Annotated in this window: 48 protein-coding genes (2 of these 48 cut by a window edge); 24 read left to right on the forward strand and 24 right to left on the reverse strand. The window is 39.8% G+C overall.

Annotated features, from left to right (window positions below):
* On the reverse strand, nt 1-552 hold the 5' portion of the coding sequence (locus GGR21_RS10665; RefSeq protein ID WP_183307211.1) for an RNA polymerase sigma factor. Its footprint begins 48 nt before the window's first position; only the first 552 of its 600 coding nucleotides appear in the window; it begins with the start codon at nt 550-552; its stop codon lies beyond the left edge, outside the window.
* Between the two features lie 548 nt (nt 553-1,100).
* On the opposite strand from GGR21_RS10665, the gene mltG reads away from it, so the two are divergent.
* Nucleotides 1,101-2,120, forward strand: a complete 1,020-nt coding sequence (gene mltG, locus GGR21_RS10670; protein WP_183307212.1) for an endolytic transglycosylase MltG — start codon at nt 1,101-1,103, stop codon at nt 2,118-2,120.
* A 7-nt stretch (nt 2,121-2,127) separates the two neighbouring features.
* Here the strand turns inward: mltG and GGR21_RS10675 are convergent, their stop codons facing one another.
* From GGR21_RS10675 to GGR21_RS10705, 7 genes are all read right to left on the reverse strand, one after another.
* A complete protein-coding gene (locus GGR21_RS10675; RefSeq protein ID WP_183307213.1) occupies nt 2,128-3,540 on the reverse strand; it encodes an undecaprenyl-phosphate glucose phosphotransferase in 1,413 nt (470 codons plus the stop codon).
* A gap of 44 nt (nt 3,541-3,584) precedes the next feature.
* Nucleotides 3,585-4,460, reverse strand: a complete 876-nt coding sequence (locus GGR21_RS10680; protein WP_183307214.1) for a CPBP family intramembrane glutamic endopeptidase — start codon at nt 4,458-4,460, stop codon at nt 3,585-3,587.
* 5 nt (nt 4,461-4,465) lie between these two features.
* The gene (locus GGR21_RS10685) at nt 4,466-5,323 is read right to left on the reverse strand and encodes an N-acetylmuramoyl-L-alanine amidase-like domain-containing protein (protein WP_183307215.1); all 858 of its coding nucleotides are present in this window, start codon (nt 5,321-5,323) and stop codon (nt 4,466-4,468) included.
* Nucleotides 5,324-5,327: 4 nt separating this feature from the next.
* Nucleotides 5,328-6,995, reverse strand: coding sequence for a formate--tetrahydrofolate ligase (locus GGR21_RS10690; protein WP_183307216.1), 1,668 nt, complete (start codon nt 6,993-6,995; stop codon nt 5,328-5,330).
* Nucleotides 6,996-7,129: 134 nt separating this feature from the next.
* Nucleotides 7,130-7,534 carry a DUF5856 family protein gene (locus GGR21_RS10695; RefSeq protein ID WP_183307217.1) on the reverse strand — a complete coding sequence of 135 codons (405 nt, stop codon included), beginning with the start codon at nt 7,532-7,534 and terminating at the stop codon, nt 7,130-7,132.
* A gap of 292 nt (nt 7,535-7,826) precedes the next feature.
* Nucleotides 7,827-8,915: a TlpA disulfide reductase family protein gene (locus tag GGR21_RS10700; protein ID WP_183307218.1), complete on the reverse strand. Its 1,089-nt coding sequence runs from the start codon at nt 8,913-8,915 to the stop codon at nt 7,827-7,829.
* Nucleotides 8,916-8,947: 32 nt separating this feature from the next.
* The gene (locus GGR21_RS10705; protein ID WP_183307219.1) at nt 8,948-9,907 is read right to left on the reverse strand and encodes a tyrosine-protein phosphatase; all 960 of its coding nucleotides are present in this window, start codon (nt 9,905-9,907) and stop codon (nt 8,948-8,950) included.
* A gap of 234 nt (nt 9,908-10,141) precedes the next feature.
* Here GGR21_RS10705 and GGR21_RS10710 point away from each other — a divergent pair, with 234 nt between their 5' ends.
* Nucleotides 10,142-11,200, forward strand: a complete 1,059-nt coding sequence (locus GGR21_RS10710) for a tyrosine-protein phosphatase (protein WP_183307220.1) — start codon at nt 10,142-10,144, stop codon at nt 11,198-11,200.
* Between the two features lie 55 nt (nt 11,201-11,255).
* Here the strand turns inward: GGR21_RS10710 and GGR21_RS10715 are convergent, their stop codons facing one another.
* The 3 genes from GGR21_RS10715 to GGR21_RS10725 form a co-directional block, all read right to left on the reverse strand.
* On the reverse strand, nt 11,256-13,358 hold the full coding sequence (locus GGR21_RS10715; RefSeq protein WP_183307221.1) for a M60 family metallopeptidase: 2,103 nt from the start codon (nt 13,356-13,358) through the stop codon (nt 11,256-11,258).
* A gap of 292 nt (nt 13,359-13,650) precedes the next feature.
* On the reverse strand, nt 13,651-18,258 hold the full coding sequence (locus tag GGR21_RS10720) for a translocation/assembly module TamB domain-containing protein (RefSeq protein WP_183307222.1): 4,608 nt from the start codon (nt 18,256-18,258) through the stop codon (nt 13,651-13,653).
* A gap of 121 nt (nt 18,259-18,379) precedes the next feature.
* Nucleotides 18,380-18,739, reverse strand: a complete 360-nt coding sequence (locus GGR21_RS10725; RefSeq protein ID WP_183307223.1) for an arsenate reductase family protein — start codon at nt 18,737-18,739, stop codon at nt 18,380-18,382.
* 144 nt (nt 18,740-18,883) lie between these two features.
* Between GGR21_RS10725 and GGR21_RS10730 the strand changes: the two genes are divergently transcribed.
* From GGR21_RS10730 to folP, 5 genes are read left to right on the forward strand one after another with little or no spacing between them, the layout of a single operon-like run.
* Entirely contained in the window at nt 18,884-19,756 is an 873-nt protein-coding gene (locus GGR21_RS10730) for a YicC/YloC family endoribonuclease (RefSeq protein ID WP_183307224.1), read from the forward strand.
* A 6-nt stretch (nt 19,757-19,762) separates the two neighbouring features.
* Nucleotides 19,763-20,326 (forward strand): guanylate kinase, encoded by a 564-nt coding sequence (gene gmk, locus GGR21_RS10735; RefSeq protein WP_183307225.1) that lies wholly within the window; start codon nt 19,763-19,765, stop codon nt 20,324-20,326.
* Entirely contained in the window at nt 20,323-20,901 is a 579-nt protein-coding gene (gene nadD / locus GGR21_RS10740; protein WP_183307226.1) for a nicotinate (nicotinamide) nucleotide adenylyltransferase, read from the forward strand. The genes gmk and nadD overlap by 4 nt, the downstream gene beginning before the upstream one ends.
* A gap of 1 nt (nt 20,902) precedes the next feature.
* A complete protein-coding gene (locus GGR21_RS10745; RefSeq protein WP_183307227.1) occupies nt 20,903-22,078 on the forward strand; it encodes a M24 family metallopeptidase in 1,176 nt (391 codons plus the stop codon).
* Nucleotides 22,079-22,091: 13 nt separating this feature from the next.
* Nucleotides 22,092-22,934: a dihydropteroate synthase gene (folP, locus tag GGR21_RS10750; protein WP_183307228.1), complete on the forward strand. Its 843-nt coding sequence runs from the start codon at nt 22,092-22,094 to the stop codon at nt 22,932-22,934.
* 8 nt (nt 22,935-22,942) lie between these two features.
* Here folP and GGR21_RS10755 read toward each other — a convergent pair whose 3' ends face one another.
* The 7 genes from GGR21_RS10755 to GGR21_RS10785 all read right to left on the reverse strand — a co-directional run bounded on the left by GGR21_RS10755 (nt 22,943) and on the right by GGR21_RS10785 (nt 29,730).
* The gene (locus tag GGR21_RS10755) at nt 22,943-23,644 is read right to left on the reverse strand and encodes a 16S rRNA (uracil(1498)-N(3))-methyltransferase (RefSeq protein ID WP_183307229.1); all 702 of its coding nucleotides are present in this window, start codon (nt 23,642-23,644) and stop codon (nt 22,943-22,945) included.
* 24 nt (nt 23,645-23,668) lie between these two features.
* On the reverse strand, nt 23,669-24,238 hold the full coding sequence (xpt, locus tag GGR21_RS10760) for a xanthine phosphoribosyltransferase (protein WP_183307230.1): 570 nt from the start codon (nt 24,236-24,238) through the stop codon (nt 23,669-23,671).
* Entirely contained in the window at nt 24,235-25,047 is an 813-nt protein-coding gene (locus GGR21_RS10765) for a DUF2625 domain-containing protein (protein ID WP_246348053.1), read from the reverse strand. The genes xpt and GGR21_RS10765 overlap by 4 nt, the downstream gene beginning before the upstream one ends.
* A gap of 29 nt (nt 25,048-25,076) precedes the next feature.
* Nucleotides 25,077-26,423, reverse strand: a complete 1,347-nt coding sequence (locus GGR21_RS10770; protein ID WP_317169883.1) for a dihydroorotase — start codon at nt 26,421-26,423, stop codon at nt 25,077-25,079.
* A 156-nt stretch (nt 26,424-26,579) separates the two neighbouring features.
* Complete coding sequence (hcp, locus tag GGR21_RS10775) at nt 26,580-28,220, reverse strand: hydroxylamine reductase (RefSeq protein ID WP_183307232.1); 1,641 nt, start codon at nt 28,218-28,220, stop codon at nt 26,580-26,582.
* Nucleotides 28,221-28,304: 84 nt separating this feature from the next.
* Nucleotides 28,305-29,171 (reverse strand): ATP-binding protein, encoded by an 867-nt coding sequence (locus GGR21_RS10780; protein WP_183307233.1) that lies wholly within the window; start codon nt 29,169-29,171, stop codon nt 28,305-28,307.
* A gap of 106 nt (nt 29,172-29,277) precedes the next feature.
* A complete protein-coding gene (locus GGR21_RS10785; protein WP_183307234.1) occupies nt 29,278-29,730 on the reverse strand; it encodes a DUF3592 domain-containing protein in 453 nt (150 codons plus the stop codon).
* 153 nt (nt 29,731-29,883) lie between these two features.
* On the opposite strand from GGR21_RS10785, the gene GGR21_RS10790 reads away from it, so the two are divergent.
* The 3 genes from GGR21_RS10790 (at nt 29,884) to GGR21_RS10800 (ending at nt 33,634) form a co-directional block, all read left to right on the forward strand.
* Complete coding sequence (locus GGR21_RS10790; protein WP_183307235.1) at nt 29,884-30,756, forward strand: electron transfer flavoprotein subunit beta/FixA family protein; 873 nt, start codon at nt 29,884-29,886, stop codon at nt 30,754-30,756.
* Between the two features lie 79 nt (nt 30,757-30,835).
* Nucleotides 30,836-31,855, forward strand: coding sequence for an electron transfer flavoprotein subunit alpha/FixB family protein (locus tag GGR21_RS10795; RefSeq protein ID WP_183307236.1), 1,020 nt, complete (start codon nt 30,836-30,838; stop codon nt 31,853-31,855).
* 72 nt (nt 31,856-31,927) lie between these two features.
* Entirely contained in the window at nt 31,928-33,634 is a 1,707-nt protein-coding gene (locus tag GGR21_RS10800) for an acyl-CoA dehydrogenase family protein (protein ID WP_183307237.1), read from the forward strand.
* 95 nt (nt 33,635-33,729) lie between these two features.
* On the opposite strand, the gene GGR21_RS10805 is transcribed toward GGR21_RS10800, so the two are convergent.
* A complete protein-coding gene (locus GGR21_RS10805) occupies nt 33,730-34,200 on the reverse strand; it encodes a low molecular weight protein-tyrosine-phosphatase (protein ID WP_183307238.1) in 471 nt (156 codons plus the stop codon).
* A gap of 385 nt (nt 34,201-34,585) precedes the next feature.
* Here GGR21_RS10805 and GGR21_RS10810 point away from each other — a divergent pair, with 385 nt between their 5' ends.
* Nucleotides 34,586-35,506 (forward strand): TIGR01212 family radical SAM protein, encoded by a 921-nt coding sequence (locus GGR21_RS10810; protein ID WP_183307239.1) that lies wholly within the window; start codon nt 34,586-34,588, stop codon nt 35,504-35,506.
* Here GGR21_RS10810 and GGR21_RS10815 read toward each other — a convergent pair.
* Both GGR21_RS10815 and coaBC read right to left on the reverse strand, forming a co-directional pair.
* The gene (locus GGR21_RS10815; RefSeq protein WP_183307240.1) at nt 35,495-39,208 is read right to left on the reverse strand and encodes a hypothetical protein; all 3,714 of its coding nucleotides are present in this window, start codon (nt 39,206-39,208) and stop codon (nt 35,495-35,497) included. The genes GGR21_RS10810 and GGR21_RS10815 overlap by 12 nt on opposite strands.
* 84 nt (nt 39,209-39,292) lie before the next feature.
* Nucleotides 39,293-40,486 carry a bifunctional phosphopantothenoylcysteine decarboxylase/phosphopantothenate--cysteine ligase CoaBC gene (coaBC, locus tag GGR21_RS10820; RefSeq protein ID WP_183307241.1) on the reverse strand — a complete coding sequence of 398 codons (1,194 nt, stop codon included), beginning with the start codon at nt 40,484-40,486 and terminating at the stop codon, nt 39,293-39,295.
* A 440-nt stretch (nt 40,487-40,926) separates the two neighbouring features.
* On the opposite strand from coaBC, the gene GGR21_RS10825 reads away from it, so the two are divergent.
* The 6 genes from GGR21_RS10825 to GGR21_RS10850 all read left to right on the forward strand — a co-directional run bounded on the left by GGR21_RS10825 (nt 40,927) and on the right by GGR21_RS10850 (nt 48,856).
* Entirely contained in the window at nt 40,927-41,508 is a 582-nt protein-coding gene (locus GGR21_RS10825; protein WP_183307242.1) for a bifunctional nuclease family protein, read from the forward strand.
* A gap of 204 nt (nt 41,509-41,712) precedes the next feature.
* Complete coding sequence (locus GGR21_RS10830) at nt 41,713-42,321, forward strand: L-threonylcarbamoyladenylate synthase (protein WP_183307243.1); 609 nt, start codon at nt 41,713-41,715, stop codon at nt 42,319-42,321.
* A gap of 89 nt (nt 42,322-42,410) precedes the next feature.
* Nucleotides 42,411-43,961, forward strand: coding sequence for a S41 family peptidase (locus tag GGR21_RS10835; RefSeq protein ID WP_183307244.1), 1,551 nt, complete (start codon nt 42,411-42,413; stop codon nt 43,959-43,961).
* A 22-nt stretch (nt 43,962-43,983) separates the two neighbouring features.
* On the forward strand, nt 43,984-46,425 hold the full coding sequence (thrA, locus tag GGR21_RS10840; protein WP_183307245.1) for a bifunctional aspartate kinase/homoserine dehydrogenase I: 2,442 nt from the start codon (nt 43,984-43,986) through the stop codon (nt 46,423-46,425).
* A gap of 22 nt (nt 46,426-46,447) precedes the next feature.
* Entirely contained in the window at nt 46,448-47,524 is a 1,077-nt protein-coding gene (locus GGR21_RS10845; RefSeq protein ID WP_183307246.1) for an acyltransferase, read from the forward strand.
* A gap of 120 nt (nt 47,525-47,644) precedes the next feature.
* Nucleotides 47,645-48,856, forward strand: a complete 1,212-nt coding sequence (locus GGR21_RS10850) for a cofactor-independent phosphoglycerate mutase (protein ID WP_183307247.1) — start codon at nt 47,645-47,647, stop codon at nt 48,854-48,856.
* A 24-nt stretch (nt 48,857-48,880) separates the two neighbouring features.
* Here GGR21_RS10850 and GGR21_RS10855 read toward each other — a convergent pair whose 3' ends face one another.
* The gene (locus GGR21_RS10855; RefSeq protein ID WP_183307248.1) at nt 48,881-49,555 is read right to left on the reverse strand and encodes a Crp/Fnr family transcriptional regulator; all 675 of its coding nucleotides are present in this window, start codon (nt 49,553-49,555) and stop codon (nt 48,881-48,883) included.
* Nucleotides 49,556-49,723: 168 nt separating this feature from the next.
* On the opposite strand from GGR21_RS10855, the gene GGR21_RS10860 reads away from it, so the two are divergent.
* From GGR21_RS10860 to GGR21_RS10870, 3 genes are all read left to right on the forward strand, one after another.
* Nucleotides 49,724-51,019, forward strand: a complete 1,296-nt coding sequence (locus GGR21_RS10860) for an MATE family efflux transporter (RefSeq protein ID WP_183307249.1) — start codon at nt 49,724-49,726, stop codon at nt 51,017-51,019.
* 33 nt (nt 51,020-51,052) lie between these two features.
* The gene (locus GGR21_RS10865; RefSeq protein WP_183307250.1) at nt 51,053-51,550 is read left to right on the forward strand and encodes a flavodoxin; all 498 of its coding nucleotides are present in this window, start codon (nt 51,053-51,055) and stop codon (nt 51,548-51,550) included.
* A 131-nt stretch (nt 51,551-51,681) separates the two neighbouring features.
* Nucleotides 51,682-52,638, forward strand: coding sequence for an acyltransferase family protein (locus GGR21_RS10870; RefSeq protein ID WP_183307251.1), 957 nt, complete (start codon nt 51,682-51,684; stop codon nt 52,636-52,638).
* On the opposite strand, the gene GGR21_RS10875 is transcribed toward GGR21_RS10870, so the two are convergent.
* Nucleotides 52,633-53,328, reverse strand: a complete 696-nt coding sequence (locus GGR21_RS10875) for a YjjG family noncanonical pyrimidine nucleotidase (protein ID WP_183307252.1) — start codon at nt 53,326-53,328, stop codon at nt 52,633-52,635. The two genes, GGR21_RS10870 and GGR21_RS10875, sit on opposite strands and share 6 nt — an antisense overlap.
* A gap of 498 nt (nt 53,329-53,826) precedes the next feature.
* On the opposite strand from GGR21_RS10875, the gene proS reads away from it, so the two are divergent.
* The 4 genes from proS to GGR21_RS10895 all read left to right on the forward strand — a co-directional run bounded on the left by proS (nt 53,827) and on the right by GGR21_RS10895 (nt 57,630).
* Entirely contained in the window at nt 53,827-55,308 is a 1,482-nt protein-coding gene (gene proS / locus GGR21_RS10880; protein WP_183307253.1) for a proline--tRNA ligase, read from the forward strand.
* Between the two features lie 14 nt (nt 55,309-55,322).
* The gene (locus GGR21_RS10885; RefSeq protein WP_183307254.1) at nt 55,323-56,054 is read left to right on the forward strand and encodes a 3-keto-disaccharide hydrolase; all 732 of its coding nucleotides are present in this window, start codon (nt 55,323-55,325) and stop codon (nt 56,052-56,054) included.
* 169 nt (nt 56,055-56,223) lie between these two features.
* Complete coding sequence (locus GGR21_RS10890; RefSeq protein ID WP_183307255.1) at nt 56,224-56,673, forward strand: hypothetical protein; 450 nt, start codon at nt 56,224-56,226, stop codon at nt 56,671-56,673.
* Between the two features lie 114 nt (nt 56,674-56,787).
* Nucleotides 56,788-57,630, forward strand: coding sequence for a patatin-like phospholipase family protein (locus GGR21_RS10895; RefSeq protein ID WP_183307256.1), 843 nt, complete (start codon nt 56,788-56,790; stop codon nt 57,628-57,630).
* A gap of 10 nt (nt 57,631-57,640) precedes the next feature.
* Here the strand turns inward: GGR21_RS10895 and GGR21_RS10900 are convergent, their stop codons facing one another.
* Nucleotides 57,641-57,671, reverse strand: partial view of a peptidoglycan DD-metalloendopeptidase family protein gene (locus GGR21_RS10900; RefSeq protein ID WP_246348054.1) — the 3' end only. It continues 914 nt past the right edge of the window; the window shows 31 of its 945 coding nt (coding positions 915-945); its start codon lies beyond the right edge, outside the window; the stop codon is at nt 57,641-57,643.

Below are 57,671 nucleotides of genomic sequence, written 5' to 3' on the forward strand. Positions count from 1 at the left end.
TATAGTCCAAGGCAAATGTTTTTGTAGTTCTTGTTGCAAAGCTTTTAGTCCTATAGATAATTGATTCTTAATTGTTTGCTCTTTCAACTGTAACTTATCAGCAATCTCCTGATTGGAGTACTGCTTCAGCTTACTATATTCTATTACTTTTCGCTGAGTTTCGGGTAAAGCCTTCAGGGCATTTTCTAATAAGCGACAGAAATCATCGTACTCTATGGCATGATGTGTATTGTCTATGGAAAGCTTCTTCTCATTATAGAAATCCACATAAGTTTCGAAGGAAAATGAATTCAGATTTGACTTGTATTTATTAATAAGCTGAAATTTTGCTATTTTAAAGATTAGAGATCGGAGTGTATCTGTCTGTATAATTTTCTCTTTATTTTGCCATAATTTTATAAATACATCCTGCATTATTTCTTCAGAGTCCTCTCTCGATTTTGTATATTGCATACAATAGCCATAGAGACGAGCTCCATACAAGTCGTATATCTTGTCAAAAGCCGCTTCTGATCCTTCTTTTAGCTGGGATATTAATTCTTTCTCTCCCATATACTTAGTGGAGTTTGAATATTTTTTTGATAATTAGTATGAAAGTCTCTTTTGGATTCAAACTTAGCAAAATTGATTCATATTTTATGTGAGATTTTCCAAAAATAGATAATATTTAGATTGTGGCAGTCGGTTTCGATAAATTTTAATAGCAAGTTAACTTTAGAGTTAATAGATTCAACACTTCTCAATTTTTCAGATATTGCTCATGAAAATACAAGGTATGAAAAATAAGAATAGGATGTACCATGTAAGATTATACTAGTTTATAAAAGAACAGACTTGCTATTTATCCCTAGATATCTGTTTGTTTTACTATCTTTTACTTCGATATTCTACTATCAAAAACAGGTAACGAATTGGTAATAGAGGTACTGCTAAAATCTGCCTTTTCTTGCTTTTTTATTTCCCGAATAGCAAAGCAGATTAATGCTTTATAATTTGATTATCAATCTGATGTTATTAAATTTTGTTAATCTACTTAGATATATTACCTTTGTTACTTTTTAACTAAATAATAATTGATAATAAGCGAATTAAACAAATATATGAAAAAGAAAATTATTTACATATTACTTGCTTTGGTTGTGATCGCCGGAGCGGTTGCCGGATATGGTTATAGTATATTGAATACCGGATTTGCCACAGATAAAACAGTATATATTTATATCGATGAATCGAAAGATTATAACAGGCTATTGGCGCAGGTAAGAGATAGTGCTAAAGTTGAAAGTTTATCGCATTTCGAAACATTAGCTGGATTAATGGATTACAAAGATAACCTGCGTACAGGACGGTATGCAGTAAAACCCGGGATGAATATCTATGACCTAATAAAAAGCCTGCAAAGGGGACAGCAGGTTCCGGTAAGGCTTACTTTCAATAATATCCGTACAAAAGAGGATTTCGCTAAACGTATTGGTGAACAGTTGATGCTGAATGATGCAGAGTTGTTAAGTAAGCTGGATAATGAGCAGATATGCGAAGAATCAGGCTTCAACCTCCAGACTATCCCGGCAATGTTTATTCCCAATACTTATGAGTTTTATTGGGATATAAGCATAGATAATTTTCTGAAACGGATGAAGCAGGAATACGATAAATTCTGGACAGAGAGCAGGTTAAACAAGGCAAAAGAAATAGGACTAACCCCGATCGAAGTTTCAACGTTAGCTGCTATTGTAGAGGAGGAATGTATGTATGCAGATGAATACCCGAAGGTTGCCGGATTGTATATAAACCGTCTGAATAAGGGGCAAGCATTGCAGGCAGATCCTACAGTAAAGTTTGCTGTGGGTGATTTCGGTTTGCGTCGCATCCTTTTCAAACATTTAGAAGTGGAGTCTCCTTACAATACGTACAAGCATACGGGATTACCTCCGGGTCCGATACGTTTCCCGTCTATAAGAGGTATAGATGCGGTATTGAATTATGCGAAACATGATTACCTGTATATGTGTGCAAAAGAGGATTTTTCCGGCTATCATAACTTTGCGAAAACACATGCTGAGCATGAGCAAAATGCTAACAGGTACAGGAGGGCTTTAAGTGCAAGAGGAATTTTTTAAAGCTTTTCTAGAATGCCTTTTCTTCGCCTTTTATGGCATTGTATACTGTGAGGAATATGATCTTCAGATCGAGGAAGAAAGTCCAGTTTTCGAGATACCACACGTCTTTGATCACACGCATTTCCATTTCTTCGACAGTCTTGGTTTCACCTCGGCAACCGGTAACCTGAGCCCAACCGGTAATTCCGGGTTTCACAAGATGGCGCACCATAAACCTGTCGATAAGTGAAGAGTAAAGAGCTGTGTGTTGGAGCATATGGGGGCGTGGTCCAACTATAGACATATCATTCTTTAGCACATTAATAAACTGGGGGAGTTCATCGATGCTTGTCTTACGCATGAAAGCGCCTATTTTGGTAACCCGGGGGTCGTTTTTAGTAGCCTGTAGTTTGTTCGCTTCCTTGTTTTGCCGCATCGATCTGAATTTGTAGCAATTGAATTCTTTACCTTTAATTCCAGTTCTCTTTTGTTTAAAAATAATAGGCCCCGATGATTCTCTCTTTATTAAGAGGCCGAAAATTAGATAAATGAAAGGGAATAAGGTTATCAGGAATAGTGACGAAACGACAATATCGAAAGCTCTTTTGACAAATCTGTTGGAGAAATATTGCAAAGGCTCGTACCTAAGGCGGAGTACCGGTGTGGAACCTATAAATTGCAGTGATGCTTTACGTTTGAAGTATTTGTAGAATCCGGGGATAAGCTGGAATCTTATCATATTCTTTTCCGAGATCCTTATTAGATTTGAGATATAGCTTTCTTCCCTGTCAATAACTGTGCAGAACAGGTCATCTACTCTGTTGTTTTCGATAAAGGCTTCTATGTCGGATATTTTGCCCAGATAATTAGGTAGAGAGTCCCGCTGATTCTCATCATCGTCGAAAAAGCCTAATATCTTATATCCAAAATCACTGGACATAAGGGTTTCGTATGCTTTTTCTCCATTGGTCCCTCCTCCTATAATGATTACATGCCTGAAGTTATATCCTCTTTTTCTGTAAGACTTTAACGCTATTCTGAACAGAATATGCCATCCCACGAAGAATGTTCCTAAGATAAAGAATCCTGTGAGCCAAACTAATATGGAAAGATTTATGACTCCGAACAGTGATAAACTGACAGTTACAAATACAGCATAAAGAGCAATGAAGACAGAGGATTGTTGTACTATCTTTTCGAGAAAAATGATGTTGGAAGATATTTGGAAATGGACAAATGAAGAGGTGAAGAAATAACAGAGATTGATTATTAAAAAAGCAATTACTTTCTCTTTATATTGTAATTGGCTGGTGATAACTTCATTTTCTGAAAATATATTAAATGCTAATAAAAAGAATGAATTGATGAGTAATAAATCACCAAAACGAATAATCCAATCTATCAGGTAGCCATATCCTTCTTTTCTGTCCTTCACATCCATAGAGTAGCTAATGAGTATACAAAGATAATACTAGTTTCGGGATTTTAACCCATTATCTTTTTTATATAAATAAATAAAATCAAACCAGATAAAGTCAAACTCGATAATATAAGTATCATATTTTGATCAAGACTGAAATAACTTATTTGTTCTGTTTCGGGTATATCGTAAAAAACATATATAAGAATTACATTAATTGCATTATGCACAATGTGCACGATAACAGGTATCCATATGCTATGTGACCATACAAAAAGATATCCTAAAAGTGCGCCTAATAAAACTCGCGGGATGAAACCATAAAACTGAAAATGAAAGATGCTGAAAATGATAGCAGCCATCCATATAGCGATATGCTTGTTTATTACTATTTTTTGTACAATCTGTTGTAGGCAGCCTCTGAAGAAGAACTCTTCAACAATTCCGGCTACGACAGCTATTACCAATAAGTTCAGAATCAGTCCACCAATAGATCTGTCTATAAATAATAGCTTTACCAAAGCTGCAGAGGATTCTTCTTTTTCTCTCATCCAGGTTTCAAGGGAAGCCATAGATTCGGGTAAGATTATTTGTTGGTTATAATAACTTATACAATTGACAAGAGGTTGTATAACAATTATAAGCAATATGGACAGAGCCATTAAAGTCCAGTTTTTACTGATCTTGGAAGAGAGAAATATTCTGGGTTGGGGATAACAAAGGCAGGCAAATGCTATGGATGGAATGAGAAATAAGCCTAAGGATTGGATAACCATCACGATTCTGGTTACAGAATCAGTTTTGCCTATCTCCCCGATATTTACGGCTAAAGTTATGATCAAAGTACTTAGGAAAGCACTGGAAATAAAAAGAAAAATGAAAAAAAATAGCTGCGACCAGCCTCCCATTCCATATAATCCTATTTTATAGTTATTATCCATAAATCTTAATCGTTGATCCGGAGAATACTGATGCCCGTACAGTTTTTTGAACTTTGGCAATAATCTATCAAAGTCCTGCTTTCAATTATTATTTTCTTCATTCTGCTGGATGCATGGATGAAGTGTAGCTTCTCTCCCTGCCAATAGGCAATCCCTATATGGGAATAGTCCAATCCTTTTATGGCTGTGGCAAATGCGATAATGTCTCCGTTTCTGATTCCTTTCTGATTATTTGCAATAGAGGTAACCGAAATTATATTATAGCTGTTCCTGCTATTGATAGTTTTCTCTACTGTCTTTATTTCTTCTATGTTTTCAGGGCTATTTTTCAGATGTGTGTACAGATCGGGTTTGGATGACATAAAGTTAATCTCCTTATGGATATTGCTTCCTCCCAGTTTGAGAGTTATATCTTTAAGTACTCCCTTTTGCCCGTTTTCATATATCCAATCGGTAGTATAATGCAATCGTGAGGTATAGCCATCCGCTTTCCCGTTCCGGTACCTGATATTGGAAAATGTGCGGGAGAGATTTTCCTGAGAGTAATCTCCTGATTTTATTACTTTCGAAAGGGCTATACAAGCTTCAACGAAGGTTGTACAATCAAACTCATTTAGGTTTATAACTATTTTGCTATCATCAGAGATTTCCAGAGTGGAAGCTATATAAGGCTTATTCAGGAAAAATCTGGCAGTATTGATTATTAGTTCTTCATAAGGTTTATCCTTTTGATCAGAAAATCGCTTTATATAATCTTCGTATACCAGAGAATCCTGTTTATTCCAAAGTATTTCTATGCTCTTTACCTGGAAAGAACATAATAGTCCGGTTATAATCAAAATGTATACTTTGGCAGATCCCATTTCCCTAACTTAATCCTTCGACAAATCCGTTTATGATATCTATCTGTTTTGCCTGAGGTTCTGCCGGTAGTCCGGGCATCCGCATAATATTTCCGGCTATGGCTACAATAAACTCTGCACCATTGTTGATTACAATGTCATTGATAGTTAAAGTAAAGCCTTTCATCGTGCCATAAGCATGTGCATTATCTGAGAAAGAATATTGCGTCTTGGCAATGCATACAGGATAGTGATTAATACCTAGTTTGTCTATTTGCACAAGTTTCTTTTTAGCCTTTGCCGAAAGGACAACAGAACCTGCCCCATATATTTGTTTTGCTATCTTTTCTATCTTGACCTTTGGAGAATCTCTCTCTTCATAAGTAAAGCTGAGATTGTTTGATGGGTTTGACTCAATTTGAGAAATTACCGCCCGGGCAAGAGAAACAGCACCTTCTCCACCTTTGGCAAATGATTCGTTGAGAGCAAAACTTACTCCTTGTTTTTCACAATGGTCTTTAATCAGTTCAATTTCTTCATCTACATCGAATCCATATTTGTTCAGGGCTACAATGACTGTCTGTCCGAATGACCTCATATTCTCGATGTGTTTATCCAGGTTGTCAAAGCCTTTCTTTAATCCTTCGATATTTTTCTTCTTTATATCTTCTAACGGTACATCTCCATGCATCTTCAAGGCTTGTGTCGTAGCCACAATAACTGTTAGCTTCGGACTAATACCAGCTTTTCTGCATTTAATGTTGAAGAATTTCTCAGCTCCCAGGTCGGCGCCGAATCCGGCTTCCGTGATCACAAAATCGGCATGTGTCATCGCCATTTTTGTGGCTATTATAGAATTACATCCATGTGCAATATTGGCAAAAGGTCCTCCGTGTATAATAGCCGGACTGTTTTCCGTAGTCTGTACAAGATTTGGGTTTATCGCATCTTTCAGTAAAACCGTTATTGCTCCGGCAACTTCCAGGTCGGCAACTGAAAATGTATTTCCATTCGCAAAATAACCTAATATAATGTTTCCTATACGTCTTTTTAAATCCTCCAGATCCCTCGATAAACAAAGGATCGCCATGATTTCGGATGCAGGAGTAATTTCGAATCCCGATTCTGCAGGTGCGCCATTCTCTGAACCATTGAGGCCTGTCACTATGTGTCTCAAATTGCGGTCATTCACGTCCAGCACACGTTTCCATACTACTTCTTTCAGATATTTGTCTGTACCTCTGTTCCGGTACTGATAATTATCTAACAGCGCGGTTATCATATTGTGCGCTGATGTAATAGCGTGGAAATCTCCGGTGAAATGGAGATTTATATCTTCCATAGGTAACACTTGTGCATATCCTCCTCCGGCAGCACCGCCTTTCATCCCAAAACAAGGGCCAAGGGAAGGCTCGCGCAATGCAACTATCGCATTTTTACCAATTCTTTGCAGTCCCAGTGCCAGACCTATTGATGTGGTAGTTTTCCCGATTCCTGCTTTCGTCGGTGTGATAGCTGTCACAAGAATAAGATTACTCTTGGCTACTTTTTCTTCATCGATGAGTTTTACCGGAATTTTAGCTATGTATTTTCCGTAGTTATGTATCTCGTTAAGGTCTATATTTACCTTTTCCGCTATGCCGGCTATGTTCTCAAGCCGGGCTTCACGGGCTATCTCAATATCAGTTTTCATTTTGGTCTGCAAGTAAGATTTATGGAATAGCAAAGGTATGAATTTTTATTCTATAAAATCAGCGTTCTTCCATAGATAAACAATAAAAGCTACCCCAGATGGGTAGCTTTTATATCTTTTTGTAATATTCCTTATTATTGTAGTCTTTTCAGACGGTACAATAATTGTTGAATAGCTTCTTGATAATCATCAATGATTGCCTGGGTAAAAGCTTCAGCAAACAGTTCGCGTTGACCTTCCGAATAGTTGAAGAAATCTTCAGCGTATTTTATCATGTCGGTTGGTGTTTTGGTTTCAGGAATAGTGATATTCAAATCGCCTTTTACTGCGTAAGAAGTTTCTACAAGACGGTCTGTAACATCAAGCAGGTCTTCGATTGCCTGGTCTAACGCAATATGTTGTGCATAACTTCCTTTACCTGTAATATGCCAGTGGTAAAGTTTCAAACTACTGTTGAAAGAAAACATCTTTCCAACAAACTCAGCTATTTCTGCATTTAATGTGCTAGCTTTTTTTTCTTTTAATGTTGAAGTACTCATAATGATAAATTTTATTTATATTTATTATTTTATTATAGTCAAAATTAATATATTTGGAACTAATATCCAAACTATAATGATTGAATGTTTAAATGTTAATATAGATATATTTTATAATATATATTTACCAGCTCCTATACCCCGCATATATAGTAAACAATATAGGTCCGTTTTTGTTTAATTTTTTTTTATCACGTGTTTGTTGATATGTATATATTGCATAATCAATTATATATGAATAAAAAAAGTATCCGTTATAGTGACTTCGGATACTTTTTTGTAGATATTCTTTTTATTTTTTCATTATCTCTGCTATTTTTAGTTTCATGCCTTCCCCGCGCAAATTCCGTTCAACAATTACTCCGTCCGGTCCGATTAATATTATGTGAGGAATACCGTTAATGCCATATAATTTAGTTGGAATTTCTCCGGCATCGAGTATTTGCGGCCATGTTATTTTGTCCTCTTCTATAGCTTTTATCGTTCGTTCTACTTCATCCCACACGGCAACGCCAACAATCTCAAATTTATCGCCTTTATATTTATTGTATATTTCTTTCAGGTTTGGCACCTCTCCTCTGCATGGGCCACACCAACTTGCCCAAAAATCAACCAGAACATATTTTCCTTTGCCTGCGTAATCGGACAGGGATACCTTTGTGCTGTCTTTCTGGGTAATAGTAAAATCAGTAAACTTTTGTCCGACGGCAGTCTTTTTTAACGATTCGTTTCTTTCTATCAGGCGTTTAACCATTGCCCGCTCCTTAATGTCCGGACTGAGCCGGGAGAATATCGTATCCATTCTACCTGTTGAAGCCGACATAGATATATCATTGGCTACGATCATTCCTATTACATTGTTGCTATTGGCTTCAAATGTTATGTTTATGATATTATCAAAAGCGGGTCCCCATTCGTTTTGATATATATCCGATTGTCTTTTTAACTCTTTAGGGTCTTTTATTTTCTCTCTTAACGCCATATAGCTATCGTAAGAAATTTTACGCATGCTGTCTGTTGTATGGCTAAATGTTGAATATATTTCATTCAGAGGTGTTCCCGATGCATTGTTTTTTTCTAAATCGACAGTAATCTTACCCTCTTCTAATATGAACCTGGCATGCTGGCGTTCAACATTTACACTGCAAAATCTTATTGTATCAGCAATCCCTCTAAAGACAAACTTACCACTGTCGATAATCGCACTATCAATGGTCCGGCGTGCATCCTGGTCGGTCAAATAGATTGTTTTGCCATTAAGAGAGCTAATGGCAGTACCTTCCACTATATACTCAGCCGGAGCCGGAGCATTGTCTTTGCATGAATAGTAAACACACACACTAAAAATGAATATTAAAATTGGCGTTGTTACTGTTTTCATAATGTAATAATATTAGTTTATAATATAGATCCTTATTTTTCAAGATAAAGTCTGCGCATTCTCACAATGTCAACTTTCAGTACTTTTGTAAGGAAGTTCATTATCGATCCGTGATCCCGTTTTATCTGGTTTATTCCTGCCTGCAGGAACATGCGTTTTACAGTAAATATAGATTCGGCCCGTGGATATTTGGCGATGAAAGCGTCGTATTTGTCGCTAAGGTATATTTTGGATGAGAGGTAGTCTTCCATCACTGTTTGTTCGTCTACTCCTAAAGAGAACAATACCAGCGCAGCAGCCATTCCCGCCCGGTCTTTTCCTGCCGAACAATGAAAAATGAGAGGTGCACTCAGGTTATTCTGAACGATGGCGAAGAATATACGAAAAGCTCTAACACAATCAGGATCGCTTACCAGAAGCCTGTTCATGTGTTTCATGTGCGAGTCGATGTTAGTTTTAAGTAAATTGGCCTGCACTCCTTCTGTGCTCAGATTCCCGGGAGTAATGGCAATAGGGTAAGTGAAATGTACGGTTGGCGGCAGCCTGTCGGGTGACCGGCGTGTTTCGGCCTGGGCTCTGAAATCGATAACAGAGGTTATAGGTATACTTGTCAGATATTTTAAGTCGCTTGCAGTAAGATTGGATAGTTCATCGGCCCGGAATAACTTTCCCCATTTAGTATACCGGCCTTCCGTTGTTTTGAATCCTCCCAGATCGCGGAAGTTATATCCTCCTTCCATCGGAAGATGTCTTTCGGCTAAAAGAATCCGTCTGTTTTCAGTTTCAAGAATAAAATAGATTCGTATGGATGTACTGACACTCAAATGAAAAGAACCGCTTCCGTTACCCCTGAGGATGGGTGTGGAGAAATTAATATTTTCCACAGTATGCCCTGCATACAAAGACCAGTTCCCCTCTATATTAATAATAAGGCTCGCTTCTTTTGTATATTTATTTCGTATAATTTGAGCTTCCTGTACAACTCTATCCATAGAAACTCTAGATTTCCCTTCCTCCTCAAGAAGACCTGAATCAATTTTCATAATCTTGCTAAAACATACAAATATACGGATTTAGTTGGAATTTTCTTTAATGGAATGTTAAAAGGCTGTAAATGTGAAAAAAAGGTAAATCTTCGCAAAAAAGACATTGGCTATTGAAAAGCAATCGATACTGATGTATCTTTGTTATGACCGCATCATAAATTAAAGGGGAGAAGTATAAAGATGAAATATAATCTGTTAGTTTGTTTTGCAACAATAATTATCTTCTACAGTTGTGCGCCGAAACCATCGGTTACTGTCTTATGTGAAAAGGATGCAAAAGGGAATTACGTCCTGAAATGGGAAACTTATCCTGAAATAGACAATGTCCCGGCCGAGATTTTTATTTCGGACAATGACAGTGTTTTTCCTGCGAGTCCGACCTTAACGGTCAATTCCAATGATTATATAGCTGTTATAGAGAATCATTCCGACACCGTGGAGCGGCGGAAATATTTCCGGATAAAGATAGAGGGCACGATGTCAAATATTATTACGAACCGTTTTTTCGAACTCGACAGTATACAGAATTTCCGTGATATAGGTGGATATATTACCAATGACAATCGCAGGGTGCGCTGGGGAAAGATTTTTCGATCGGGAAGCTTTTTTAAGATGACACAAAATGATAGTCTGGTACTGAATAGCCTCGGAATAAAAACCGTTATAGATATTCGGTCGGAAGATGTAAAATCAAAACAATCGGATCGGTTCAAACAGGCTAATAATATAAGGTTACCAATAGCTTATAACGGATATGGTATTATATCACAAAAAGTAATGGCGGGAGAATTTTTGCGTGGAGATGCTATTATTTACACGCAGGATACTTACAGGGATATGGTGAACAATTTTGCCAAAGAATATGCTAAATTCTTCGATTACCTGTGCGATGAGAAAAATTATCCTATTGTTTACCATTGCTACTTAGGTAAAGACCAGTCGGGACTTGCCACTTTCTTTCTGTTGCGGGCTTTGGATGTTCCAATGGATGTGATAGAAGACGATTATCTGATATCTGATGTTTTGATAGACAGGTCGAAACTGGTGAGAAATGCCGACAGTCTTTCGGAATCGAGACAGGAGGCCTTTACCATGCTTTCAAAAACTGACCTTGCTTATCTAAAATATGGTATATCGTGTATACGGGAAAAGAGTGGTTCTGTGGATGAGTATATGCTGCACGAATTAGGGCTTACCCCTGAAAAGAGACAAAAATTGAAAGATATTTTACTTCATTGAAATACAAGGGCGTGTCAAAAATCCATTGACGCGCCCTCTTGCTATAAATATTTACTTACTTTTCTTTTCCTATATAATAGGTATGGTTAGCATCTGTTAGTTCATACAGAGGAATGCCGATATCAGGTTTTTTAAAGTTATATGCTTCTATCTCTTTCTTTAGTTCGTCTATCTGTTTCTGAGTGATAATGATTTCAGTCATGCCATAATAGTCGAGTGAAGAAAAATGTGTAGGACGCAGCATTCCCCACTCTTCGAAGAAACCGAGCATATTGCGCTGGCCTATGATACAGGTTTGTCTCATAAAGTCGAGTTGCAGCAATCCGTTGAATTCTTCTTTGCTATTTATAAATTCTGTGTAATCTTTTGTGCGGGCATGTTCAAAGATATCTTTATAGAAATCTTTTTGACCCAGTATATCAACAAAGTATAGTTTAAGTTGCCACATCGGAACCAGCTTGAGAAATACATTGTCGTAAATATCCTTCGGATTTTCCCTTTCGCTCCATACCTTCTTATCTTTTACAAACCTTTGTACAGCCTGTGGATATTCGTTATCTATTCTGATGGCTCTGTCCAATACTTGTTCCTGATTGTATAAAGCGCAAAGATTGTTGGTTACCTCGACAGTCCCGGCCCACCTCATACCCGGGCGTACCTGATTGGTGTGTCCTACTTCATGTCCTATAACCCAAATCCTTTCTTTAAAGAATTTTTCGGTACAGAATACATTGGCATAGCCATTAAAGTTGTAAGCTGTGCGGTAGTCTGTTGCATATGCGCCAACTCCCGGCCTTATGTCATAATTGACGTGGATAAAGGATCTGTTATTAAACATTTTATTATACTTTACCAGTCCCATAAAATCCATCTGTCCGTAAATAGCATTGTCGAAATACTCGATCTGTTTCACGATGTCTGTATTGTATTTCCTGTAATCGCCCAGGCTCCATACAACATGTGCATAGTTTCCTATTATATCTATATCTTCTGCAATGCCATATTTCTCTCCTTTGAGTATTTCCTGCCAGAAGGTATTATTGTGTTTCGTTCTGTCATAGTATCCGTTTACATTTCCTGTCAGAAAGTGTATTTTTGCGGTTTTGGCTTTCAATATGCTCTTATCTTTCGGGTGTAATGGAATGTCTTCGTCCGTATGATTGTAAATGTAAATCAATCCGGTCTGGTCTGGTTTTATCACATTCAGTCCGGTCTTCAGCGGATAGCTTGCCGAATGTATTGTTGGCCTGAGATTACAGATTTCAAGACTAAGATTTTCGGCTTCATTATCTCCCACAAATACTATCAGGCTTTCTTCTGTATTGTCTACGTATATTCCTGTGGCATTATCTCTCAGGCTATAGGTATTGGTTCTGTTGATAGCCGCCTTGATGTTCGGATGCTGGTAGGGACGGTATTCCTGCACCCTGAACTCAGCATCGTATGTTTTGTTATATAGTGCGGTTGCCAACAGTTTTATAGGGAGGATTTCTATTTTATCAATATCCTTTTTCTTAATATTCTTCTTTAATTGTGAGCATGTTTTATCAGTAAAGATATTTTCAAAATCAACATTCTGTTTCTGCCGGGTATAAAATTCCATTTCGCCGCAGCTCACCCTGCTCATATAACCGGAGTTGATTCTCATCTCAATTTTTGTAACATTATCCAGTGGCTCTTTGAAGGAAATAACTGAAGCTGAGAAAGGTCTTTGTTTGAAGTCGTAGTCGCCTATCTTTGTTAGTTCGGGCTTTTGGGCTGTAGCTGCCCATAATTCTAATTTCCCGATCGCTCCCCAACCATTGCCACTATCTTGTCGCGAATTGTGGATCAGATAATCCAGTTTTTCGTTTCCGGTGAATTCGAAAGTAATGATAAACGGCCAATTGTTTATTACACCGAATTTAGAGTTGAAATATGTTTTCTTATCTCCATCAGTCATTTTAGAGGCTTCCAATCCGATTTCTTCAGAGGTTGCTTTTACACTTTTTACGGTTAGCAGTTTATCCGGAACAAATGGATGGTTGTTTGCAGATACCTTAATTTCTTCGTTTGTTGCAACTTTCTTTGTCGCTCCGGAGCACGAAATAGACAACAGGAATATAATCAGTAAGAAAGAAAGGCTCCTGTAAGGAGAAATAAACGATGTTTTTTTCATAATGATATATAGTATTAAAGTTACGGTCGATATATTTATGGCTACATAAATAATAAAATGAACAGTGTCTTTATATACAAAGAGACTTAAAAATAGGGAAATAGCTTTACTGTATTTGTTTTTTATTTGGCTCTTTTGGTTTATTATAGATTTAGGTTATAAATTAATTAAGGGGGATAAAATCAATGATTTCCAATGCTGTTTTCTTTATAGGTAAAATGCATCAGAATTCATTTAGGTAGTTCCGGTGGTTCGTAAAAAAGTATAGATTCTCTTTGACTGGCTTCTCTGCTTAGTCTTCTTTATTGTTTATAATCGGCTGTTGAACAGGCTTTACCTGCGTTGAGTCGGACGGTATGGGCTTTACCGGTGTAGTATTTGATATTGTTTGTTGCTCAATTTGTTGATTCTGCTGTTCGGCCTGTTGGTTTTGCTGTTGCTGGCTTTGTTCCTGATTATTAGTGCTTCTTCTTCTCGGACGGAACGACTGGAAAAGACGTTTTAATGTAGCGGCTTCCTTACTATACACGATACCAATACCTTGTGTGGTTTCTGCTTGTTTGTAGTAACGGTCGTTGGTGTGACTATATGCACGTAGGGTCCACATCGAGTTTAGTTCGTATTCGAGATCGAAATCTCCGATGAAATCATTCCCCGAATTTGTGGTCTGCCCGGTACGATAACCGACATTAGTACTGAATTTTAATTTATCGTCCAAAAATTTACGGGATACATTTACACTCATGTCCATCTCGTTAAAAGTCCCGTCTTCCGATTCTATGTTAGCTCCTACCTGCCATCCGTCACCCAGCATACTGCCCACCAATGAACTTAATCCTTTCGATAAAGTGGAGGAAGCCAACCCCGTCCACAGTCCGCTACCAAATCCTGAACCTACGCCGCCCATACTGGAATAGAAAGAGCCTGTAGCTACCAATGAGGCAAATTGCATCGTTTTCTGTTCGTCTGTGCTTATAAGACTGTTCACCTGGGTCATGATATCATCGTTGGCATTAGGCAGGCTGATATTATAGGCGACATCCATTTTGTCCATATTCCCGGATATTTCAAGAATACAATCTACATCTATTCTTCCACTTTGGAGTGTATTGTCGAGTGTGTTGGGATTAGCCTTTACCCTGCGATACGCAGTAATATCGAATCGTGTTTTCAAAGGGTCACCTGAGAAATATAATTTGCTTCCCTCCTTTATTTGGAAATCGAGTTTCTTCAAGCCTTGCAGGTTGAGTTTTACAAAACCGTTGGAAAGCGTGTAATCTCCATAAGCCGCCATATTTTCTGTGACCATATCGTAGCTGAAGTCTATAGTCCCGCTTCCTCTTGCCTGCATCTCATCACCCGTAACAGGGTCGATTATAACGCCGAGAAGAATATCGGAGTTTACATCCAGCTTCACCTTTAATTTCAACGGCAGAGGTTTTTCAATAGGATTTGCCGCTGCTTCTTGTTCAGCTCTTAATTTTTCTTCGGGCACATTTATATATACAACACTTTTATAATCAGATGCTTCTGAATGTTGGGGCAATAATATGTTCAGACGCGAATTCTTTTCATTTCGTACCTGCATGGTCATGTCTATACCGTTGTCATCTCCGTCTATTCGAACCGTGCCCGATGTAAATACCCTTCCATAAAACAAGCTGTCGGTGCGGTTTTCAGTATTCAGTACCATCAGGTTATTTAATTGGGCATTAAGTGTATATTTCATATCCTCGAAATTCCTGTGAGTTACGGTAGCGTTCATTATCGCCGTGTTTCCCTCGCTATCCCTGACGGTAAGATTTTCAAAACCTATCCGGTCAGGGCTTATCCTGATAGTATCGGATATGGTGTATACAACATTGGTATAATCTACTCCTATTTGCGTATTGTTGAATCCGAGAAATCCTCTCACTTTGGGGGCCTTTGTGCTGCCTTCTATTATAAGGTTGGTACTCATGCTGCCATCAAGCTTGTTGAGCATGTCTGCCACAAAAGGCTGTGTCCATTTCAAAGGCATTTGTGTAAGTCTTAACTGCAGGTCGAGAGAGTCCTGCCGGGTGTATATCGTACCATCGAGTTCGGCTCTGTCTTCCCCATCTTTTTCCAGTAACGCGTTTAGCCTTGCTCCACCGAATTCGTTACTCCATGCGCTCTCGAGATTGAGAGTGCCCAGAGTATCACTGAATATAACTATGTCTGCCATTTCCAGTCCTTTTGTATATACTTCGGGTTGTGCCAGTAAGTTAGTCAGTAAAATGTTCCCGTTAATTAGTCCCCTGATATTTTTCACATCAAACGCTTCCAGTATAGTTCCTATTTCTGCATGGTCGAAATATGCATTCAGGCTATCTGTTTTCTGATCGGAAATTACTCCGTCCACACCAAAATATCTTTTGTTATTCACTCCCAGACCGAAGTTTTTTATCTCTGTACGTTGTCCTACGTTCATAATTTCGGCAGGAAGTAGGTTTAACGACAGTTTCTCTACATTCAGTGTCGATGGCGATATTTTCAGTGTCGATACAAGTTCATCGCTTTCATTTCTGAAGAACTGGACTAAAGACTCTATACCTCCGTTGATATTGATCGCTGTATTGTCGCTATTGATCCCTATATCTGTATAAAGGTTGTTCTGAGCCCCATCTATAAGCATTGAAAGATTATAGTTGCCTTGCTCCATCAATATCCTGCTTTCGGCTGTAACACTAAAGGCAGAATCCAGATTAAAAACATTCAGTGTCGTATTCTCGATATCGTATTCGCCAAAGCGCATTGAAGGAACATTTGCGTCTATTTTAATTTGGTTGGCAATCGTATTTATATGCCCGTTGATGCTTGCGGGTTTAAGGATTTCAACAGGAAGTTCGAAAATACGGCTTAACTCTTCAGTATTTTGTGAAGTGATGTTGAATGTAAAATCATTTTGCTCTTTCGATCTATGCCCTTTGTGTTCGTGGGGGAATACTGCCGGCAGATAGTTATACAGAACATGAGACATTTCGTCTGACAATATCATAAATGAATATTGCCCTGCAATATTAGCTGTGAGTAAGGATGAATTGAAATTGATAAATTTATTATCTTCTTCGTTTTTCCCGGCTTCCAAAGTGAATTTCCCCGGTTTAAAATCAAAATTTTCAGCAAAGAAATGCAGGCTGTCTATAGCGGCCGTTCCCGTCATATTATCTATGTTGAGTCCTTTTATTTTACCATCGAGAACCATTGACAGACGCGGATTGATCCATGCATCGTTTTTATAGAAATAGTCTACATGCATTGTGTCTACCCGTAGATGTACGTTAATATCAGGAACGTTGTCCTGCGACATACTGGCTTTTGCTTCCAGTTTTCCTATATTCCAGTCGACTTTTGCCGAAACGCCCATTTCCTGCGCATTGTAATATGCTTCGAACGGAAGGTTTTTCATTGTTTCCTGATTGAATCCCAGGGATTCTATACGTCCTTGTACTTGTGCGTTCAACGGTTCTTTTTCTGTCTGACGGGCTTTCAGATTTACATTGGCAGCCAATCTTCCCAATCCTGTGTCGGGACCGAGTAGCTGGCCAAGATTGAAATTATGGGTTTTCAGTCCGGCTGTCACATCAAAATTGGTAAATGTTGTGTCTACGCCACCGGTAGCCAGCATGTTGAGCGATCCTTGCCGGCACCAGGCTTCGGCATCCAGCCTGAATTTGTTAAGTTGCCCTGTCAGTTTCCCTGTCAGAAATATGTCACCCATGTCTTTGAGTATATCGGGAGACACAAAAGTGGAATCCCCTAATCGGGCAAACGCTGTTACGGCAGATGGGGAAGCTTTCGCTTTGTCGATGGAAAGGGATATATCGGAAGTTCCGTATCTTTCGTAACTGGCTAAACGGGCGTTTCCGTTCAGATAGAAATCTTCGCCGTATGTGAGATTCAGGTTTTGGATATTTATCTCGGGCAATGTGCCTTTTATATTCGTATTCAGTGATATTTTTTTATCCAGAAACTTCAGATTCGGAAGAAATGCTACTAAGTCCATCGGTTCTATTTCCGTGTCTTCCGTTCCTATTTCAAACTCTCCCGTAGCCAGATTATACCGCGCATTATTTGTTAAGAGACGGGAGTCGGGCAGATAAAGAGAAAGCCCGTCTACCCAAAGCTGGTCTTTATCGGAATGCATGTGGCCTTTCAGATTCTTTATTTCGATGCCCGATCGTTCCTTTGCTGCAAGTTTGTTTAGGGCAATATCGAATTTATCAGTATCTATCGAATTCAGATCGAGATTTATATTAACATCGTAGAGTGAGATATGCGAAGCGTTAAATATTCCCGGTGTAAGCGTATCGACCAATATATCATAATTGAGACGTCCATTTCTCAGGTTTATGTCCTCAATCACTATAATGAGAGAGCTTTTGGTTGTATCTACAACAGTCGTGTCGGGGCTGGAAAAAGCATCGATAATAAACTGAAAATTGAAGTCGCTTATACTATCCTTCTGGTTTACATTGATAATGAAATCATTGATATCGATGCCTGTGATTGCCAGTTTGCTACTCTTAATAAATTCCCATGGACTCAGGCTTACGTCTAGATTTTGAGCATAAAGCAATGTATCCTTTGCCTGGTCTTCTATGTATATGCCTTCCAGGGTTGCATGATTAAACAACTTCAACCGTACTTTATCGATTGAAACTTCTGTATTCAGGGTTTTCTTTAATTCATTTACCGCAAAGTCTGCTGCTTTTTGCTGAATGGAGGGAATAGACAGAAGTATAAATAAAAGCACGTTCAGTCCGATCAGCCCGAGGAATATATATAACACAACTTTCAAAAACTTTTTGATAAAGCTTTTTTTCTTCGGTGTGCTTTCTATACTTGTATTTATGTCTTCTTTTTTCGGTTCCTCCATAGATGGAATTAAATTGCTGATAAATTAATACATTGTTTTGTCATGCTGAGGTAACGAAGGATCTCCCTCTTTATATTCAGATCCTTCCCTAGGGTCAGGATGACAATAAAAGATAAGTTTCTTACTTTAATTTTTCACTCCATTCATTTTCATTAAATCCGACCAGAATTAAGTTCCCGGAAACAATGATGGGACGTTTTACAACCATTCCGTTAGAAGCCAAAATATCGAGAAGGTCGTCTTCCGAAGACGATTTTACCTTTTCCTTCAGATTCTCTTCTTTGTAAATTCTACCCGATGTATTGAAGAAACGCGCTATGGGTAGTCCGCTTTTATTAACCCACACCGAAAGCTCTTCTTTCGACGGATTGTTCACCGAAATATCCAGGCTTTCAACTGCTATGTTGTTTTCTTTTAGCCACTTCTGTGCTTTTTGGCAAGTGCCACACTTCGGGTATTGTAAAAAGAGAATCGGTCTCATATGAATATGTTCGTTTATGTTTTAACAATATACAAAAATAAAGGTTTAATCTGAATAACATTATTTCTGCATTTAAAGTTCTTGATTTATAGCCCTAACGCGTAATATTTGTTTATTTTTGTACCTAAAAATAAAATAAACAGTATGATACAATCGATGACAGGTTTCGGAAAAGCTTCCGCCGAACTTGATAAAAGAAAAATAACGGTAGAAATAAAATCCCTTAACAGTAAACAATTAGACCTTTCGGTACGCTTGCCTAATTTATACAAAGAACATGAAATGGAAATAAGAAACTTACTTTCCCGTCAATTAGAACGGGGAAAAGTCGATTTTCTTATTTATGTGGAAAATATAGGCAGTGAAACTTCCACCCAGCTAAACCAGGGGATAGTGGAAGGATATTATAATCAGATAAAGGAGTCTGCCCGTAAGCTGGGTATAGATGAGCCATCGGACTGGTATCCCGTACTGATGCGTATGCCTGATGTGCTGAAATATGAGGTGCAGGAGGTCGATGAAGAGGAATGGAATACTGTGATGAAAGTAATAAATGAGGCCATAAAACAATTACAGGCTTTCCGTAAGCAGGAGGGACTGATGCTTGAAAACCTGTTTAAAGAAAAAATAGGTAATATCTCCATTCTGCTTTCCGATATAGAACCATTTGAAGCCGAAAGGGTAGAAAAGATAAAAGTTCGCATAAATGAAGCTTTACAGAAAATAGAGGATTTCGATTATGACAAGAACCGTTTCGAGCAGGAAATGATCTACTATATAGAAAAACTCGACATAAACGAGGAAAAATCAAGATTAGCCAATCACCTCAGCTATTTCCTCGAAACAATGAAAGCAGGATCGGGGCAAGGTAAAAAGCTAGGGTTCATAGCTCAGGAGATAGGCCGTGAGGTGAATACGATGGGTTCGAAATCGAACCATGCCGATATGCAACAAATAGTTGTCCGCATGAAGGATGAACTGGAACAGATAAAAGAACAGGTATTAAACGTTTTATAAACAAGGATGGGTAAACTGGTTATCTTCTCCGCTCCATCGGGTGCAGGCAAATCGACCATAGTTAATTATCTGCTTTCGCAGAACCTCAATTTACAATTTTCTATTTCGGCAACCAGCCGGCTACCGCGTGGAACGGAACAGCACGGGGTGGAGTATTATTTCCATTCACCTCAGGAGTTCGTCGATAAAATAGCAAACGATGAATTTCTCGAATACGAAGAAGTCTATAAGGATTGCTTTTACGGGACATTGAAAGCTGAGGTGCAAAGGATACTGGATAACGGAGGGAATGTGATTTTCGATGTGGATGTTGTAGGTGGATGCAATATAAAGAACCACTATGGGGACAAAGCCCTCTCGGTATTTATTGAACCGCCTTCCATCGATGCGCTTCGTAACAGGCTCGAGAAAAGGGCGACAGATTCACCTGAAGTAATAGTATCCAGAATTGCAAAGGCTGAATTTGAAATGACTTTCGCTTCCCGGTTTGATGTTGTTATAGTAAATGATAATCTTGAAGAAGCTAAGGCTAAGGCATTAAAGGCAGTAACAGATTTTTTATCGAAATGAATATTGGTGTTTTCTCAGGCTCGTTCAATCCCATACATATAGGACACCTGATATTGGCGAATTATATCACAGAGTATACAGATATTGATGAAGTCTGGTTTCTGGTAAGTCCCCAAAGTCCGTTGAAATCGAAAAGTAAACTTTCCGATGAAGCTATCCGTTTAAAAATGGTAGAATTAGCTTTAACGGAATACCCTAAACTGAAAGCGAGTAGTTTTGAATTTTCCTTGCCCAAACCGTCTTACACAATCAATACGTTAGATGCATTGAAAAAAGAATATCCGGAACATAGTTTTACATTGATCATTGGTGCAGATAACTGGAGCATCTTCGAAAACTGGAAGGAACATGATGTAATACTCGAAAAGTATCCGATAATGGTTTACCCCAGATTGGGCTACCGGATCGCAATATCCAATAAACTAAAGGGCAGGGTAGAAGCAGTGGAAACGCCTATTATCGAGATTTCGTCCACTTTTATACGTGAAGGTATACTCGAAAATAAAAATGTGAAGGCCTTTTTACCGGATGGGGTATATGAATATATTCTAGAGAATAAATTATACACAAAATAAAATGAATTATCAGGAAGCTTTATCAAACGATTTGGAAATCCGCTGTTCACGCTTGCAAAAGACCATGCAGGAAATGGATATGGACGCATGTGTACTTACTACTGCTGTAAATGTTTTTTACATGACAGGAAAAGTTTATAACGGCTATTACTACCTTCCGGCAGAAGGTAATCCGATCCATTTTGTTAAGCGGCCAGAAGGGATAGCTTTTGATAATACGGTATATATCCGCAAGCCGGAACAGATGCCTGAAGAATTGCAGAAATTAAATATCGCTTTGCCTAAAGCTTTGTTATTGGAGACGGATGTTATCTCTTTCGGTGAATGCGCGCGATTACTGAATACTTTCGGCCTGATAGAAGCTTCCAATGCTTCCGTTTTGATGAGAAAGATAAGGAGTGTAAAAACATCATTCGAAACTGAACAAATAAGATTATGTGCCCGTCGGCACGAGGCTGTTTATAAATTAATCCATTCTCTTTTCAGAAGAGGAATGACCGATATTGAGTTTCAGGTTGAAATAGAGCATGTAATGCGGCAACATGGTTCGCTAGGACTGTTCCGTAGCTATGGAGATAACATGGATATTTATATGGGAAGCCTCCTTGCAGGAGAGAATGCAGAAGCGCCGTCCCCATTTGATTTTGCTTTGGGAGGAGCCGGGGCAACGCCTGTCATTCCTATCGGTGCATCGGGGCAAAAAATAAAAGAAGGGCAAACCATTATGGTGGATATGGCAGGAAATTATTCGCCATGGATGACCGATATGACACGGGTGTTTTCTTTGGGAAAGACATTAGACATAGCTTATGATGCACATCAGGTCTCTATAGATATTCACAATCATATAATGGACATTGTTAAACCTGGTGTCAGTTGTGCAGACCTATATAATATCTCGATGGAAATGGTGAAAAAGCATAACTTGGAGTCATATTTCATGGGTACGAAGCAACAGGCAAAATTCGTCGGCCACGGTGTAGGGCTGGAGATTAACGAGCCGCCTGTATTAACTCCCCGATCGAAAGAAATCCTTGAACCGGGTATTGTCTTTGCCCTCGAACCTAAATTTGTAATTCCAGGGGTTGGGGCCGTCGGTATTGAGAATACTTATCTGGTGACAGAAGGGGGAATAGAGAAACTGACCATATTAGAGGAAGACATTATAGAACTATAACCTAGCCTATGGAATGAACAAAACAATTAACATAAAAGGCGAATTGCTCGATCTTTCCTATCCGTTAGTGATGGGAATACTCAATGTTACGCCCGATTCCTTTTTTTCTGGAAGCCGGAATGAATCGGAAGAGCAGATTATAACCCGTGTAAGACGGATAGTGGACGAAGGAGGCAGGATTGTGGATGTCGGTGCACAGTCAACTAATCCACGCTCAACGTTGCTGTCGGCAAAGGAAGAAATAGATCGGTTAAAACTTGCATTGCCGGTTATTAATCGTGAATTTCCCGGTATCATACTCTCTGTTGATACATTTTATGGTGATGTGGCTCGCTTCTGTGTCGAAGAGCATGGTGTTGCCATTGTCAATGATGTTTCCGGCGGTGAAATGGATGAAACTATGTTCTCTACGGTTGCAGAACTAAATGTTCCTTATATACTGATGCATATGCGGGGTACTCCTCAAACAATGTCCTCCCTAACCGATTATGATAATCTGATAAAAGATGTTTTTTTCTACTTTTCAAAGAAAATAGCAGAACTACATGAACTGGGTGTGGACGATATAATTATTGATCCCGGATTTGGTTTTAGTAAAACACTCGATCAAAACTATGAATTGATGGCCGCTTTACGTGGATTCTCTATGTTTGAATTACCTCTCTTAGTCGGTGTCTCACGCAAAAGAATGATATCCCGTTTACTGGATATTACTTCCGAAGAGAGTCTAAATGGCACATCGGTACTAAATGCTTTTGCCATCGAAAATGGCGCCGATATATTGCGGGTTCACGATGTAAAAGAAGCGGTGGAAGCGATAAAAATAATCAAGAAACTGGAAGAATATAAGTTCTGATTCTTCTGTCAGTTCAATACATGTATTGTATGGCAGGCGACCAGCGCCGCAGTTTCGGTTCGCAGACGGCTCTCTCCCAATGAAACAGGAATAAAACCTTTGGCTATTGCCATTTCCACTTCTTTCTCAGAAAAATCGCCTTCGGGGCCTATTAATATAAGAGCATTATTCCCTTTCTTATATATTTCTTTTAACTCTCTCTTTTCCTGTTCGTAACAGTGGGCGATAAACTTTTGCCCTTCGAAATCCTGGTCGATAAATTTACGGAATTGTTGCATCTCGTCGAGCTGTGGTAATGTCGCTTTTTGGGACTGTTTCATCGCTGAAATCAATATTTTTTCTATGCGCTGCGCTTTTATCTCTTTTCGTTCGGAATGATCGCAAAGGATAGGGTAGAACCGATCTATGCCTATTTCGGTGGCTTTTTCGGCGAACCATTCAATGCGGTCTATATTCTTGGTAGGAGCAAAAGCTATTTGTAAATTAAAGTTCCAGTTTTTAGGTGTCTTTACTGTATTTACAATGTCTACGATACAGTGTTTCGGATGAGCTTGGATAATACGGGCGTCATAGAAACAGCCCTTTCCGTCGGTCAGGAATATCTCGTCTCCCTCTTTTTTGCGTAATACTTTTATACAATGTTGCCCTTCCTCGAATGGTAGTTCGGGATTGCTTAAAATATCAGGCGCGAAGAATATTGTTTTTTCCATAAATGCTCAAATAACGATCTGCTTTCAATCTTCAAATATAATCCGGTTGCTGTCCAACTCTTTTATTTTGGCTAACGATTCTACATATATACCCAGATCACGGAGTTTTTTTCCTCCGTCCTGAAAACTTTTCTCGATAATAAAACCCATTCCATAAAGTTCTGCACCTGATTTTTTAATCAGGTCATAGACTCCCAGAGCTGCATTGCCGTTTGCGAGGAAATCATCGATGAATACGACCTTGTCATCCTTTGTAAGGAAGTCTCCGCTTACAGAGACTGTATAGTCCTTATCCTTAGTAAAAGAATGTACAGAGGTAGACAGCATATTCTGCATTGTTTTAGGCACAGCCTTTTTTACAAAAACCACAGGTAGTTCGAGTAAGTAACCCAGCATAATCGCCGGAGCTATTCCGCTGGCTTCGATGGTTACGACTTTATTTATCGGTAAATTTCCAAAACGGCGTACAAACTCCACGCCTATTGATTTCATCAGAATGGGGTCCATCTGATGATTGATAAAGCTATCAACTTTGAGAATACCACCCTCAAAACTTTTTCCATCGCGAAGAATACGTTCTTTCAGTAATTTCATTCCGATTGCCTGTTGTTCAACGTATTTTGCAAATCCATATTGAAATCGTAAAGTTCCCCGATTGGAATGGCTCTTCTCGATACTTCTTCTATATCTTTCCCTTCCCGAGACCAGAGGAACGGTACAAAGCTATAAGCATAATCGGGATTCAACACCTTCACCTCATCTTGCCATCCTTTCCATCGCAGATTCGGATAAAATTCATCCATATCTGTTTCGAAGCAAAAGAGAAGGAACTGGCTATAACCCATTTCCATTGGAATCCATTGCACCATATCGGGAGCAAAATAATATATATTCCCCGCATCTTTTCCGAAAAATCCCCCATTGATCGCATAAAATCCCCCGATTGCATCATCGGCTACAAGGAGATAAGGTGCAGGTTCTCCATACTCGGAAAAGGTTTTCCCTCTATTCCATTCATCGAGTGACCGCTTCATCTTTTCACTACCCGAACCAAGAATCCTGATCCATCCATTATCGACAAGTAAACCACCTGTCTCGTAAATAACGGCGCCCATCAATGATCGTGTGGTCACTTGTGTATGCAGAAGTGTTTCCTCTGCTTTTGATTTTTCACATGGCAGAACCTCTATTTTATTTTTTGCTTTTTCGATCCATTCCTGAACGACAGGCCATCCCGGATCTTCTTTGTTTATCAATTCTTCCAATGTACGCATATTCGTATTGGGTTTATTTATTGTGTCATGAATTTGATCAATAGGTTTTGTTTCTATCGGAGATTGTGCCCATACAGATTGACAAACTCCTATGAAAAACAAGAGTAAACAAAGTGCAAACTTTTCCATCACAATCCGCTTAACTTGATAACGTACTTCTATCGGTCAAAACGCAACATTTCGCCCCGAATATTATTTACCTGTCCGTTCTCAAAAGCTATTTTTCCATTGAGGATCGTTTTTTCTATCGAGGTCGACATGATTTCACCTTCAAGGGGTGACCATCCGCATTTGTAAAGGATATTATCTTTTGTAATCGTATATGGTTTGTTCGGGTTGACCAATACAAGGTCGGCATAATAGCCCTTGCGTATATATCCCCGTTTTTCTATTTGGAAAAGTGTAGCCGGAGCATGGCACATTTTATTAACGACCTGCTCTTTAGTGATCTTCCCCTTTTTTGCCAGTTCGAGCATCATCTGCAATGAATGCTGGACAAGCGGACCACCCGAAGCGGCCTTGAGTGCCCCGCCTTGTTTTTCTTCGAGTAAGTGCGGAGCGTGATCGGTCGCGATAACGTCAAGTTTATTCTTCAATAATCCCTGCATGAGCGCTCCCCTGTCTTGCCGCGTTTTCACCGCCGGATTCCACTTGATACGTGTCCCGTATCGGGCGTAGTCTTCGTCGGAGAACCACAGGTGGTGTACGCATACTTCTCCTGTTATCTTCTTTTCAGTAAGCGGTTTTATATCGAACAGACTGATTTCTTTTTCGGTGGAAAGGTGCAAAATATGCAAACGCGACTGATATTTATCCGCCAGTTCCACAGCTTCGGCAGATGAACGGTAACAAGCTTCGGCACTACGGATCAATGGATGATATTGGATAGGTACATCATCCCCGAATTCGGCCCGGTATCTAGCGGCATTTGCCCTAATTATTTCTTCTTTTTCGCAATGGGTGGCAATGAGTGTATCTACTTCGGCAAAGATGGCCTGTAATACCATTTTATCGTCAACCAACATATTGCCTGTAGATGAACCCATAAAAACCTTTACACCAGCTACTTCCTTATGGTTGACTTTTTTCAGTTCATCCAGATTTTCGTTTGTCGCTCCCAGGTAGAACGAATAATTAGCAAAAGAGGTGTTGGAGGCTATTTCGAATTTTTGTTCGAGCAGATCTAATGTTATTGTCGGCGGCTTTGTGTTAGGCATCTCCATAAAAGATGTTACTCCACCCGCAATGGCAGCACGGCTTTCACTGGCGATATCTCCTTTATGAGTGAGCCCCGGTTCACGAAAATGAACCTGGTCGTCTATTACTCCGGGGAGCAGCCACAGGTCTCTGGCATCTATTATGGTCGAGCTGTTCAATATTGTTTCCGGGATTATTTCGTCTGCGCGAAAGACTTCTGAAATGAGGTTGTTATCTATCAGAACCGAACCGGTAAAAGAAGCGCCCTCATTAATGATCGTTGCCTTGTGAATAAGTATCATACTGATAACAATAAAATGGTTTTCTGCAAAGATAATTCTTTATTGATGAAAGAAAGTATCTTTTCAATTCTTATTCTTTGGTGTGGCTTTACTGAAAAAAACAGCGGAGAAACAGTATATTACATATACCCATTTCTCCGCCAGCATAACAATACCGTTTATTTATACTGCCATGAACATTTCTATATCTTCTTCTACTGTTGATATGCCTCCTATGCCAAAGTTCTCTACCAACACTTTAGTTACATTTGGGGAAAGGAATCCCGGAAGTGTAGGCCCGAGATGGATGTTTTTTACGCCCAGATGAAGCAATGCAAGCAATACAATTACTGCTTTTTGTTCATACCATGCGATATTAAATGCAATAGGTAGCTGATTGATATCATCCAATCCGAATACTTCTTTTAGTTTTAATGCGATTATGGCTAATGAATAACTGTCGTTACATTGCCCTGCATCCAATACCCGTGGAATTCCGCCTATATCTCCAAGTGGTAATTTATTGTAACGGTATTTTGCACATCCGGCTGTAAGAATCACAGTATCGTTCGGCAATGCGTTGGCAAAATCAGTGTAATAATTACGGCTTTTCATCCGTCCGTCGCAACCTGCCATCACAAAGAACTTCTTTATAGCCCCCGATTTCACGGCATCTACGACTTTATCGGCCAGAGCCATAACCTGTGCATGGGCAAATCCTCCGGTTATTGTTCCGGTTTCTATCTCACGTGGTGCCTGGCATTGTTTGGCCATTTCAATGATTTCGGAGAAATCTTTTTGTTGTCCTGCTTTGCGTTCGGGGATGTGTTTTGCCCCATCGAGACCTGATGCTCCTGTGGTAAAGATACGTTCCCTATATGTAGCATTTTTAGATGGAGGGACGATACAATTGGTAGTGAAGAGGATTGGCCCGTTGAATGCTTCAAAGTCTTCTTTCTGTTGCCACCATGCTCCACCGAAATTACCCACGAGATGTTTGTATTTCTTTAGATGAGGATAGTAGTGTGCGGGAAGCATCTCGCTATGTGTATATACGTCGACGCCTGTACCTTCGGTTTGTTGCAGCAATTCTTCAATATCACGCAGATCGTGTCCGCTGATAAGTATTCCCGGGTTTTTACCTACGCCGATATTTACCTGTGTGATCTCCGGATTACCGAATCGCCCGGTATTGGCTGCGTCGAGCAGGGCCATTACCTGCACTCCGTATTTACCGGTTTCGAGGGCTAAAGCAACCAATTCACCGACAGAAATATCTTCGCGTGTAATATCTGCCAGTGCTTTCTGCATGAAGGTGAAGATTCCATCATCTGTCTTATCCAGGTTATACGCATGCTCGGCATAAGCAGCCATCCCTTTCAATCCGTAGTGGATAAGTTCTTTTAGTGAACGGATATCTTCATCTTTTGTACGTAAGACACCGACTTCCTTTGCCTTTGTCATAAACTCGGATTCGGCTCCATTCCATGTGCATTCATCAGGAAGATTTTCTGAAGTATTTCCAAGTTTCGTAGCAAGCCCGGCCTTTAGTGTTAAACCTTCTTTTACCTTATTCTTTATCGCTTCGAAATCGAAATTAGCATTGGTAATGCTGATAAACATAGCATCAACAATAAATTTATCGGCTATGGCAGATGCTTTTCCCTCTTTTCTCAATTCATTATTATACACTGCGATCCCTCTGGTCACAAACAATAGCAAATCCTGAATATCAGATACTTCAGGAGTTTTTCCGCAGACTCCCATTAATGTACAGCCTGTTCCTTTGGCTGTTTCCTGGCATTGAAAACAAAACATGTTCATAATATATATTTTTTTAGTAGTTAGAGGAGTTAAAGTAGTCAAGTAGCTGAGTATATTGGGGAAATTACTCCTTTAACTCCTATTTTAAATCCATTCTTCTTTTTTTATCTCTCCCTGTACTGAAATGACCACCACTTTCATCGGAACGTTCCGTTCTGCTTGTTCCCGTGCCATTTGTGCTATTCTTATGAGGCCGCTGCAACAAGGGACTTCCATGATTAATACGGTAAGCGTATCGATTCCAGCTTCATCAATCATCTGTACTAATTTATCAACATATACTTGTGTATTACTGTCGAGTTTCGGGCAGGCAATTGCCAATGCTCTGTCTTTCAGGAAACGACTGTGAAAACCGCCGTACGCAAATGCAGTGCAATCGGCTGCCAGAAGCAGGTCGGCTCCTTGCAAAAATCCGGCATTGGGGTTTAGTAAATGGAGTTGAACAGGAAACTGCCTTAATTCGGATGGCTGGGCTGTGGCTGTGGAAGCCATAGTAAAACCTGAGGCCACAGGTCTTTTTATTTCCTGCATCATAGACCCCGGACAACCACAGGCCAGAGGTTTTATTTCTTCTTTTCTATTATTTTGCCTTGGAAGAGGGAAATTGATACTGACGTTATGTTTTTTCAAACACTCGAGTCCTTGCTGCAATAGAGTTATTTCACCATGTTCTTTCAGATGATTGAGGTGAGCCAGAATAACATTTTCTCCTTTAGGGATCATTCTTTCTATCACCGCCTCCTCGCTATATGGTTCGGCTTCGCGTTCCTCGAAAAAGATAGCACCGACAGGACATTCTCCAATACAGGCGCCTAATCCGTCACAATAGAGGTCGCTGATCATTACAGCTTTGCCGTCTACCAGTTGTAATGCTCCTTCGTGGCAACCTGTAACACAAGCTCCACAGCCGTTACATAATTCTTCATCTATTTTGATTACTGTTCTCTTCATACTTTTTTGATTTATGTACAAAATTAGAGATCAGTATATAAAAAAAGCGTCACCATTGTGACGCTTCGGGGATTATTTCAGATATAAATATGGAATTATTAAATGTTTAATTTGTTTTATCTAAATAATGGAAAATACAAGCAAAAATAATTAATAAGAAAGATGCGACAAACATCAGTATAATTTCTGAATGAACGCCTTTTTGAAGTACCGATTCTTCAGGATTTGACGGATTATAATGCACATCGACAGTCATTCCCCGGAAGTATTTTTTTATTAATCTCTTGCTTTTAAAAGAAAATCCCTCCCTTAGAATATCTCCGAAAAAGATTCTTGTGGAAGTATATTCTTTCCCGTCTACTGTATATGAATATCTTATAACAGCTTTGTAAGACACCTCTGGATCAGTAGTTATATATTTGTCTATTTTACTTTCACAAACAGTGCCTTCGACAGAGTCCCAGTTCAATGTATTTTTTGATTTTCTGTAAAAATAGCATGCAGATACAAATAAAGCAGCAGCTATAGAGAAGATGGTGAAGTACGCAAATATTATCATAACATTAAATTATACAAAAAGACTTATAGTAGCTTCATATTTTTAGTTAACATTTTATTTCCGGATAAAAATGATTGACTATATTTATAAGCTGATAAAAAAAACTAATATCAACACACAAAATCTTTTAATCTAACATATCAGAAATCAATTATGAGTTTAAAAATTATTGTATTAGCTAAACAGGTTCCGGATACACGTAATGTGGGTAAGGATGCTATGAAAGCTGATGGAACAGTGAATCGCGGGGCGTTGCCTGCGATCTTCAATCCGGAAGACCTGAATGCTCTCGAGCAGGCGCTTCGCCTGAAAGATGCCCATCCGGGTACTACAGTTACGTTATTAACCATGGGGCCGGGACGTGCTGCCGAAATTATCCGCGAAGGGTTGTATCGTGGTGCCGATGGTGGCTACCTGCTAACAGACCGTGCCTTTGCAGGAGCCGACACACTTGCTACTTCCTATGCTATTTCGATGGCCATCCGCAAGATAGGAGAGTACGACCTGATTATCTGCGGACGTCAGGCAATCGATGGCGATACTGCACAGGTAGGCCCGCAGGTAGCAGAAAAGCTGGGACTGAGCCAGATCACTTATGCAGAGGAAATTCTTGAAGTGAAAAGCGGACAGGTGAAAGTGAAACGCCGTCTTGAAAGAGGAATAGAAACTGTGAAAGGGAAAATGCCTATCGTGATTACAGTGAATAGTTCTGCACCCGATTGTCGTCCACGGAATGCAAAGGCCGTACAAAAATATAAGCATGCGAAGACTGTTACCGAAAAACAGACTGCAACTATAGATTATACAGACTTGTTCAGTAGTCGTCCATATCTTGATCTGAAAGAGTGGAGCGTGGCGGATGTGGATGCAGATGTGGTTCAATGCGGATTATCAGGCTCGCCTACAAAAGTGAAATCAATCGAAAATGTTGTTTTCCAGTCGAAGGAAAGCCGTGCGATGGAACCCACAGACGAAAACATCGACGAACTGATGAGAGAATTAATTTTAAATCATACCATAGGGTAAAAGTCCGGCCCCTCCAACCTCCCTGTAGGGGAGGCTATTCCCCCTCCGGGGGTTAGGGGGCTTTTAATAATAACAAGGAATGAACAACTTATATGTATATTGCGAAATAGAGGACGGCATTGTATCCGATGTCAGTCTCGAATTGCTTACTAAAGGGAAAGCTTTGGCCACGACCCTTAAATGCAAAATGGAAGCGGTAGCTGTCGGTTATAAACTCGATGGTATAGCCGAACAAGTATTCCCGTATGGAACGGATGTACTTCACCTCTTTGATGATAAACGTCTGTATCCGTATACTTCGCTGCCACATACATCTGTATTGGTGAAACTTTTTGAGGAAACTAAACCGCAGATCGCGCTGATGGGTGCAACCAGTATCGGCCGTGACCTGGGGCCTCGCGTATCTTCTGCATTGGGAAGCGGACTTACCGCCGACTGTACATCACTTGAAATAGGTGATCACGAAGAAAAGAAAGAAGGCAAGGTTTATAAAGATCTGTTGTATCAGATACGTCCTGCATTTGGTGGTAATATCGTTGCTACCATCATAAACCCTAAATGCCGTCCGCAAATGGCGACCGTGCGCGAAGGAGTTATGAAAAAGGAAGTATTCAACCCTCTGCATAAAGGAGAAGTAAAGACCTACGATGTAAGTAAATATGTGAATGATACTGATTTTGTAGTAAGCATTATCGACCGTCAGATGGAGAAGAGTAAAACCAATATCAAAGGCTCTCCAATTATTGTGGCGGGTGGTTACGGTGTCGGATCGAAAGAGAACTTCAAACTTTTACATGATTTAGCTGCTGTTATCGGTGGTGAGGTAGGAGGTTCGCGTGCTGCCGTGGATGCAGGGTTTACCGATCACGACAGGCAAATCGGGCAAACAGGTGTTACCGTTCGTCCTAAACTATATATCGCTTGCGGTATATCGGGACAAATACAGCATATAGCAGGGATGCAGGAAAGTTCTATCATTATTTCTGTTAATAATGATCCGAATGCGCCAATCAACACTATTGCCGATTATGTGATAACCGGAACAGTGGAAGACGTGATTCCGAAAATGATTAAGTACTACAAAAAAAACACTAAATAAGGCCCCTCCAACCTCCCCGTAGGGGAGGCTTTTCCCCCCTCGGGGGCTAGGGGTCCCTAAATTATAAAAAAGATGGACAACTTTTATACAGATAATCCCAGCTACAAACACCACCTGTATCATCCTCTGATGAAACGCATTGTGGAGCTGAAAGAACGTAACTATGCCGACAAAGATAAATTTGACTATGCGCCTATCGATTTCGAGGACGCAATGGATAGTTACGAAAAAGTATTGGAAATAGTAGGTGAAATTTGCGCCAACACCATTGCGCCTAATGCCGAAGGTGTAGACCATGACGGGCCGACTGTAAATAACGGACGTGTGACTTATGCACCGGGTACACAGGAAAATCTGGATGCCGTACGCAAAGCCGGGCTGATGGGTATTACCATGCCCCGTCGCTACAACGGATTGAATTTTCCGATCACACCTTATGTGATGGCTGCCGAAATAGTATCGGATGCCGACGCAGGATTCGGAAATATATGGGCATTACAGGATTGTGCCGAAACATTGTATGAATTCGGTAATGAAGACCAGCATTCTCGTTTTATCCCACGTGTAGCCGCCGGCGAAACCATGTCGATGGACCTGACGGAACCGGATGCAGGATCAGACCTTCAGTCGGTAATGTTGAAAGCGACATACAGCGAAGAAGACAATTGCTGGTACCTGAACGGAGTAAAACGATTTATTACAAACGGAGACTCAGATATACACTTAGTACTTGCCCGTTCGGAAGATGGTACTCGTGACGGTCGCGGACTATCTATGTTTATTTATGACAAACGTAGTGGAGGTGTCAATGTTCGCCGTATCGAAAATAAGATGGGTATTAAAGGCTCGCCGACTTGCGAATTGGTTTACAAAAATGCTAAAGCAGAAATAGTCGGAGAAAGAAGACTTGGTCTTATTAAGTATGTGATGGCTTTGATGAACGGTGCCCGTCTGGGTATTATGGCACAGGCTACGGGGATCAGCGAGGCTGCTTACCGCGAAGGATATGCTTATGCCCAGGAGCGTAAGCAATTCGGAAAGGCAATTATCGAATTCCCAGCTGTATACGAAATGTTGGCTCTGATGCGTGCGAAAGCTGATGCTTCACGTGCCATGTTGTATGAAACGTCCCGTTTTGTGGATGTCTACAAAGCATTGGAAGATATCAGCCGTGAACGTAAGCTGGAACCCGAAGAACGTCAGGAAATGAAGAAATACAGCCGTCTGGCCGATGCATTCACCCCTATGGGTAAAGGTATGACTACCGAGTATGCTAACCAGAATGCGTATGATGCCATACAGATACACGGCGGTTCGGGCTTTATGAAGGATTATACCTGCGAACGCCTGTATCGTGATGCCCGTATCACTAATATTTACGAAGGCACTACACAGTTGCAGGTAGTAGCGGCCATTCGCCATGTTACTACCGGGACTTATCTGTCTCAGATAAAGGAATATGAAGTATTGGAGTACAAACCGGAACTGGAAGATCTGAAACAAAAGCTGATGGATATGACTGCTAAGCATGCGGAAATAACAGCTAAGGTAACAGAACTGAAAGATCAGGAGTATCTTGATTTCCATGCACGCCGTCTTGTGGAAACTGCCGCACATTGCGTGCTGGGATATTTACTGTTGCAGGACGCCAATAAGAACGAAAGCTTCCGCCGTTCGGCAGAGGTTTATGTAAGCTACGGACAGGCAGAAGTGAATAAAATGTATTCTTATGTAATGGAGTTTGACCGCGAAGACTTAGGGTATTTCAAAATACAATAGATATTCTTGTGTAATTGAAAGTGGAAAGTGGAAAATTGAAAGTGATTTTTGATTTTCCACTTTTTTATATCTTATTGTGGCCTTTTATTCTGGTTTTATTGAGATAAATTATCCAACAAACCTTCGCAGGCGTCTTCCAGCAGATCAAGAACCAATTCGAACCCGTCTGCTCCCGAGTAATAAGGATCGGGAACATGGTCATGCGAATAGCGTTGCGAAAATTCTATCATTCTGTGTACTTTCTTCTCCGATTCCAGGTCGGGAGCCAGCCGCATAATGTTATGATAGTTACTGTCGTCCATTGCCAGAATTATGTCGAAGTTATCAAAATCTTTAGCGGTAAATTTACGGGACAGTGAATCGAATTTATATCCCCGCCGTGCTCCGTGTTGCCTCATGCGCGAATCGGGAAGATCTCCGTTGTGGTATCCCGAAGTTCCTGCCGAGTCAACGGTTATATATTTCTCCATACCCCTTTCTTTCACCATTTTCTTGAATATTCCTTCTCCGGCAGGAGAGCGACATATATTACCCAGACACACAAAGAGGACTTTATAATTTTTCATTTGATTTATCTATATAAAATAAAAGTAAGTTGCAAAGATAATGATTTGATATTTATCAGATCCATCTATTGAAAAAGCGGTCTTTGAGAACATTAAATAGTTACAAGTTTGTTAACTGATAACCGTTGAACGCTAACTGTAAATACCTGTAAGGTTTGCCTCGCCTTCGCTTCGGTGATTTTCAATTGGCTCCGCTTTGCTCTGCCGAACGTTGTTTGTCAGCTTTTAGTTAAAAAGCCAATGGCTATAAGCAAATAGCTAAAGGCTAAATTCTGTCACTTTTGTAACTTTTTAGTTAAATTGGAAAATGAGACATAATTAACAGGGCAGAGAACAATCTTGATAGGCTTATTGTTACCTTTGCACACAAAATGAAAACAGCCGGATGGAAAACAGGTTCTATAAAGAATTCGGAGAGCTTCTGAAACAACACTTTCCTTACAAAGTGCAGAAGATATCTATAAATGCAGGTTTCACCTGCCCCAACAGGGACGGGTCGAAAGCTGTGGGAGGCTGCACATATTGTAATAATCAGAGTTTCAGTCCGGGGTATGGAGGCAAGCAGCGCAGTGTCAGCGACCAACTGAGAGACGGCATTGCTTTTTTCTCTTACAAATATCCTGACATGAAATATTTAGCTTATTTTCAGTCATATACAAACACTTATGATAGTATTGATAAGCTAATAGCCTTGTATGAAGAGGCGCTGAGCTATCCTGATGTTGTAGGGCTTATTATAGGAACACGCCCCGACTGCATGCCGGACGAACTCTTAGACTATTTTGCCGAACTGAACAAGAGAACCTTCCTTATTATTGAATACGGACTGGAATCAACGCTTGACTCTACACTGGAGTTTATAAACAGGGGACATACACATGCCGAAAGCGAGGATGCCATCAGAAAAACAGCATCAAAAGGTATTTACACAGGAGCACATCTGATACTTGGTCTGCCACACGAAAGCCGTGAACAGATACTAGCTCATGCCAATGTGGTTTCGAAACTACCGCTGACTACCCTGAAAATACACCAGTTGCAATTGATAAGGGGAACCGTAATGGCCAGACAACACAGGGAGCATCCCGAATGGTTTAACCTATTTAAAGCGGATGATTATATTGATCTGTGCATTGATTTTGCAGAAAGGCTTAATCCCGGCTTTATCATAGAACGGTTTATTTCCCAGTCTCCTAAACAATTGCTGATCGCCCCCGACTGGGGATTGAAAAATTTCGAGTTCACTGCGAAAGTGTTGAAAAGGTTTGCCGAAAGAGAGACTTACCAGGGACGGTTATTCAGGTAGTTCTTTAGAGCTTCCCTCTTCTTTCTTACTACCTGAAAAAAGATTCTTTACTTTAGCAAAGAATCCGGTAACCTTCTTCATAAAGTTCTGTTTACCTTGCGATACACCAACAGATTCGACCATTGCCGGCTGCATAATCTGCCAAAAGTAATTGAATGAAGAGTGATAGGGATCACGTTCGATATAAATATCAGCTACCCGGGGATCAGATCTTTTATTATTAGGATTATTGGATCTTATCACCATATTGGCTAAAGATGAAAGAAGCTTCTTCTTTTGCTGTGTTTCGGGGTCTTTCAAGATGTCAACATGCAAATTGCTATACAATAATAACATATGGGCATGAGCATCCACGCTCGTAGCTTCAGTTTTGAAGCGGAACTGATTGATCCTGCCAGTTTTCACTTCGGCCTTGGCTAAAGGGACAAATATCGGATTAAGGGCTTGCATGTCAAAGTCATCGAGAGCAGCACTCAATACAAAGCAATCGTAATCAGGACTTACAGGCATATTCCAACGCGCAGTAAAAGGATTGCCCATAAATTTGCCATCCACATACAGGTTCATGTATTCATTGGGGTAAGAAGCGACATTGGCAAGTCTGGAGAACCGCCCGTTCATACCTTCAAAGAGTATCCGTCCCATCTCTTCACTGTCCTTTGGCAACTCATCGTATATCACAGTAAAGTTCTTTATATTGGCAGTATCAATATCCAAACCGACCGGTAGTTCCTGAATCTTAGTGTATATCATCGGCTGCATTTTGGGCGGGGTATATATCTGTTTGTTCTTCAGGTTTTGCAATACTACATCCTGTATCTCAAGATCCTTTGCCTTCAGTAAATTGCTCTTAATCAAGGTAGTGTAATCAAGTCCTGATATAGTAATACCGCCAACGCTAACATCGAACCAGTCTTTATGCTGAGGGTGCTTGTAAGAGAACTCCATCTTGGGATAGGCTGAGGTCATTTTAACTCCTGATATCTCTGCTTTAGCCAGTTTCTTATTCAGGTCGATCCTATCGAAATCGAGCGTATAGAAGCCATCCATAATGGGCAGATGCAGATCTTTGGTATTGAAGTGAAAGTCTGCGACATCTAACGATCTGGCTTTGGTATCTATTGCAAGGCCCTCGGCTTTCAGGTTTGTAGTATTTACCTCCTGATATTTTACAATTTTCGTGTCCAGAGTATGGCTATAATCGATACGAGCCTCTTCAATATTGATCCGTCCAATATTTGCTTTGTCGAAATAAGCGCTTAAAGAAGCATATGCATCAGGCTCTGGCGATTTCAGGCTTGTTGTATCAGTCTTTACCTTATAATCCCGTATCAAATGCAGTTCCGGTTTTATCAGATCGAATGAAGCCAGACCAATGTCTTTCCCCGAAAGCTTAAGCCCCGTAAGACTCAGATAATCTGTGCTGAAGCTGATTTTTGAACCGGATTCACGCATATTTACCGAAGGCCGGGACACATAAAACTTTCCAACATTCAGTTTTTCGTCCATCAAGAGATCGGTCAATCTCATATCCTGAATACTGACAGATATACTATCATCTTTGGTACGGTCTAAAGACCTGAATGCGGCATCCGATATTATCATAGAACTCACAGAGATACCTTTTAACGCATTCGTTATACTATATCCGTCATTATCTTTACTATCCCGAACTGCATCTTTCAACTTTACAATGTTTATATCGGGTGATAATATCCTGAAGGAACCCACCCTGGCTATATCTTTATTGAGATAGGCCTCATTATCGAAGCCCTCTATATCAACCAACGGGATTTTTATATCATAATAAGATGCCGGGGCTTTAGTCCATGTATCTGTCTGCGGGCTCAATCTCAAATTTTCAAATTTCAGACGTCCGGCCATCGTAGATACATCCGTACTTCCTATTTGCAATCTGTAGATACCCCCCGGAAGGACATTATCGAAGTTCTTGAATGCCATCCCAATATCGTCACAGCTGAAAAGATACCTTGCGGTTCGCCGGGTATTTTCATCTATTAAGAAATTGGTAGCATAAAAATTCAGATGTTGTAAGCTATATGTTTGCCCTTCTACCCTATCATGAACCTTCAGACCTGCATCGTTCAGCCTGATCTTTTTCACCGACAGATAATCAGCATAAGGATTGAACATTTCGAAAATATCATCCGGTGACCCTGCCGCTTTAGATATCTTTGTCTGAGAATTATTGGCTGATACCCTGAAATACTCAATATTAAAGGTGTCGAGCCTGAGCTCATCGGCCGAAACCCCGGTGTTATAATCCAGCCCATCGACACTTATCCGTTTAATACCTCCCGACATATAGTCTTTTCCCTGATTTGTAGATAAAGGCTTCACTTCTATATTGGCCAGATGAAATTTCTTTTCCCCTGTATTGAGATAGAGACTTGTGGCGCTTACATTCGAATTGTTGCTTTCCATCAACCCGTTAATATTCTCACCTGCCAATACGAAATTATCTACATACCAAAACTTTTTTTGTTGCTCCGACAGTGAATCTACCAGGAATTTATTGGCGTGAAAATCAAACTTATACAACGTATATATATCAGTAAGACCTTTCTGGGTAAGCGTATAATTGAACTTTGTCTTTTCTATGTTTATTTTATCAATAGCTATACTACTCAGGATGGGTGAGATGAGGCTATATAAAGACCAAGCCTGATCTGTTATGGTATCCTGTACAAGTGAGTCTTTTTCTTCGCTCTTATCACCTCCATTAATACTAAAATACTGTATATCCGTCGATTTTATATTAAAGGATGAAGCATGAAGATAATTCTGTGCATTTTCCCGGTTAAACCCAACTCCCTCGGCGGTAACAGCTGCTATTTCAGCTTTAAGGTATATTCCCGACCTTTGAAAACGATCCTCCCAAAAGCTTTCTTTCGGATGGATCTTTACCCCTTCTATCTCTATAAGCGACTCAATGGTGCTAAGCTTGATATTGTCTGTTTCCAGAATCACCTGATCACTATACAAAAGTTGCTGAGGTTTATCAGCCTCAAACTCGAAATAGTCGGAATAAAGCAGTTTCCCCGACATGTATGAATCCTTATCCAACCTGAAGTTAAAAGCCCTGAAGTTAGCATCCCTCAAAGCATATACAACAGGTGATATTGAGTCATCCACAATATAAGAGACATTTGCATCCTTCAGGTTTATCCTGTTCACCGTAAGTTCGTCTATATATGGAGAAACCATTTCATAGAGCGTTTTCGGGTCTTTTCCGGAATGTTCTTCTTTTTCACGGGCCGATGCGGGTTGAACAACCTTTACATCAGGGGAATTCAACTCAAACAGGCTGAAATGAAGGTTTGTATAATTACGAAGCCATGTGAGGTTCACCCCGCGAAAATGAATTTCTCCCAGATGGATTTTATAATACACATTGGGAAGCGTATCCCCTGCCTTCCATTGGGCAAAAGCCAGAGAATCGGGTTCCAGATTGACTCCCTTTATGGAAAGTTCGCCAGAGAACAGGCCAACAGATAATTCCTCGAAAGTACACCTGTAAAAGCCATCGGTCGCTTTCAGCACTTCCTCCGTTAGCTTTTCATTCAGGGTAGACTGCAGGCGATAGGTAAGAAACCAGTTAACAGTAAATCCCCCTACTATACCCAGCAGGATGACGAAGAGGATTATTTTTGTCGCTTTAGTCTTTTTTACCTGTGCCATCAAACAATGTTAGTTTCACGTTGTTTAACTTAATCAACAAATGCAGGGCTAATTTGTTCTCAGACAACCGATAGCAGCAAGCAACTAAGCTAATGTTTCATCTATAATATCAGAAGCAACATCTTTTTTCGCCTTTAACGGAAAATCTTTACGAATGCCCTCCTTATTAAGTATGGCTATCTTATTCGTATCATATTTGAATCCCGCTCCTTTATCATTGAGTGAGTTCAATACTATAAAATCGAGGTTTTTCTTCGCCATTTTTTTCAGGGCATTCGCTTCCTCGTCATTTGTTTCCAGCGCAAAGCCAATAAGTACCTGATTGGCTTTCTTCATCTTGCCCAGCGATGCCGCGATATCCTTGTTCGGAACAAGGGATATATTCAATATATCTTCTCCCCGCTTCACTTTCTCAGCATATTGCTCCGAAGGCCGGAAATCGGCTACCGCCGCACATAATATAGCTGCGTTCATCCCAGGAAAGGCATTTACAGAAGCATTATACATTTCTTCTGCCGATTCCACATCGATACGTGTTATATTGGGGTGGGTAGTTTTCAGTGATACAGGACCTGCAACAATCACAACTTCCGCTCCACGGCGGGCACATTCTTCGGCAAGGGCAAATCCCATTTTCCCTGAAGAATAATTCCCGATAAAACGAACGGGATCTATCTTTTCATAAGTCGGTCCGGCCGTTATCAGTATTTTTTTTTTTGAAAGTGATTCCTGCTGAGTAAAGAAGTTCTCCACCGCTTCCAGTATTTTCTCCGGTTCTTCCATACGCCCTTTGCCTATCAGATGGCTGGCCAATTCACCGGCAGCAGGTTCTATAATAATGTTCCCGTAAGAGCGAAGCAACTCTATATTCCGGGTTGTAGACGGATGACCAAACATATCCAAATCCATAGCCGGAGCTATCATAACAGGGGCTTTCATCGAAAGATATGTAGTGATAAGCATATTGTCTGCTATCCCGTTAGCCATTTTGCCGAGAGTAGAGGCCGTAGCGGGAGCTATTACCATCAGGTCGGCCCACTGTCCCAGATCGACATGACTGTGCCATGTACCGTCATTAGCTGTAAAGAATTCGCTGACAACAGGCTTTCCGGTTAAGGCAGACAGGGTAACAGGAGTGATAAACTCTTTTCCGGCAGGAGTAATAACAATCTGCACTTTGGCTCCTGCTTTAATAAACAAACGGGTTAACGAAGCTGCTTTATATGCTGCTATGCTTCCGGTGATACCTAATACAATATGTTTATCTTTCAGTGTCATAATTCCTTTATTTTAAGCAAAGATACATCTATTTGAAAATTAAGAGATCAAAAACAGACTAAAATATTGAATTTTATTAGTCTCCGCGTTTTAACTAAAAAGTGACAAAAGTGACACTTTTGCATCTTTTTTTGCTTAAGAAAAAAGGATGGCAAGTAATCTTCGATTACGCACAGTAAAAAATAAAACGATTAAATCTGATTACAGGTTCGCATAACTATTTAAATCTTTTAAAGATCGCTTTTTTGTTTTTTGTTGGCACATCGGCATATTGCCACATTAGCTCATTGTTGTTTATACTATAGATAAAGTTATCTGCAAAAAATACAAACCTTTCTCATAATTGCTGTTTGCAACTAAAGACATTAAATATTATAAAACAAAACAGATTTTTGGTGGTTATAAAATAAAATCTGTAATTTTGATTCAATATTCGGAGTATGGACAATAAGGTGAAATTATCGGTGCTAGGTTTTTCTTTCAACCAGACTCAGTCGGGAGCTTACGGACTGGTATTGGCTGAAGAGGACGGAATACGCCGTCTGATGATCGTTGTCGGTACGCCCGAAGCACAATCCATTGCTTTCAAACTGCAAGGCTCGATCCCTCCCAGACCACTCACACACGACTTGTTCAAATCCTTGCTTTCCGAAGCCGGAATTGTCCTCCGCGAAGTAGAGATTTATAAATACGAAAATGGTGTGTTCTTTGCGAAATTAGTTCTTTTGCAGGAGGACAAGGTTATGGAAATAGAATCACGCACGTCCGATGCCGTAGCCATTGCCCTGAGGACAAAATCGCCCATATACACTACCGAAACTATTATGCGTGAACAAGCCGTCATCTTCGATGAGAATGCTATGCAGGAAACATCGGGCGATGAGGGAAGAGACGATCCGGCACTCGATTATTCCTTGTTAAGCCCCGAAGAATTGGAAACTTTGCTTAAAGACGCAGTAGACGGGGAAGACTATGAATTGGCATCACTGCTCAGGGATGAGTTGAAAAAGAAGAAGAAATAAAGCGTCTGACCATGTTTTCTATAAAAAAACGATTGGGCTCACTGTTCTGAACCGATACAGTCCTTGTTCTTAACTCCCTGACTACTAACAGGTGGCAAATGATTGCCTTTTCGGTTATTTTTAACTTTCTTTATTAAATCTTATTTTTGCTTATATTTCGCTAAGTATCACTACATTTGTATTCAACACGAAAAGGCTGATTGTATGTTTATAAAGTTATATGAGGACAATCCCAATCAGAAAGAGGTAGACAAGGTCATACAGGTTCTGAGGGATGGGGGGCTGATTATTTATCCTACCGATACGGTATATGCCATTGGTTGCGATGCGCTAAACGTGCGCGCTGTGGAAGAAATATGCCGTATAAAAGATATTAATCCGGCAAAAAGCAATCTGTCCATTATTTGCTATGACCTGAGTAACATCAGCGAATATGCCCGTGTGGATAATGCCACATTCAAACTGATGAAGAAGAATCTGCCCGGCCCGTTTACCTTTATATTGAATACGACATCTTCATTACCAAAGATTTATAAAAACAAAAAAACTGTGGGCATACGTGTCCCCGATAATAATATCATTCGCACGCTGGTGCATGAACTGGGAAACCCTATACTCACCACTTCGGTAAAGGATGATGACGAGGTAGTAGAATATACCACCGATCCCGAACTTATTTACGAAAAATATTCTGACAAAGTTGACGTTATTATAGATGGGGGTTATGGAGGAGTAGAGGCATCTACCGTGGTAGACTGTACCGGCGACGAACCCGAAATAATAAGGCAGGGCAAAGGCGAATTAATTTTTTAATAGCATATTAATCCGTATATTTGCAAACGTCTGTAAATGATGGTGGCTAATTGATAAAATAACATATATACTCACAAAATGAGACTATAATGAAAGCAAAACTTACATTTCTGACAATAATTTTGTCATCATTGTTCTTTGTGGCATGTGATGATAATAACGATAGCAAGAGAGACAATTATACCGATGAAGAATATACCAACCGTTGGATATACGACAAAATGACAAGGGTTTATCTGTGGAATGAGGAATTAACCAAATCACCCAATTACAGTCTGGAATCTGAAAGCTTCTTTACTAGTATCCTCTATAAATACAAACAACGTGACGGTGATAGGTTTTCCTGGATAGAAGAAGACGATTCGAAAGGAACAAAGGCGTTGTTTAATGAAGACAATCTGGGATTTGATTGTCTCCCTGTTTCATATTTTCCCAATGCTAGTGCACAAAATACCTCCGTTGGTCTTTTTGTCACTTATGTTTATGAAGATTCTGATGCCGAAGCAAAGGGTTTGAAAAGGGGAATGGTTATATATAAAGTAGACAGTGAGAATGTAAATTATGACAATTATCAAACTATTCTGAAAGATAAAAACTCGTTAACCCTTTCTGTATATAATAATGCTACCGGGACTATGGAGGTTTTAAGTCCGTTTAGTACTAATGGTTCTGTCCAATCTCCCATTTTTATTAGCAAAGTACTAAATGTGAAGAACAGTGCTAATGCCGATGTTAAAGTGGGGTATCTGATGTATAATGCATTTAAAAGAGATCCGGATGAAAGTGATGAAACGAACTTCAGATACGACATTGCCCTGATAGAAAGTATCAGGGATTTGAATAATCAGGGAATTACAGAGTTTGTACTCGATTTAAGGTACAATCCGGGAGGTTATCTTACAACAGCAATCAACTTAGCCAGCGCTTTATATCCCGACAGGACTACAAGCAAAATTTTTGCCAAAGAAAAATACAATCAGTATTTTGAAGATTCATTATTGGTAACCAACAGAAATAATTCTGATATCTTTAATGATTATTTCCTCGATAAAGTATATAGAACAAATGTTGAGATACCAAAATTGAATATAAATCGCCTGTTTATCATCGCTTCCGAATACAGCGCATCGGCCAGTGAACTTGTCCTTCACAACCTGAAACCCTATATGAATGTATATCATGTAGGAGAAACAACTGTAGGAAAAGATAAAGCGTCGATGACTATAAAATCGGATAGTGAGCGTATAAAATGGCAATTGCAACCGCTAATATCCCGCCTGTCTGATGCCGATGGAAATGGCAATTATATAGATGGTTTAGAGCCCGATTATCCGGTATCGGAATGGGAGGAATCATATGTGATGCAGGATGCATATTATGAAGATGATAATGGCAATAGGGTAGAAACTCAATGTCCTTTATTGTCCGAATGGAAAGAAGGACTCCTTCCGCTGGGAGACCTGTCGGAACCAATGCTTGCCGAAGCTATCGCTAAAATTACAGGTGTAGCCCGTGTAAAAACCAAATCGGCTGTTACTACCCAGGTAGTGCCCGTCGTTAAAGTCCCTCGTTTGAAATATAATGAGGATAAACAGAGAATAATTATAGACGCCGATAGATTCGATAACTTGTTGAAATAAGAACAGACATTAATTATACCCAATGAAAGTAATGAAGTTTGGCGGAACATCCGTAGGTTCTGCCTCTAATATCGCTAATGTAAAAAAAATAGTAAGCAGGGTAGAAGAGCCCCTGGTAGTTGTAGTTTCAGCTTTCAAAGGTATAACGGACAAACTCTTGACCACCTCGCAAATGGCGGCGGCAGGAGACTATTCCTATGAGCGCGAATTCCGTGAAATCGTTGAGCAACACCTGACTGTGGTCAGTAAACTTGACGTTACAGGCGAAGAGCGCAACAAACTGGAGATTGAAGTTAACAAACTGCTCGAAGAACTAAGCAACATCTTCAAAGGTGTATTCCTCATCAATGACCTTTCGCCTAAGACTTCCGATAAAATAGTGAGCTATGGAGAGCGTTTGTCTTCACTTATTATCAGCTATTCTTTTACAGATTTTGAATTGATAGATGTTGCGAAACTTGTTCAGACAGATTCTGCTTTCGGAAAACATACGCCGGATATAGAGCTGTCATCGAAACTGATACAGGCTGCTTTCGAATCTTCTTCGAAAAGGATATTAGTCGCCGGATTTATTTCCACATGTAAAACCACCGGGGAAATTACCAATCTGGGGCGTGGAGGATCAGATTACACGGCAGCCATATTTGCTGCGGCGCTCAATGCCAATATTCTCGAGATATGGTCGGATGTGGATGGCTTTATGTCGGCCGATCCCAAAGTGATAAACGGGGCTCATGTTATTGAATATCTCACTTTCACTGAGGCTACCGAGTTGTGTAACTTTGGTGCGAAGATCATATACCCACCTACAATTTTCCCGGTCTATCATAAGAATATCCCTATCAGGATAAAGAATACCTTTAAGCCTGAAGCTCCCGGCACATACATTTCTCATGACGGGGATCCCAAAAAGAGCAAAGCGTTGATAAAAGGTATTTCTTCTATCTCAGATGCTTGTCTGATCACTGTGCAGGGACTTGGTATGGTAGGTATTATCGGGGTGAATTTCCGCATATTCCGGGCTTTGGCCAAAAATGGTATCAGTGTGTTCCTTGTCTCTCAGGCATCGTCAGAAAACAGTACATCCATCGGTGTGCGTTCTGTGGATGCGGAACTGGCTGTTCAGGTACTGGAGGCCGAATTCGATAAAGAGATCGCACTGGGTAGTATCAACCGTGTGTTGCTCGAAACCGATCTTGCCACAGTAGCCATTGTGGGCGAGAATATGAAATATACCCCGGGGATTGCCGGAAAGCTGTTCGAAACACTGGGGAAGAGTGGTATCAGCGTGATTGCCTGTGCACAGGGTGCATCTGAGGTGAATATTTCATTTGTTATAAAAAATAAATACTTGCGTAAAGCGCTCAACTCTATCCACGATTCGTTCTTCCTGTCAGACTACAAGGCTTTAAACCTTTTCATCGTGGGAATTGGGACTGTCGGAGGGAATCTGATAGAACAGATCAGGCATCAGCAACCAAAACTTATGGAACAGTATGCCCTGAAACTGAATGTAGTGGGGATAGCCAGAGGCCGTAAGGCTTTGTTTTGCAGGGAAGGTATAGATCTCGACAATTACAAGCAGGAACTGGAAGAAAGGGGTATACCGAGTAGCCCTGAGATACTTCGTGATGGAATCATAAATATGAATATTTTCAATGCTGTCTTTGTCGATTGTACCGCCAGTGATTCCGTTTCCGAGATTTATGGAGAACTGATGGCTAAGAATATATCTGTTGTCACGGCTAATAAGGTAGCGGCTTCTTCAGCTTACGACAATTATATCAATCTGAAAAACACAGCCCGCGAACGGAATATCAAATTCCTGTTTGAAACAAATGTCGGAGCAGGATTACCGATTATCAATACAATGAACTCGCTGGTCAATTCCGGCGATAAAATCGTCAAAATTGAGGCTGTCTTATCAGGAACATTGAATTTTATCTTCAATACAATAAGTAAGGACATACCTTTCAGTAAAGCCATCTATCTGGCCAAAGAAAACGGATATTCCGAGCCTGATCCCCGTATCGACTTGAGTGGTGCCGATGTGGTGCGTAAGCTTGTCATCCTTACCCGTGAATCGGGATACAGGGTAGAACAATCAGATGTCAAGAAAAATCTTTTTGTTCCTCTGGAATTTTTTGATGGTACAATAGAAGAGTTCTGGGCAAATATCCGAAAATTAGACGATGAATTCGAAGCCCGTAGAAACAAGCTTGAAAATGAACACAAGCACCTCCGTTTTGTTGCCAGGTATGAAAATGGTAAATGCGAGGTGGGATTGCAGGAAGTCGGACAAAACCATCCATTCTACGATCTGGAGGGTAGCAACAATATAATTCAGATCACTACCGAGAGGTATAACGAATATCCAATGATAATAAAGGGATATGGAGCAGGTGCCAGTGTCACGGCAGCAGGCGTATTCTCTGATATAATCAGTATTGCGAATGTAAGATAGCCTTCAAAGAAAAATTTCAACAATGCTTCCCGATAAAAACATTGTTTCTGATAGGAGAGTAAGGGAGTCCAATTTTGAACTTCTTCGGTTGGTATGCATGTTTTTCATACTGTTGCATCACTTCATTTATCATGTGTTAGGCTATTCAAATGAAAGCATCCTCGTTTCATTTAATAGTTTATTTATTATAGCGGTCAATTGTTTTGTTTTGATCTCGGGATTTTTCGGAATAAGAATAAGCTGGCGGGGATTTTTTCATTTATATATTATTTGTGTATTCTATAATCTGCTATTCTCGTTACTTCAGGCAGGATATACGGATGTTTATAACTTAAAGAGTATTTTCCGGGCTTTTCTGCCATTCTCTCATTCCGAAGGCATTTGGTTCGTAACTTGTTATTTTTACCTTTTCCTTTTATCTCCAATGCTGAACAAAGTAGTTGATAACTGTAATAAAAGCGAATTCATTGCTTTATTGATCATATGGAGCGTTATAACATTTTATTTTGGCTATCTGTGGCAGAAGGATGTAAACTATAATGGTTATAATGTGATGAATTTCATCTTTTTATATTTTATAGGGCGGTTTATCGCCATGCATACACTAAATGTCACAACTACAAAACGGCAATTCCTGTATCTGGGTATATATATTTTATGCTCTGTTATCAGTACTGTTTTCATAATAACAAAGAGTTCTGATATTCATTCTATTACAAATCGCTTTTATATATACAATTCCCCTGTTGTTTTCATTTCCGCTATTTCGTTTTTCCTGTTTTTCAGGACACTCAAGTTCAAAAACAGGTTTATAAATTGGATTGCTAAATCGGCTCTAGCCGTTTATCTGATTCATGAGAATCGTTTTGTAAAAGAGCATTTATACGGATATATTAAGGAGAGCACTGCTGGTATTGATACAGAATGGATGCTTGCAGTCAGACTGCTGTTTTATGGTGTTGTAGTATTTGCTGCTTGCATCGTGATTGATAATGTCAGATTCGTTATAACAAATCCGGTAGAAAAGTTTATAAATAAAATCAAGTGGGATTTGTATACCAGACAATTTATTAGTTATATAGCGAAACTGATAAAATAGGTTAATTTGCCGGTTGGTTTTTTGTATTTTCTAACTAAGGCCGGTAAATTGTATGTAAAAGTTGTTTTTTGTATAAATTATGCTCAATTTTGTAAGATAAAACTCTGTTCTGGTAGAAAAATGAAAACGATTATAATTCTTGCGGATGGCGCCGCCGATGAACCTATTGGCGCATTAGGAAATAAGACCCCGTTACAAGTGGCTAGAAAGCCGTATATAGATATGCTTGCCGCCAAAGGTAAAAGTGGAGAACTGGATACAATTCCTCCGGGATTTAAACCGGGAAGCGAAATTGCCAATCTCTCGGTTCTTGGTTACGATGTACCAAAAGTATTTGAAGGACGTGGTTCGCTCGAAGCTGCCAGTATGGGAGTGGATATTCTACCTGGTGAAATGGCTATGCGCTGTAATCTGATCTGTATAGAAGACGAAAAAATAAAGAACCACTCGGCCGGACATATATCAAGTGAAGAAGCTGCCGAGCTGATCCGTTTTCTCTATAAGGAATTAAATGATGGAAAGGTGAGTTTCTACCCTGGCGTATCATATCGTCACTTGCTTAAGTTAAAAGAAGGAAACAAGCATCTGGACTGTACAGCGCCACATGATGTCACAGGCACCCCATTTAAAGATGTGTTGATTAAAGCTGAGGCACCCGAGGCACAGGAGACAGCAGATTATTTGAACAGTCTCATTCTAAAATCACAAGAACTCCTAAAAAATCATCCTGTGAACCTGAAACGTATTGCCGCAGGAAAAGATCCGGCAAACAGTATTTGGCCATGGTCTCCGGGCTATCGTCCGCAGATGCAAACCTTGCAGGAACTATTCGGAATAAAATCCGGCTCGGTGATCTCTGCTGTAGACCTGATTATGGGTATCGGTGTTTATGCGGGTTTGAAGCAAATTCATGTCGAAGGAGCAACAGGTCTTTACGATACAAATTATGAAGGTAAGGCACAGGCTGCCATCGATGCGTTGAAGAATGATGACTTTGTGTATCTGCACATAGAAGCCAGTGATGAGGCCGGACATGAAGGCGATTATGAACTGAAGACAAAAACGATAGAATATCTGGATGACAGAGTGGTAAGACATATCTATGAAGCTACTAAAGATTGGGATGAACCTGTAACTATTGCTGTCTTACCGGATCACCCTACTCCGTGTGCACTAAAAACGCACACGAATAAACCGATTCCTTTTCTTATTTACAGATCGAATGGTAGTGCCGATGATGTCCGGGTATACGATGAATTCGAATCACCTAAAGGTGCTTATGGCCTGATCAAAGGAAAAGAATTTATGGAAACGCTGATGAGCGGCAAATAAATATAACGATATATAATAGACATATCAGAAACGGATAAGCTGTATCAGCTTATCCTTCTTTTTTATAGAGATCTTCCTTTTTTCGGATAATATCAGTCCGTCTGTCTGCATATTCGTTAATTCACGTTCGATCGATTGTCTCGATACACCGAAATATTCTGCTAACGAACTTTTTGGCCGGTCCAGTTCTACGATGTCCGATTGGGAGATCTTTGACAGGTTAAGTATATATAGGGATAATTTTTGACGGATAGTGCGGAAAGACATAAAATGTAATTTTTTACTTAATCTTCCTGCAAAATTTGCCGAAATATCCAGATAATTCTTCAGCAACGTTTCATTCATACTTAACATTCGCAGTACTGACTGCTTTGGAATAACCAGCGCAATAGTATCCTCACGGGCAATAGCCTGTACGGGAAACCGGTTATCATCACCAAAAAGGAAAAGTATAGCCAACGGATTCGGAGCATAAATATCTTCTACTTTTACCACTTTGCCCGATGGATCGTTCATTTCGCCTTTTACACTACCTGATAATAACAGGATAAGCCTGTTGCACGCCTCGTCCTGAAAAGCCAGTATTTCGCCTTTCTTAAAGTACGTCTCAGTTATTTTTAATTCCTGTAATATTCGTTCTATTTCGTTTTGGCGTATAGATCTGAAAAGAGGAAGCTTTGTCAATACACTTACATTCATTGGCTTCTTTTTTTATCAAATATAAATAGAGTATTTTTTATTAGCATAGTTTGTTGTTTTATATTAGGATTATGAACAAAGATATGTTTTTTTATTTGATGTTTTCATCAGCCTGTTGGCAGTTACCAGTTAACTATTGTAATAATTAATCGTACTTTTGCCTCTGTTATGAATAGAAGCATTTTACGACTGGCTATACCTAATATTATTTCCAACATAACCGTGCCCCTTTTGGGTATGGTGGATATGTTTATTGTAGGGCATCTCGATTCGGAAGACTATATCGGGGCTATTGCACTGGCTACCATGCTTTTTAATTTTATATACTGGAGTTTTTCCTTCCTGCGAATGGGAACAAGCGGTTTTACAGCGCAGGCATTCGGTGCAGAAAACAAAGGAGAGCAAACCAATATACTCCTGCGTTCGCTAGCTGTGGCTATGGCGGCAGGGGTTCTTATAATTCTGTTGCAATATTTTATCTCCCATGCCGGGTTTTATCTGCTGAATGCCGAACCGGTAGTGAAAACTTATGCGCAGGAATATTTCTACGTCTATGTGTGGGCGGCTCCTGCCGTGCTGGGAATGTACACATTCAACGGCTGGTATGTAGGGATGCAGAATGCTAAAATACCAATGGTGGTGGCTATAGGGATCAATATAGTAAATATCGGTCTGAGCTTCTTCTTCGTCTATGGGTTGGGTATGAAGATAAAAGGTGTTGCTTTGGCCACACTCTGCGCCCAGTATTCAGGGTTTATTGCATCCCTGTTTATATGGAATGTGAAATATGGTTGGCTGAAACCTTATTTCAATCTGAAAATTCTGAAAAACCTGCCTTCATATATCCCTTTCTTTAAGGTGAACAGCGATATTTTTATCCGCACAATGGCATTGGTGGTTGTTACTACCTTTTTCACCTCGGCATCGGCAAAGGCAGGGAAAGATATTCTTGCAGTAAATGCGCTGCTAATGCAGTTGTTTATCCTGTTCTCGTACATGATGGACGGTTTTGCATATGCAGCTGAAGCACTTACAGGTAAATTTATCGGGGCTAATAATAAGGGGCAGCTGAAAATTCTGGTGAAACGTTTATTCGGATGGGGAGCAGGCATTGCTATCCTGTTTACACTGATATATATATTTTTTATGGAAGATATATTATCTATATTAACCGATAAGCAGTATATCGTGGAGTTGAGCCGCCAATACCATATATGGGTGCTTCTTATCCCAATTGCCGGCTTTTCGGCATTCCTCTGGGATGGTATATTTATCGGGGCTACGGCCTCTCATCAGATGCGTAACTCTATGCTGATATCGGTCGTCTGTTTTTTCTTGCTATATTTGTCATTGAACAATTTTATTGGGAACAAAATCTTATGGATTTCGTTTATAATATATCTGGCGATGAGAGGTATAGTACAAACCTTTATGGCGCGCTCTGTACTTGCTGATCCCAGGTAGTTGATAATCAGTTTAATAAACTCAAAACGTGTTATGAGCAAAATAGCGATAGTTTACGGCTCGTCTACCGGGGCCACAGAAGCGGTAGCAGAAAAAATAAAAGAAGCAATTGGTGATGCTGATCTTTTCAATGCGGATGGAGTAAAAGTCGATGATCTGAAGCCTTACGATTTCCTTATTTTCGGTGCATCTACCACAGGGGTAGGTGATTTACAGGACGACTGGGAGATACTTTTACCAAAAGTAGAAAAACTGGACTTTTCAGGTAAAAAAGTAGCCATCTTCGGACTGGGTGACAGTGCCTCTTTCTCTACCAGCTTTGCAGGTGGTATGTATGTGATATATAAGGCATTGAAGAATAAGGTAGAGATAGTTGGTTCAGTGTCTACTGACGGGTATACGTTCGACGATTCAGAAGCTATTGTAAACGACCGTTTCGTAGGGCTGGCTCTGGATGAAGACAACGAATACAATGAAACAGAAGCACGTATAGCCAAATGGGTAGAGGAACTCAAACAGTATATGAATTAATCATATTGACCAGATAACAAAGCAGGCCGGATTGAAATTAAGCGATTCGGCCTGTTTGTTTATACGCCCGATTCCTTTTAATAAACTGATTAATGTTATATCTTTATGGCTCAAAACACAAATCTGGACATATGACTCTCTCCAAAGGCAGGAATGTAACACTCGATTATATGCGGCTGATACTGATCATTCTGGTTATCAGCGGGCACAGCGATATATCGACCTATGGCTTGTTAGGTTGGTTCTTCTCCGATGCGTTCGCACGTTTTACAGTGCCTATCTTCCTTATTATAAATGGCTATTACTTTGCCGATATAGCACATGATAAGGAAAAGGTAAAGAAATATATAAAACGCCTTTTCATTATCTATATCACGTGGACAGTCATATATTTGCCATTTCTCTGGTACATGACCGGAGGAGGGAAAAAACTTATCCTTATAAACTTGCTTACGGGCTATTACCATTTGTGGTATATCGCAGCCCTGATAGGTGCTACCTTCGTGATCTATTTTACCCGTAAAGTAAGTATGGCAAAGTTGCTGGTGGTCGCCTATATTCTGTTTCTGATAGGATATGTAATACAGAAAGCATACCTGCTGGATATTCACATTTATATGTATCCTACCATTGTGCGCACATTTTTATTTATGGGTTTCCCGTTTATGTTTTTGGGATATTATATAAAGAAGAACGGGCTTGAAGACAAGGCTTTTTTCAGAAGCACGGGCATGGTCGTCCTATCCGGAATACTTCTGATTATGTTAATGGCTGAATCGACTTTTGTCTATTATTTCAAACTTGGGGAAGCCGATCCGGTGAAAGACGAGTTGTATTTTGTAGTGCCGTTCCTGGCTCCGCTTATATTCCTTTCTGTACTGAAGTATTCAAAGTATGAACAGGGTGGCGATGGCTATATGGCAAAACTCGTATCGGTCATCTACTTTATTCATATTATGGCTATATTCATTATCACAGGCTCGCCATACAAAGCCGATGTGTTTATGTTCCCTATGTATTTTTTCCTGTCGATGCTGCTATCGGTAGCTGTAATAGAATTGAATAAACGGATAAAAATTTTCTTATAAAATATAAGTTATCTCGGATAACCGGTTGACCGTATGGGTTGGTTGTATTTCTACCGATGGTTTATTCTTCGGGTTGAACCATATCTGGTCTATACCGCTGTTTTTTGCTCCCAGTATATCGGTTTGCAGATTGTCTCCTATCATTATTACCTGTTCTGCGGTTACACCTGTTTTGTCCAGTGCGTATTTAAAAATACCGGGATGGGGTTTGTTTACACCTACTACATCGGAGAGGATTATCTTGTCAAAATATGATTGGGGTATTCCGGCACTTTCCATCTTTTTGTATTGCATTTCGGTAAAACCATTAGATAGGATATGTATCTTATATAGGGGCTTCAGATATTCGAGAAACTCCATGGCTCCATCTATAAGTGTATCTTTTAGCATTACTCTTTGTATATAATCTTCATTTATTTCTTTTATCCGGCTTTCATTAAATTCGGGGATATGACGCAACGATACACCAAAACGCTCTATCTGTATTTCGTCTTTTGTTATCTGTCCTTTGTTATACATATCCCATAGCTTACTGACATTGGTGTGGTAGAATGAGAAAAAAGCCGGAAAGGAATCGAAATACTCTCCAAGATTATAATCGTTATATACTTCTTCTACTGTAATCCTTGTATTTGCTTCAGTGTCTATGAGTGTGTCATCGAGATCGAGTAATATATCCGTATATTTCATGTGTCCTGATTGAGAATTTTAAAGTACAAAGATACAAAAATATGATCGCCGATTTTCCTAAGGAATGAATCAGAATCTGAAAACTTTATCTATGATATATATTAATGTGCTGATTATATAATATGCCGATGTGCCAATATTTAAAAGAAGAATGAAAAATGAAGAATGGAAAATGTGTAAGGATTGTCAGGTTTTAGTAATTCAGTGTACTAGCGAAAAGTATACTAGTTTACTAGAAAGAATATTGAAGAATAAAACTAGCAGGCTAGTAAACTTAAAAACTAATAAACTGAAATATGCGTCAACTTTGTCAACTTTTTACAATTTCAACTACTGATTTGTATAAATAGTTGGTCGAAATATCAGATTTCCCGATATCAGGTTTTTTGGGAGTTGAATAGATTGTGCATTGATTTTTATTAACTTTGCCAATCAATAATTATAGCATATATTCCAGTCTCTGAAAAAGAAACTGATTTTACATTTTTAATTAATATTATGGCGAAAGAACTAAAGGAATTAACTCCGAGAAGTGTGGATTATAGCCAGTGGTATCTGGACTTGGTTATTAAAGCTGATTTAGCTGAAAATTCAGCTGTGCGTGGTTGTATGGTTATTAAGCCATATGGTTATGCTATATGGGAAAAAATACAGCGCCAACTAGACGATATGTTTAAAGAAACAGGTCATGTCAATGCATATTTCCCGCTTTTTATACCGAAATCGTTCCTTAGTAAAGAAGCCGACCATGTGGAGGGCTTTGCAAAAGAGTGCGCTGTAGTGACGCATTACAGGCTGAAAAATGATCCTGATGGTAAGGGTGTTATAGTAGACCCTGAAGCAAAACTGGAAGAAGAACTAATTGTTCGCCCTACTTCCGAAACAATTATATGGAATACATACCGCAACTGGATACAATCATACAGAGATCTGCCAATTCTTGTAAATCAATGGGCTAACGTTGTTCGTTGGGAGATGCGTACCCGCTTGTTTCTTCGGACTGCCGAATTTCTTTGGCAGGAAGGTCATACGGCGCATGCCACACGGGAAGAAGCTGAGGCCGAAACCATACAAATGCTGAATGTGTACGCACAATTTGCAGAGGAACATATGGCTATGCCTGTGATCAAAGGAGTGAAATCCGCGTCTGAGCGTTTTGCCGGAGCATTGGAAACTTACACTATAGAAGCCATGATGCAGGATGGAAAAGCCTTGCAATCCGGTACATCTCATTTCTTAGGTCAGAACTTTGCTAAGGCTTTTGATGTGAAATTCGCTGATAAAGAAGGTAAGATGGATTATGTGTGGGCTACATCATGGGGACTTTCTACCCGCCTGATAGGAGCACTTATCATGGCTCACTCCGATGATAACGGTTTGGTATTACCTCCAAAATTAGCTCCATTCCAGGTAGTTATTGTGCCTATCTATAAAGGTGAAGAACAGCTGTCTAAAATAGATGCGAAGGTAGAGGGGCTTGTAAAGTCACTTAAATCCCTTGGAATAAGTGTGAAATATGACAATGCCGATAATAAAAAGCCAGGCTGGAAGTTTTCTGAATATGAGTTGAAAGGAGTTCCGGTACGTCTGGCTATAGGTGCCCGCGATATGGAGAACAATACTGTTGAGGTAGCCCGTCGCGACACGTTGACCAAAGAAACTGTTTCATTTGACGGACTCGATATATATATCAAAAATCTTTTGGATGATATACAAGCCAATATCTATAAAAAGGCGTTTGACTTCCGTACAAGTAGAATGATTACTGTCGATACTTATGAAGAGTTTAAAGAAAAAATAGAGGAAGGCTATTTCATCTTTGCTCATTGGGATGGTACTTCCGAAACGGAAGAAAGGGTTAAAACTGAAACAAAAGCGACAATTCGTTGTATCCCGCTAGAGGGAGACAAAACTCCGGGAAAATGTATGGTTACAGGTAAACCATCGGTTCAAAGAGTGGTCTTTGCAAGAGCATACTAATAAAACATATGAAAATGAAACAGAGAATAACTTTATTAGCGATTTTTACTGCTGTCAGTCTGGTAGCATTTGCCCAATGGTCGCCACAACAAACCGAATGGTATTACCCTAAACCCGATAAAGTAACTCCGGGTAGCCAGATAGGCCAAGCCCCATCTGATGCCATCATACTATTTGACGGAAAAGACTTCTCTAAATGGGAGTCAGATAAAGGAGGCGATACTCCCTGGAAAATAGAGAATGGGCTTATGGTTGTAAAACCAGGAACTGGTGCTATCCGTACAAAAGAGTTCTTTGGAGATTGCCAATTGCATGTAGAATTCCGGTCACCTGCTCCACAGAATCATAATGGGCAGAACAGAGGGAACAGTGGTATCTTTCTACAATCGAAATACGAAGTACAGGTATTAGACGGAGACAATAACGAAACCTATGTGAACGGCATGGTGGGAAGCATCTATAAACAACAGGCTCCATTGGTAAATGCTTACACCAAAAACGGAGAATGGCAGGTTTATGACATCATATGGAAAGCTCCTGTATTCGGGACAGGCGGTAAACTGGAAAGTCCGGGTATGATAACTGTTATGCTAAACGGTATTGTTGTTCAAAACAATTATATATTGAAAGGAACAACCGAATATATTGGCATGCCCAAATACGAAGCACATGGAAGATTGCCTCTTATGCTTCAGGATCATGGTACAGAAGTCGCTTTCCGAAATATTTGGATCAGGAATCTATAATATAAAGATATCATTATTAGTAATATAGAAAATGTCCTTGCATAAAATATCTATGCAAGGATTTTTTTTTCATTGTTTTTGTAACTTTTCTATCAGTACCCTCGTCATATATTATGAAAGCGCTTCAGTGAATATTAGTCGAAAAAGGGTTACTTAAAAAATTACAAATATGAAAACAAATATATTTCTTTCGTTATTGGTTGTTGCCATGTTGTCCACCTTTTCTTTGAGTGCGGCAAATCCGGATAAAAAAGTGTATCAGAACATTGAAACTACAGAGTCAGGTTCCATTAAAGAGATGATCTCATTAAAGAGTAATAATAGCCCCGATTGTAAAACTATTTATTACTACGGAGCAAAGGGAGAATTGCAAAAAAAAGTAATGTATAAATGGTCAAACAAAGGCTGGGTAAACTATAAGAAATATGATTACGAGTATAATGCCGATGGCTTGGTTGCCAATCTTTTTTATACAGAATGGGATAAAAAACTGGATACATGGTCACCAAAATCTATTCAATTTATTCATGTTTACGATGATAACGGGAAGTTCTTCGCCATGAAGAAGATAGAAAATAATGATGAAAAATCTTACTCTTATTTCTTGGCTGGCAAATAAATTGACATCACTCTATATATTTCAGGAAGGTCTTGTTTCTCTCAGAGGGGCAAGGCCTTCTTTCTTATATCTGCTGAAATATTTGTATATTTGATTCTGTTTAATACAATAATTATGGTCGATACTAAGAATATTGGACTGGTTCTCGAAGGCGGTGGTATGCGTGGGGTATTTACCTGCGGAGTACTGGATTATTTTATGGATAACAGTATCTATTTCCCATATAGTATAGGTGTTTCGGCCGGAGCCTGCAACGGATTGTCCTATATGTCGCACCAGCGTGGAAGAGCGAAGTATAGCAATATAGACCTGCTGGAGAAATATAAATACATAGGAATAAAGCATTACCTGAAGAAAGGTAACATCATGGACTTTGACTTGCTGTTTCATGAGTTTCCCGAGAATATTATCCCATATGATTATGAGGCTTATTTTAAGTCATCAGGCCGTTTCGAAATGGTCACTTCTAATTGTCTGACCGGAGAGGCTGAATATTATGAAGAGAAATCTGATCCGAAACGGGTGATAGACATTGTAAAGGCTTCCAGTAGTCTGCCCATCCTCTGTCCTGTGACTTATGTTGATGATGTCCCCATGCTCGACGGTGGTATATGCGATTCTATACCCGTGATCAGGGCAATGAGCCAGGGATATGAGAAGAATGTTGTGATATTGACCCGTAATAAAGGATATCGTAAAGAGAGCAAGGATATTAAGGTACCATCTTTCATTTATCGTAAATATCCGGCTATGCGCGAGGCCTTGAGCCATAGGAGTAGCTTGTATAACACTCAATTGGAGCTAGTGGAAAAGCTGGAAGAAGAGGGGAAAGTTTTTGTGATACGTCCCGAAAAGCCTATAATAGTTGACCGCATAGAAAAAGATACAGATAAACTTACCGATCTGTATAACGAAGGTTATGAATGCGGCAGGTTTATCTGTAATATGAATTTATAGTACTATCCTGTTATGATGTTCTGATCGATTTACCCGGACGT

This window comes from Dysgonomonas hofstadii, from assembly GCF_014196915.1.
In the GTDB taxonomy this organism is placed as follows: Bacteria; Bacteroidota; Bacteroidia; order Bacteroidales; family Dysgonomonadaceae; genus Dysgonomonas; species Dysgonomonas hofstadii.

What these genes read in the sequence shown, in the direction of transcription:
- mltG (WP_183307212.1), top strand. Translation starts at nt 1,101, where the DNA reads ATGAAAAAGAAAATTATTTACATATTACTTGCTTTGGTTGTGATCGCC.
- GGR21_RS10675 (WP_183307213.1), bottom strand. Translation starts at nt 3,540, where the DNA reads ATGGATGTGAAGGACAGAAAAGAAGGATATGGCTACCTGATAGATTGG.
- GGR21_RS10680 (WP_183307214.1), bottom strand. Translation starts at nt 4,460, where the DNA reads ATGGATAATAACTATAAAATAGGATTATATGGAATGGGAGGCTGGTCG.
- GGR21_RS10685 (WP_183307215.1), bottom strand. Translation starts at nt 5,323, where the DNA reads ATGGGATCTGCCAAAGTATACATTTTGATTATAACCGGACTATTATGT.
- GGR21_RS10690 (WP_183307216.1), bottom strand. Translation starts at nt 6,995, where the DNA reads ATGAAAACTGATATTGAGATAGCCCGTGAAGCCCGGCTTGAGAACATA.
- GGR21_RS10695 (WP_183307217.1), bottom strand. Translation starts at nt 7,534, where the DNA reads ATGAGTACTTCAACATTAAAAGAAAAAAAAGCTAGCACATTAAATGCA.
- GGR21_RS10700 (WP_183307218.1), bottom strand. Translation starts at nt 8,915, where the DNA reads ATGAAAACAGTAACAACGCCAATTTTAATATTCATTTTTAGTGTGTGT.
- GGR21_RS10705 (WP_183307219.1), bottom strand. Translation starts at nt 9,907, where the DNA reads ATGGATAGAGTTGTACAGGAAGCTCAAATTATACGAAATAAATATACA.
- GGR21_RS10710 (WP_183307220.1), top strand. Translation starts at nt 10,142, where the DNA reads ATGAAATATAATCTGTTAGTTTGTTTTGCAACAATAATTATCTTCTAC.
- GGR21_RS10715 (WP_183307221.1), bottom strand. Translation starts at nt 13,358, where the DNA reads ATGAAAAAAACATCGTTTATTTCTCCTTACAGGAGCCTTTCTTTCTTA.
- GGR21_RS10720 (WP_183307222.1), bottom strand. Translation starts at nt 18,258, where the DNA reads ATGGAGGAACCGAAAAAAGAAGACATAAATACAAGTATAGAAAGCACA.
- GGR21_RS10725 (WP_183307223.1), bottom strand. Translation starts at nt 18,739, where the DNA reads ATGAGACCGATTCTCTTTTTACAATACCCGAAGTGTGGCACTTGCCAA.
- GGR21_RS10730 (WP_183307224.1), top strand. Translation starts at nt 18,884, where the DNA reads ATGATACAATCGATGACAGGTTTCGGAAAAGCTTCCGCCGAACTTGAT.
- gmk (WP_183307225.1), top strand. Translation starts at nt 19,763, where the DNA reads ATGGGTAAACTGGTTATCTTCTCCGCTCCATCGGGTGCAGGCAAATCG.
- nadD (WP_183307226.1), top strand. Translation starts at nt 20,323, where the DNA reads ATGAATATTGGTGTTTTCTCAGGCTCGTTCAATCCCATACATATAGGA.
- GGR21_RS10745 (WP_183307227.1), top strand. Translation starts at nt 20,903, where the DNA reads ATGAATTATCAGGAAGCTTTATCAAACGATTTGGAAATCCGCTGTTCA.
- folP (WP_183307228.1), top strand. Translation starts at nt 22,092, where the DNA reads ATGAACAAAACAATTAACATAAAAGGCGAATTGCTCGATCTTTCCTAT.
- GGR21_RS10755 (WP_183307229.1), bottom strand. Translation starts at nt 23,644, where the DNA reads ATGGAAAAAACAATATTCTTCGCGCCTGATATTTTAAGCAATCCCGAA.
- xpt (WP_183307230.1), bottom strand. Translation starts at nt 24,238, where the DNA reads ATGAAATTACTGAAAGAACGTATTCTTCGCGATGGAAAAAGTTTTGAG.
- GGR21_RS10765 (WP_246348053.1), bottom strand. Translation starts at nt 25,047, where the DNA reads ATGGAAAAGTTTGCACTTTGTTTACTCTTGTTTTTCATAGGAGTTTGT.
- hcp (WP_183307232.1), bottom strand. Translation starts at nt 28,220, where the DNA reads ATGAACATGTTTTGTTTTCAATGCCAGGAAACAGCCAAAGGAACAGGC.
- GGR21_RS10780 (WP_183307233.1), bottom strand. Translation starts at nt 29,171, where the DNA reads ATGAAGAGAACAGTAATCAAAATAGATGAAGAATTATGTAACGGCTGT.
- GGR21_RS10785 (WP_183307234.1), bottom strand. Translation starts at nt 29,730, where the DNA reads ATGATAATATTTGCGTACTTCACCATCTTCTCTATAGCTGCTGCTTTA.
- GGR21_RS10790 (WP_183307235.1), top strand. Translation starts at nt 29,884, where the DNA reads ATGAGTTTAAAAATTATTGTATTAGCTAAACAGGTTCCGGATACACGT.
- GGR21_RS10795 (WP_183307236.1), top strand. Translation starts at nt 30,836, where the DNA reads ATGAACAACTTATATGTATATTGCGAAATAGAGGACGGCATTGTATCC.
- GGR21_RS10800 (WP_183307237.1), top strand. Translation starts at nt 31,928, where the DNA reads ATGGACAACTTTTATACAGATAATCCCAGCTACAAACACCACCTGTAT.
- GGR21_RS10805 (WP_183307238.1), bottom strand. Translation starts at nt 34,200, where the DNA reads ATGAAAAATTATAAAGTCCTCTTTGTGTGTCTGGGTAATATATGTCGC.
- GGR21_RS10810 (WP_183307239.1), top strand. Translation starts at nt 34,586, where the DNA reads ATGGAAAACAGGTTCTATAAAGAATTCGGAGAGCTTCTGAAACAACAC.
- GGR21_RS10815 (WP_183307240.1), bottom strand. Translation starts at nt 39,208, where the DNA reads ATGGCACAGGTAAAAAAGACTAAAGCGACAAAAATAATCCTCTTCGTC.
- coaBC (WP_183307241.1), bottom strand. Translation starts at nt 40,486, where the DNA reads ATGACACTGAAAGATAAACATATTGTATTAGGTATCACCGGAAGCATA.
- GGR21_RS10825 (WP_183307242.1), top strand. Translation starts at nt 40,927, where the DNA reads ATGGACAATAAGGTGAAATTATCGGTGCTAGGTTTTTCTTTCAACCAG.
- GGR21_RS10830 (WP_183307243.1), top strand. Translation starts at nt 41,713, where the DNA reads ATGTTTATAAAGTTATATGAGGACAATCCCAATCAGAAAGAGGTAGAC.
- GGR21_RS10835 (WP_183307244.1), top strand. Translation starts at nt 42,411, where the DNA reads ATGAAAGCAAAACTTACATTTCTGACAATAATTTTGTCATCATTGTTC.
- thrA (WP_183307245.1), top strand. Translation starts at nt 43,984, where the DNA reads ATGAAAGTAATGAAGTTTGGCGGAACATCCGTAGGTTCTGCCTCTAAT.
- GGR21_RS10845 (WP_183307246.1), top strand. Translation starts at nt 46,448, where the DNA reads ATGCTTCCCGATAAAAACATTGTTTCTGATAGGAGAGTAAGGGAGTCC.
- GGR21_RS10850 (WP_183307247.1), top strand. Translation starts at nt 47,645, where the DNA reads ATGAAAACGATTATAATTCTTGCGGATGGCGCCGCCGATGAACCTATT.
- GGR21_RS10855 (WP_183307248.1), bottom strand. Translation starts at nt 49,555, where the DNA reads ATGAATGTAAGTGTATTGACAAAGCTTCCTCTTTTCAGATCTATACGC.
- GGR21_RS10860 (WP_183307249.1), top strand. Translation starts at nt 49,724, where the DNA reads ATGAATAGAAGCATTTTACGACTGGCTATACCTAATATTATTTCCAAC.
- GGR21_RS10865 (WP_183307250.1), top strand. Translation starts at nt 51,053, where the DNA reads ATGAGCAAAATAGCGATAGTTTACGGCTCGTCTACCGGGGCCACAGAA.
- GGR21_RS10870 (WP_183307251.1), top strand. Translation starts at nt 51,682, where the DNA reads ATGACTCTCTCCAAAGGCAGGAATGTAACACTCGATTATATGCGGCTG.
- GGR21_RS10875 (WP_183307252.1), bottom strand. Translation starts at nt 53,328, where the DNA reads ATGAAATATACGGATATATTACTCGATCTCGATGACACACTCATAGAC.
- proS (WP_183307253.1), top strand. Translation starts at nt 53,827, where the DNA reads ATGGCGAAAGAACTAAAGGAATTAACTCCGAGAAGTGTGGATTATAGC.
- GGR21_RS10885 (WP_183307254.1), top strand. Translation starts at nt 55,323, where the DNA reads ATGAAACAGAGAATAACTTTATTAGCGATTTTTACTGCTGTCAGTCTG.
- GGR21_RS10890 (WP_183307255.1), top strand. Translation starts at nt 56,224, where the DNA reads ATGAAAACAAATATATTTCTTTCGTTATTGGTTGTTGCCATGTTGTCC.
- GGR21_RS10895 (WP_183307256.1), top strand. Translation starts at nt 56,788, where the DNA reads ATGGTCGATACTAAGAATATTGGACTGGTTCTCGAAGGCGGTGGTATG.